A 40,938-nucleotide genomic window follows, 5' to 3' on the forward strand; every position below is an offset into this window, starting at 1 on the left:
CGTCGACGGCTCGCACAATCCTCAGGCGGCGGCGGTGCTCGCGGACGCGGTCCGCGAGGCGTTCCCGGATCCTGCGACGCGGCCGCTCGTGCTGCTCGGCATCCTCGCCGACAAGGACGCTTCAGGCATCATCGAGGCGCTTGCGCCGGCCGCGAGTGGATTCGCGGTGACGCGCTCGGAATCGCCGCGGGCCATGGCGGTCGCAGACCTCGCGGCGCTCGTCGAGCGCATCACGGGCACCGCGGTCGTCGGCGCCTTCGACTCAGTCGCGGCCGCACTCGCCGCTCTGCTTCCCACCGCCGGCAACGGGTTCATCGTCACCGGGAGCATCACGACGGCAGGGGAGGCGAGCACTGCCCTGCGCGCGCACGGGTGCACCTGACGCCTGCGACCTGCGGTGCTCGGCGTCCTTCTGCTAGAATCGCGCTGTCGCGCGCACGATTGTGCGGACCGGCCATCACGAAAGGCGACCGATGCTCAACGACCTGCTCGGCCCGATTCTCACCAATCCCGCGTTCGTTCTCGGACGCAACCTGTTCGTGCTCTTCTCGGTCGTCCTCTACGGCGCCATTGTCTTCTGGACGTATCGCGACGCCGAGCGCAGGGGCGCGATGGGCTGGTTCTGGGCGCTCGTGACGCTCATCTTCTTCCCGCTGTTCCCGTATCCGGGCCTCATCATCTACATGATCGCGCGCCCCGCAGAGTCGGTTGACGACGCGCACGAGCGCGAACTTGAGATTCGTGCCAAGGAAGCGGCGCTCTCGCGCGACTACGAGACCTGTCCGGCGTGCTACAAGCCCGTCGAGCATGACTTCCTGCTCTGCCCGTCGTGTATGAAGAAGCTGCGCAAGTCCTGCACGGAATGCGGTCGCGCACTGCGCCTGCCGTGGACCGTGTGCCCGTACTGCAAGACGAAGCAGTAGTCGCTTCGCCGAGAAACCAGGCGACCAGACCCGCCCCGCCGTACGCGGGGCGGTTTCGTTCAGACTAAGGAGCGAGTACCGATGCCCGAGATCACCGTCACTCTGCCGGACGGCACCGCCAAGCCGGTGCCGGAAGGTTCCACCGTTCTCGGAGTCGCCGAGTCCATCGGCGCGCGTCTGGCTGCGGCCTCGGTCGCCGGCAAGATCAACGGCTCGCTCGTCGACGTAAACACGACGGTCAGCGATGGCGACGCCATCGAGTTGATCACCGACCGCTCACCCGAGGCGCTCGAGATCCTGCGCCACTCCGCGGCCCACGTCATGGCCGAGGCGGTCAAGGAGCTCTTCCCGATGGTGCAGTTCGGCATCGGACCTGCCATCGATGACGGCTTCTACTACGACTTCGCCGTCGACAAGCCCTTCACGCCGGAGGACCTTACCGCCATCGAAGAGCGCATGCGCCAGATCATCTCGGAGGAGAAGACCTTCGCGCGCACGGAGATCGATCGCCTCGAAGCGTTCGACGAGTTCGAGGAGCAGGAGCTCAAGCGCGAGCTCATCTCCGAGCTTCCCGAAGGCGAGACCATCTCGATCTACCGCCAGGGAGCATTCACCGACCTCTGCCGAGGCCCGCACGTGCCGGACTCCGGCCGCATCGCGGCATTCAAGCTGATGAAGGTCGCCGGAGCCTACTGGCGCGGCGACTCAACCCGTCCCATGCTCCAGCGCATCTACGGCACCGCGTGGTTCAGCCAGAAGGATCTCGATGCGTATCTGACCCGCCTTGAAGAGGCCGAGAAGCGCGACCACCGCAAGCTCGGCAAGGAGCTCGACCTCTTCAGCTTCCACGAGGTCGCCGGCGCCGGTCTGCCCATCTACCACCCCAAGGGCGCTCGCGTGCTGCGCCTCATGCAGGAGTGGCTGCGCGGCGTGCTCTACGAGCGCGGTTATGAAGAGGCCATCACCCCGCACATCTACAAGACCGACGTCTGGAAGATCAGCGGGCACTACGACTTCTACGGCGAGAACATGTACTTCTTCCAGATCGACGAGGGCGACGGCAAGACCAACGAGTACGCCGTCAAGCCCATGAACTGCCCCGGCCACGTGCTGATCTTCGGCAACGAGGTGCGCAGCTACCGCGACCTGCCCATGCGTATCAGCGAGTTCGGCACCGTGTACCGTCACGAGCTCTCGGGCGTCGTGCACGGTCTCATGCGTGCCCGCGGTTTCACGCAGGACGACGCGCACATCTTCTGCACCGCCGAGCAGGTTCACGACGAGGTCATCGGCATGCTCGACTTCGTCGACTACGTGATGGGCGTCTTCGGCTTCGAGTACTCCGCCGAGGTCTCTACCCGTCCCGAGAAGTCGATCGGCGAAGACAAGGACTGGGAGATCGCGACCAACGCGCTCATCGAGACGCTCACCGAGCGCGGCGTGGACTTCGAGATCAACGAGGGCGACGGCGCGTTCTACGGCCCCAAGATCGACATCAAGCTCAAGGACGCCATCGGCCGCACCTGGCAGTGCTCCACCATCCAGGTCGATTTCAACTTCCCCGCGCGTTTCGGCCTGACCTATCGCACCGCCGACAACACCGAGGCCACTCCGTTCATGTTGCACCGTACGATCCTCGGCTCGATGGAGCGCTTCTTCGGCATCCTCATCGAGCACTACGCCGGAGCGTTCCCCACGTGGCTCGCGCCGATCCAGGCCGTGCTCATCCCCATCTCCGATCGTCACCTCGAGCACACCGAGGCCGTCGCCAAGCGCCTGCGTGCGATGGGCGTGCGCACCGAGGTCTACTCGCAGAACGAGCCGATGCGCGTCAAGATCGCCAAGGCCCAAGAGCAGAAGGTGCCCTACATGCTCGTGCTCGGCGACAAGGAGATCGAGACCGACAGCGTGGGAGTGCGCGAGCGACTCGCCGGTGACATCGGCGCGATGTCCGTCGCCGACTTCGCCGAGAAGGTCGCTGCCGAGCGCCCCTAACGCAACCCTAACAATCTGCGCACCTACGCCAAACCTCGCTGGCTCATACTCTGACCATGGCTGATTCGCCCGAGCGAGACATCACCGACCTCCCGCCGGAATCCGAGCCCGTGCCGTCGAAAGACGCCGGGGGCTCGTCTCGCGTGCGCCGCATCGCACTGTACGTGCTGCTCGGCGTGCTCGCGTTTGTGGCCCTCGTCGGCGTGCTCGACGTCACCACTCGCTCGCCCAAGGTCTGTGCTTCATGTCATGAGATGCAGGCGATGGTCTCGGCGTGGCAGGTGTCGGGCCACTCGGAGGTGCGGTGTTTCTCATGCCACGCACCCGCGAGGCCGTGGTATCTGCTCCCGGTATCGCTCGTCGATCGAGGCGCTCTGCTCGCTCGTGATGTGGGCAGCCACTTCACGGGGAGCTGGGAGAGCTCGGTGGGAGCGATTGCGACCACGACGTCGACGATCGTTCCCGACGAGAACTGCCTTCGCTGTCACGACCCCGAGCGGACCGGAACCTCGCGCTTCGGCGTCCAGGTGCAGCATGCGAAGCACGCCGAGCGCAACAAGTCGTGCACATCGTGCCATCTGTGGACGGCGCACCCGCTACCGAGCGGCGATCGCGACACGCTGATGATGGAGCGCTGCTTCAACTGTCACAGTCTTGACGCAGGCGCCAAAGCGCCCGGCCGCTGCGACGTGTGCCACCTCAAAGGGCTCGACCTGCACCCCGATTCACACAAACAAGGCGAGTGGCTCAAGCGCCACGGCAACGTCTATCTCGGCGACAAGCGGCAGTGCGTCATGTGCCACCGTCAGCCGTTCTGCGACGCCTGTCACGGACTGAAGATGCCGCACCCCGGTGACTGGGTGCAGGGCGAGAACCTGCACGCGGAGACAGCGTCACGCGACCGCAAGGTGTGCGAGCAGTGCCACGTGGGGGAGACGAACCTGTGCACCATGTGCCACCACAAGGGATACGACGACAAGTCGGGTCCGTGGGTCGGCGTGCACTTCAACATGGTGCGCAAGACCGGCTCGGCGTTTTGCATGCAGTGCCACAAGGGGTCGTACTGCGTCGACTGCCATAGGGCCCGCGGGGGATCCGGACCACTCGACCTGTAGGTCGGATGCCGCCGTTCGCGGGGCTATCGGGCCGCTCGCCCGCGGCGTTCACACAATCCTAACAATACGGCAATCACCTGCGAATCTGCCTCTGGTGCCGCAGATTGATAGTCTCGCTAGGGTCACTGTGTCCGGCGTCGTCGTAAGGTGGTGTGAGCCATAAATGCGACCGTGTTCGATAGGCTGATGAGGCGGGGGCTGATCGTGTTGTCGGCTCTCGCGGTCTGTCTGCTGGCGATCACCGCGACCGCGTTCGCGGGTCAGGCCTCAAGCGGCGAACTCCTCTTCTACCCGTGCTCGAGCTGTCACCCCGTGACGGAGGGTTCGGGCAAGAAGCTGCCCAACGACTTCAAGGGTCACGAGATCGTGCTCGAGGGTCACGACAAGCTCGGCGTGGGCGACGCGGCATGTCTCGCGTGCCACGACGATCCTGCCAAGGACCCCGCCAAGCTCAAGCTCGCGAACGGTTCACTCATCGACATCAAGGGCGACGTCGCCCAGGTCTGTTACCGGTGCCACTCCGCCAAGTACAAGGAGTTCGTGGCCGGCACCCACGGCAAGCACAAGGAGAGTTGTGTCGCTGCCGGCTGCCACGACCCGCACACGCCGCAGATGATCTACGCCGGCCCGCTGCTTCCGTTCGTGGGGAGTGGTTTTCAGTTCAGGGCACTCGCGGGACGCATGCCGTTCATGCCTCTCGCCGGCCCCGCACCCGATCCCGCTGTGGCGACCCCTTGGTGGTACACGGGAGTGGCAGTCATCGGCGCGATCGTCGGCGCCGCACTCGCGGGTACCCTGTTGTACGGAAGGTGGCAGCGATGAGCCAGGACAAAGACCGCGCGCTGAAGCAGGCCGCGGATCTCGAGGAGCACCCGGATGCGCCTTCCACGACGGTTTCGCGTCGGCGCTTCCTTCAGGGGCTCGGGTTTGCCGCAGGTGTGACTGCCGCAGGAGTCATTCCCGCGCTCATCACCGCTGCGCCGAGCGCCGGCAACGAGTCTGAGGCCGCCGAGTCCGGATCGGGGGCCCCCGGTGGCGAGGAGAACCCGCTCGCTGAGATCATCGAGAACGACAAGCCCGTCAACTACCCCGGCAAGCCGGTCAAGTACGCCGATCCGGCCGGGGATCAGAAGTGGGCGATGGTCATCGACGTCAAGGCGTGCGTCGGGTGCCGCAAGTGTGCCTACGCGTGCGTCAAGGAGAACAACATCGGCCGGACATCCGGCTTCACCTACATCCAGCTCCTTGAGATGGAACCGGGTGAGATCAACCTCGAGACCGCGAATGCGAACTACACCGAGGGCGGCCGGGCCGACAAATGGTACCTCCCGGTTCAGTGCATGCACTGCGCCAAGCCCACATGCGTGTACGGCTGCCCGGTCAAGGCGACCTGGCGCGAGCCCGACGGAATCGTGGTTATCGACTACGACAAGTGCATCGCATGTCGCAACTGCATGATCACGTGCCCGTACTACGCGAGGCATTTCAACTGGGTCGAGCCCGAGGTTCCCAAGAACGAGATCAACCCGAAGGTCCCGCTCGAGGAGAAGGCCGCGGTCGTCGAGAAGTGCACGTTCTGCATCCAGCGCACCCGACACGGTCAGACGACCGCCTGCACCGAGGCCTGTCCGGTCGGGGCGCGAACATTCGGCGACCTGAACGACCCCAATAGCGATGTCTCGATCATTCTCAAGACGCGTCGCGCGTTCCGCCTGAAAGAAGAGCTCGGTTCCGAGCCGGTCATCTGGTACGTGGGGTGATACGACGTGACTGAGACGACAGCACACAAGCCTGGCGTGAAGCGGTTCATCGGAATCGACTGGGATCTCGGCGCGCTACGCAGCGCAAGCCCGCGGTTCTGGCTCTGGGTCGCGTTTCTCGGCACATTCGTGGTCGTCGGCGTGGCGGCCTGGGGGGCGTTCATCACCCAGGGCGGCGTCGTCATGGCGCAGCGTGACGGAAGTCCGTGGGGACTGTGGTTCACCAACTACATGTACTACGTCGGGCTGGCCGCAGGTGGCCTGGTCGTCTACGCGAGCGTCCATCTCTTCGGCGCCGAGCAGTACCGGCCGCTGTCTCGAATCGCGGTGCTCCAGGCCGGCGTGTTCACAATGCTCGCGTTGCTCGGCGTCGTCAGCGACTTCGAGCAGCCGATTCGCCTGCTCAACATGGTGATCTCGCCAAACCCGACAGCGCCGTTCGTCTACACCGGCACCGCAGCGGGTCTCTATATGGTGCTGTGCTTCGTCGACCTGTGGATCATGCTCACCGGAACCGGCGGGGAGAAGCTCGCGTTCACGATGACTCTCATCGCGCTGCCGGCAGCCATCTATCTGCACACGACGACGGCGTTCGTGCTCGCGCTCAACAAGTCCCGGGAGCTGTGGCACTCGGCGGTCATGGTGCCGATCTTCCTGACATCGGCCACTGCGTCCGGCATCGCAGTGCTGTTCATATTCGCCTACATCTTCATGCGCGTGACGAACGTGCGCTTCAAGCCGAGCATGTTCAGAAGCCTCGCCACGCTCTTGGCGACTGTCATCATCATCGACCTGTTCCTGCTCTCCGTTGAGGTGCTCTGGACGTTTTGGCCGACGTCGGCCATTCCGGGCGAGACGAGTCGTCTCATCGAGTTCGTCGCGGGCAGGTATGCGCCGTTCTTCCTGCCGATCTTCGTCCTCGGATTCACGGCGTTCGGGTTGCTCGCGAATCGCAAGTTGAGGCACCTGCCGGCGATTCAGATCACCGCGTCGATCCTCTACATCATCGCCATCTTCCTGAAGCGCTACTCGCTGATGGCCATGGGTTTCTCGCTCACGCCGCTGGGTCAGCCGACCAAGATCTACTTCCCGAGTTTGGTCGAGACCGGAATCGCACTGGGGATACTCGCGTTCGGGATCCTCTTCGTGACGATCTGCGTCAAGATCATGCCCCTCGAGGTTCCCAAGGAGGAACTCGAGGCCCACCACGGCCACGGGCATGCGTCGCTGGATGAGGCGGAGGTGGCGGCGTGAGCAACGAGACTCCGAAGTCCGCTTCACCCCTGGGCGAGCTCCCAAAGCCGGCGACGATTGCGGTCATCGTGGTGGTTGCCGTGCTCGTCATAGCGATCGCGGTCGCCGTGGTTGCCACCGCGCGTGCCACGTACTTCTCCGGGTACCCCGGCCTCAAGCGAAACTACGACGCGCTCCAGACGTCGGTTCACCAGGGAATGTCGTGCACTCAGTGCCACTCCGACGACAGAGGTGTGGTTGTCCATCAGATCGCGCTCGTCGGCGAGTTCTACTACCGACTCGTGAAGAAGCCGCGGGATCCCCGATTCATCAAGATCGGCCCGCCGAAGAACGACGCCTGTCTCGAGTGCCATCTCGAGGACTGGAGCGATGACGCCAAGAAGACGACCAAGGTCCCTCATCCTGCGCACCTGCGTGTCTCCGAGGAAACGAGGGAGTGCGTCAAGTGCCACAAGTGGACGGCGCACGAAGAGGCGTACATGGAGAAGCACACGTCGATGCCGTTCAGCACCGTGTGCGCGTCGTTCGAGTGTCACGTCGGATTCAAGCAGGCCGATGACTGCAAGAACTGCCACCACATCCTCCAGGAGGCCAAGGGCTCGTGGAAGGAGATCCACCCCGAGACCGTCCGTGAGGCCGGCCCGAACGGCTGTCTGGAGTCGTGTCACACCTCCGATCAGTGCCGGATGTGTCACACCACCGGTAAGCGCCCCGAATTCGCGAACATGTCGATCCAGAGCGGCCTGAAGGCCATCGAGCAGGCGCACGTTAAGGCCGACTGGCTCTCGCAGCACGGCACGATGGCGCTGCAGGATCAGTCGAAGTGCCTGCTGTGCCACGTGTCGGAGGGCGAGTGTCAGGACTGTCACTCGAAGCGTCCCGCATTCCACGGTCCCGAAGAGTCGTGGCTCGGAAAGCACAAGGACCTCGCGAAGGACAAGCGGCGCTGCCTGACCTGCCACAAGGAGCCGTGGTGCAACGAGTGCCACGACCAGTTCAAGGAGATGCGGTAGGTGGCGCGCGAGACCGACACGAACCTCGACGAACCCGTCGTGTCAGAAGGGCAGGCCAAGCGCGGCCGGTGGGTGCGAACCGTCCTACTGGTCGGCATTCCGCTGGCGCTTGTCGTCCTCATCGGGCTGCCCATCTTCTCCACGCTCCAGCCCGGCTACTACGAGCGCTATCCCGACATGCACGTCCGCATGGACAACTGGAGGGCCTCGACGCATGCGCGTGTCGGCTGTATCGGGTGCCACGTCAATCCGGGCGTCAAGGGTATTGCCACGTATGCCGCGCGCTCGATTCCCGACTTCTACGCGCAGCTGATCTTCGGTCCGCACGAGACGAACCTTCTTACGCCTCCCGACAAGACCGCGTGTCAGAAGTGCCACACCGGATTCCGGCAGGTGTCGCCGGCGGGGGACCTGCTGATCCCACACAGGGCTCACGTCCAAGTCCTCAACGTCAACTGCGTGGTCTGTCACAAGGATCTCGTGCACTCGGCCAACGACCAGGGCTTCAACCGACCTGAGATGAGCACCTGTCTCGATCTATGCCATGACGGAGTCAAGGCGTCGAACACGTGCACCGACTGCCACACGCGTAAGCAGACCCCGGAAACCCACTCCCGGCCCGACTGGCTGAAGATTCACAGTGAGCAGGCGGCGACCGAGAAGTGCGGAGAGTGCCACGCCTATACGCCTGACTTCTGCGCCGACTGTCACAAGAAGCGTCCGGCCTCGCACAAGGGCAACTGGAAGAAGGATCACCAGTTCCGGGCCAAGCAGCTCGGTAAGGGTTGCCTGGTGTGCCACGGCGGCGAGAAGTTCTGCAAGAAGTGCCACGACTGATGATTCGCATGCGAACGCTCACTTGGAGGACCGAACGTGTCTGACGAGAACCCACAGAAGCGCAGCTGGCGCGAGCGGCTCGGCAATGTCACGCCCGAGCGCCGCAAGCTGATCGTGCGCGTTGCTGTCGTGGTCGTACTGGTCACGGCACTCGCGATCGTTCCCGCGTACGTGGCGACCCGCCCGCAGTTCATGCAGCGCTATGGTGGCATGTCGAAGCAGTACACCGCGTGGACGGAGTCCGTACACGCGCAGGTCGCTTGCCAGAGCTGTCACGTTCCTCCGGGTCGCGTCGCTCAGGGCGTGTACACAACGCGGATGCTCGGGGAGTTCTACCTCTCGCTGGTGATGCCTTCGCGGCAGCCGGCGCTGTTCAAGACCCCCACGAACGCCGCATGTCAGAGCTGCCACATCGACCTGCGGACGGTCTCACCCTCGGGAGATCTCAATATCCCTCATCGCGCACACGTCTCGGTGCTGAAGCTCAACTGCGTGCAGTGTCACGACTACCTCGTGCATGAGAAGAACCCGGAAGGGACGCACACGCCCCGCATGGAGACGTGTCTGAAGTGCCACGATGGGGTGAAGGCGAAGAACGCGTGCTCCGCCTGCCATACGAACAAGAGTGTCCCCGAGAGTCACAAAGCCGCCGACTGGCTCGTCGTGCATGCATCGAAGCAGAAGCAGATCGACTGCGCTGAATGCCACAAGTGGACCGAGAACTGGTGTGCGGAGTGCCACCAGCGCCGTCCGGCGTCGCATGGCAAGCGCTGGCGCACCGTGCACCGTGCGGCAGTTGATAAGCGCCGCAACTGTGAGGTCTGTCATGAAGGTGCATTCTGCGTCCGATGTCATGGAGAGGTGCCGAAGAGCAACTTCGATCCGGCGCTGACGATTGTCCAATAGGGGGCCGGCGAGGTGACCGACGAGTTCGACGGCGATCACCACGACTACGGCGGGCCGGTGCCCGGCCCGAAGCGCCCCCTTCGCCCCCGGCGCTGGTTTTGGATGGTCTTCATCGGCGCGCTGCTCGTGGGCTTCGGAGTCCCGGTCGCGCTGACGTACTCGCCTCAGGCGTGCCACTCGTGTCACGAGATGGACGAGTATTACGAGAGTTGGAGCGTCTCGTCACATCGTGCGGCAGCACCCACTTGCCTCTCATGTCATGCGAGGCCCGGAATCACCGGACTTGTCGTCTACGAGCTTGGCTTCTGGCGTGAGATCGCCGCGTCGGTTTCGGGGCGTCCCCTCGACTCATCGGGTTCGGCCGCGCTCGACGTCGCGTCCTGCGAGCGCACGGGATGCCATTCGATGAACCGACAGGCCTCCAACTCGGGCAATCTGCGAATCAACCATCGCTTGCACGTATCAGAGCAGAGGATCCCGTGCTCCACGTGCCACGCCGGTGCCGTACACAAGGGCGTGCACGGTCGCGAGATCCTGCCTGGGATGGGCGTATGCGAGGAGTGTCATCGGGACAAGCTTGCTGACTGCGGGTACTGCCACGTGGGCACTGCGTTCCGGGCTACGGGAGCGGCGCATCCGTAGAGCCCTCGGCAAGGCGGCCGAGTATAGGTATTCTCAGACGAGAACGAGAGCAACCATCGGGGAGTGACATGGCTGTCGAACGGATTCTGGTCGTCGATGACGAGGAGTCGATCCTCAAGGTCGTTGACTACGCGCTCTCTCAGGCCGGCTATGAGGTTCATACAGCGGGCGACGCGGCCGGCGGGGAGTTCATCTTCTCGCAAGTCAAGCCCGACCTCGTCATCTTGGACGTCATGCTCCCTGGCAAGTCAGGACTCGACATCGCTCGCGATCTTCGCGCCGAGTCCAACGTTCCGATCATCATGCTCTCGGCGCGCGGGGACGAGGTCGACCGGATTCTCGGGCTCGAGTTCGGTGCCGACGACTACGTGACCAAGCCGTTCTCGCCGCGCGAGCTCGTGAGCAGGGTCAAGGCCATACTCCGCCGGGCAAGCAGCGCTCCGGACGAGAAGGCCAGCATTCTCGTGGGCGAGTTGCAGGTCGATACACTCTCACGGCAGGTGAAGCTGCGCGAAGAAGCGGTTCACCTGACGAGTTCCGAGTACGGCATCCTGCTGCATCTCGCTCGTCATCCCGGCACCGCATTCTCTCGGCAGGCGATCCTGACCGCTCTGTGGGACGAGTCGCCGGTAGGGGATGAGCGGGCCATCGACGTCCACATCCACAACATTCGCGAGAAGATCGAGGTCGATCCCAAGAATCCCGAGTACATCCTCACCGTGCGTGGGTTCGGCTACCGCCTGAGGGAGTCGTAGGCCCTGTGGCCAAGCGCGTCAGGGCATCCTTCCGCTTCTGGCAGACCGAGCTGTTCATCGTCGTCATCGTCGTTGCGATCCTCATCCTGTCCGGGTCACTGTCCGTCGGTCTGAAGAACACGCTCACCGAGATGGGCAAGACCAACGAGCTGCGCAACGCGTCCTCGCTCGCGCAGCGGCTCGAACCCGACTTTCCCGTCACCGTCGAGAGTCTGGACCGCATTCGAGCCAGCGTGGCGGAGTACCGCAGCATCTACGACGCGGGCATCTGGGTGTATGACAAGGGCGGACTGCTGCTCGACTCCTCCTACGACACCAGCCCGTCTCCCGAGGCGCTCGACGTCGCGAGGATCGCGGGACTCGCGGATGTGGCGCCGTACGCAACGATGGACCTCAAGCCGGGCGGAATGGTGGTCGCCTCGCGCGTCATTCGAGGCCCTGCCGATGCACGCGAGGGTGTCGTGGTCACTGCGAGTTCGGTGGACAGTTCGCTGGCCATTCTCGGGGCAGTGCGTTCGCGGCTGTGGATCACCTTCTGGATCTCGCTCGTCATCGCCGGTCTGCTCGGCTTCACGTTCTCCGAGCTCATCAGCCGTCGGGTGCGTGCGATGTCGAAAGCGGCTGTCGCCATCGCTGCGGGCGACTTCGAGCAGCGCCTGCCCACCGGAGTTGCGCCCGACGAGATCTACGACCTCGCGGTCTCCTACAACCAGATGGCCGCGAAGCTCGGGGAGGCGTTCTCGGCGCTCAAGGAGCGGGAGCGCGAGATCGCAGCGGTCGTCGAGTCGATGGCCGAGGGCGTGGTCGCGTTTAACGCCGAGGGGACGGTGCGCGTCATCAACCCCGAAGCGGTCGCGCTTCTCGGCTTGCCGGACCGTCCGCTTGGCGAACCCGCCACCGCACTCACCGATGATCCGGCGGTGCTCGAGATCGTCGATGCGAGCCTAGGCGGCGCGGGGGCGGCAGCGACAGTGTGTCTTGGGGAGTTGACGGTGCTGCTGCACGGCGCCCCGCTTCTCGATGCGGATGGGTCGGTGGACGGAGCGGTGCTGCTGCTCTCCGACGTCACCGAGCGCCAGCGGGTCGAGGACGCCCAGCGCAGGTTCGTCGCCGACGCCAGCCACGAGATGCGTACGCCGATAGCAGCGCTCAAGGGCATTCTTGAGCTCCTCTCCGACGGCGCCAAGGACGACCCCGAAGTGCGCGACGACTTCATTCAGACCATGCATGCCGAGGTCGACAGACTCGGCCGACTCGTGGCAGACCTGCTCACGCTCGCGCAGCTCGAGGCCGGAAGCCTTGAGCCGGCGATGTCGCCGGTGCCGGTCGCATCGCTGTTCGGCGACGTCTGCGGCGTCATGGGCAACCTCGCCGAGCGTGCCGGGGTCAAGCTGTCGCTGGAGGCGCAGGGTGATCTTGAAGTTCTCGCCGACCGTGATCGCATCGTCCAGGTCCTGCTCGGCTTCGTGGACAATGCGCTCAAGCACTCGCCCAGTGGGTCGGTGGTACACCTGCGCGCGGAGCTTGTCGGCGGAGCTGTCCGACTCGCGGTCGCCGACGAGGGCACAGGCATCTCTGCCGATGAGATCTCGCAGGTGTTCGATCGGTTCTACCGGGCGGACAAGGCGCGCGCCGGCGGCCGCGGAGCCGGACTCGGGCTGGCGATAGCCAAGGAGATCGTCGAGTTCCACGGCTCGACCATTACGGTCGAGTCCGCGCCGGGCACGGGGACCACATTCGGGTTCGACTTGCCGCTCGCCTAGCGTGATCCCCCGCACACACAACCCTAACGTTTCCGAAATCCCCCACGAACCACCCCGGTCGTGCGTGGGTCGATACTCCACCTATCGGAACTGACGCGAGCGAGGCTCGCGCCGAGTGTGTGGAAGGAGACGAAGATGTCGCTCATTCTCGTAGCAGTGCTGGTCATCGGAGGACTGGTCGGTGCGGCGGCTATCGTCGTCGGCGTTCCCGCTGTGCTCGGCCTTATCGCATTTGACGCGGTCTCGACTCGCAAGGACTCGCGTGACGCTTCGCCGGCCACCGCGACCCCAAACATGGAGCGCGTCTCCATCGAGCGCGGCTTTGCACGCGCGTTCGTGATTGCAGGCGGGGCGTTCTGGGCCATCGCGATCTTCGCTGGCATGTACACGTTCCGTCGCGTAGACGTCGTCTACGCGGTGCTGGCAGCGTTCTTCCCGCTCGTCGCGGTGCTCGTGACCCTGGTCGTCGGCTGGTACTACGAGCGTGTTGCCGCAGCGATGCTGACCGCTGCTTCGCTGGCCGTCGTGGCATGGGGAGTCATCTATCAGTTCGAGATCGGTGTGTGGATGCTCGTCACACTCGCGCTCATCGGTCCGATGCTGACCGCTGCAAGCCTGTTCTGGGCGGCCCGACGCGAGCAGGATGCGTTCGAGCTGGCCCTGTCCCGCCGGCCCGAGCTCGCGGCGATCTCGTCGCGCAAGTCTGACGCGCTGTAGCATCGGTACCTCACACGAACACCCGAGGGTCGCACTCGCGGCCCTCGGTTTCGTTTGGGCGGCATCATCTGGGGCCTGCTCCGGCGCTCGCCGAACCGATGCTGGACATGCCCCTGCGGGGGCGGCTATACTTCGCGAGCTAATCGAATACCGCTCACAAGCGGGACCCCGCCCACCCGGGCGCGACTGGTCCCCACCCTTCGGCGCCGGATGCGCAGCTGACTGGTCGATGCGAACGTACGAGTGACTCGGCGGGGCCCTGTGCCCGGCGATCGATTCCTCGGCGTTGTGTCTCCCGTCGGCCGAACCATCAGGCCACGGGAGTTTCTTGTTTCACAGGACTACACAGGGTCCGTCCGATACGGACCCGACGACGACGGAGGTGAGCTGCCTATCAGCAGCAGCACGGAACCTAGGATCAACGAGCGCATCCGCACGCCGCGTGTGCGACTGATCGGCGTCGACGGCAGCCAGCTTGGCATCTTCGCCATCGCAGATGCGCAGCGCATCGCCGACGAGCAGGACTTCGATCTCGTCGAGATCGCCCCGCTCGCTGATCCGCCGGTCTGCCGAATCATGGACTACGGCAAGTTCAAGTACGAGCAGACCCAGAAGGAGAAGCTCGCACGCAAGCACCAGACCAAGGTCGAGATCAAAGAGATCAAGTTCCGACCGAAGATCGACAAGCACGACTACGAGACCAAGAAGAAGCACGTCATGCGATTCTTGGCGGCAAATGCCAAGGTCAAGGTCACGATCATGTTCCGCGGTCGTGAGATGGCGCATCCGGAGCTTGGTCTCAACATCCTTGAGAAGCTGGCAGGTGAGCTCGGTGAGGACGCCATCATCGAGACCCAGCCCAAGCTCGAGGGACGCAACATGCACATGCTCCTGGCTCCCGTGAAGAAGAAGGAAGTCAAGGAGAGCGACACCCCGACCGACGAGACCGCAGGCGACGTGCCTGCCGAGAACGAAGACTAGGAGGCAGCGCACATGCCGAAGATGAAGACTCACAAGGGTACCGCCAAGCGGTTCCGCGTCACCGGCTCGGGCAAGATCATGCGCGGCAAGGCGTTCAAGAGCCACATCCTCGAGAAGAAGTCGCCGAAGCGTAAGCGCGGTTTCCGCCAGGAGACGGCCATATCGCCGGCCGACGCCAATGTCATCAAGAAGGGTCTGGGCATCGGCTAGGCCGAACCGCCCCCGATTCCCCTCGACCACAAGACCTCAAGGAGTGATTGATCCATGCCTCGCGTGAAGCGCGCCGTATCGGCAAAGAAGAAGCGTCGCACAGTCCTGTCTCGTGCCAAGGGCTACTACGGCAATAAGAGCCGTAGTTACCGCTCGGCCAAGGAGCAGACTCAGCATTCGCTGCAGTACGTATATCGTGACCGCCGCAACAAGAAGCGTGAGATCCGCCGCCTGTGGATCACCCGCATCAACGCCGGTGCCCGCCTCAATGGCGTTTCGTACTCGGTGTTCATGAATGGCCTGAAGAAGGCCGGTATCACCCTCGACCGCAAGGTGCTCTCGGATATGGCTATCAACGACGCCGCCGCGTTCGCCAAGCTCGTCGAGCTTGCGAAGGCCGCCGTCTAGGTCTTCAACAAAGAGAACTCAATCGGAGCCCTGCTGCGTATTCGCAGCGGGGCTCCGTTGCATTCAGGGCCGCCGATCCCGCGGGTTTGGATTCCGGTTAGCCGCGGTTTGGTCTCGTCGGCAACGATGTGTCAGGACGGCGAGGCGCCCGTCGTTCGCCACTACTGACCCGTGCCGTTCCCCCTCGGCGACACGACCAATCGAGGAGGAATCATGTTCAAACGAGCTCTGTTCGCAGCAATCGGGGCGACCACTGCGCTGGCGGTCGGCGCCGCTGGTGCCTACTTCACCGCACAGGTGCAAGTACCTGACTCCGTGATCCGTGCCGGCTCCGTCGCCATTTCGACCCTGCCCACCTCGTCTCCGCTCGCGGTGGAGGCGCTCGCGCCGGGCACGACCGAAGTGCGTCCCATGGCCGTCGTCAACGATGGCGCCATCGCGTCCGATGTCATCGTCACCGCGAAGAAGTCGGCCGGTATCACGGAGTTCTACGACGCGCTCGACTGCACTGTCACCTGCGGTGGAACGCCGCTGTACGCAGGCGATCTGGCGGCCCTTCGCACGCTCCCGCTCAGGCTCTCTCCCGGCGCACGGGGTGAGCTGCGGTTCGAGGTTGGGCTTCCGGCGTCTGTGGGCAACTCCTTGGCCGAGGACTACGCGAAGGTGTCGCTGTACGTCGACGCCGAGCAGGCGCACGAGTGAGACCGGGCCTGCTTCGCGGCCTGCAAGCACTGGTGCTGGTCGCGTTGGTGCTCGGAATCGTCTTCGCGGCTCGGATACTGTGGCTTCCGGTACGGGTCGCCGGGGGGTCGATGAGCCCAGCGCTGCTTCCCGGCGACCTGGCCGTGGTGGACCGCAGGGCAAGTGTGGTCTCGGGCTCGATAGCGCTGCTGCGCTCCGATCGGCATGGTCTCGTGCTGCATCGCGTCCTCGAGCGATTCCCGGACGGTGCCGTGCGAACGCGGGGTGACGCCAATCCGGTTGAGGACTTCCGTGCGACACCGGCAACCGGGGTCGTAGGTCCCGTTGTACTCGTCGTGCCGTTTGGGGTGGTGCTGCAACGGTGGCGGGGGAGTGGTTCGTGCGCTACCATGACGGCTCAATAGAACAACGCTAGGCGACGACGGAGACGACGCGTTTCACACGTGCCGACCGACCAGGGAAGGGCCCTCTGTGACTGGAAGGGGCCGTACAGTTGGCGGAAGCGCGGTTCCCTCCACCAGCCGCGACCTGAACGCCCGTGCGCGTGGGCAACTAGGGAAGTCGGATCCTCCGATATCGGGACAGGGCGGATGTGGGGCCGCTACACGCGAGGCGCGAAAACGCGACGCGAACGAGTGGGTGGATGCAATCGCGTCCGCCAACCGAGGTGGTACCGCGGGAGCCGGCTCCCGTCCTTGGATGCAGTACGGGTCCTGGGCGGAGACCGGCTCCCTCTTTCTGTTCGTCTAGTCCGATGGAAGGTGCGACTCGACCATGAGCATCACCGATCAGCTCATAACCCTGCGAGACGAGGGCCTTGCCCAGATCGCGGCGGCTGGGGACCTCGCGGCCCTTGAGTCCGTGCGCGTCTCGGTTCTCGGCAAGAAGGGTTCGCTCACGGGCATCCTCCGATCGCTGGGTACGCTTTCAGCCGAGGAGCGTCCGGCGGCCGGCAAGGTCTCGAATGAAGTGCGCGTGGCGCTGGAGTCGGCGCTCGAGGCGCGACACAGCGCTTTGGCCGCCGCCGCCCTCGAGGCGCAGATCGACGCCGGCGCGCTCGATGTGACGCTTCCAGGCCGGGCGCGACCCATCGGACGCCGACACCTCATTGAGCAGATTCGGGCAGAGATCGTGGAGGTGTTTCTCGGCCTGGGCTATCGCATCGCCGAGGGCCCCGAGGTGGAACTGGACTACTACAACTTCACCGCGCTCAATCAGCCACCCGACCATCCGGCGCGCAGCCTGCAGGACACGTTCTACGTTCGCGACCTCTCGGGAGAGCAAGCGGCGGTCGAGGGCGAGAGCGACGTTCTGCTGCGCACGCATACCAGCCCGGTCCAGATGCGTGTGATGGAGAGCCAGGAGCCGCCCATCTACGTGCTCGCGCCGGGCAAGGTCTATCGGCGCGACGTCGCGGACCCGAGCCACCTCCCGCAGTTCACCCAGATCGAGGGCCTTGTCGTCGACGAAAACATCACCTTTGGCGATTTGAAGGGCACGCTCGATCACGTGTGCAAGGCCATCTTCGGTCCCGACCGCAAGACCCGCTTCCGTCCCCACTTCTTCCCGTTCACGGAGCCCAGCGCTGAGGTCGACGTGAGCTGCGGTATCTGCGGTGGCGAAGGCTGTCGGTTCTGCAAGGGCACGGGCTGGCTTGAGATTCTCGGCTGCGGCATGGTCGACCCGAATGTGTTCGGTTACGCGGGCATCGATCCCGAGCGCTACAGCGGCTTCGCGTTCGGCCTCGGCGTCGAGCGCATCGCCGCTCTGAAGTACAACGTGCCCGATCTGCGCATGCTGCTCGAGGGTGATATGCGCTTCCTGAGGCAGTTCTAGACACTCCACTCCGCGGCAGGACGCGAAGATGCTCGTTTCTCTCAAGTGGCTCAAGGAACTGGTGGACGTTCCCGTCCCGGTGACAGAACTCGTCGACCGGCTCGACCTGACCGGCACCGCCGTGGAGTCCGCCAAGAACGCCGGCGCTTCGCTCGACGGCGTCTTCGTAGGGCTTATCGTCGCCAAAGAGCAGCATCCCGAGGCAGACCGCCTGTGGGTGACCACGGTCGATGTCGGAGCCGATGAGCCGTTGCAGATCGTCTGCGGCGCCCAGAACTTCAACGCGGGCGACAAGGTACCCGTCGCAACCGTGGGCGCCGTTCTGCCCAACGGCATGGCCATCAAGAAGGCCAAGCTGCGCGGCGTCGAGTCTCGCGGTATGAACTGCTCGGCCCGCGAACTTGACCTTGGCGAGGACCACGACGGCCTGATGATCCTGCCTGCCGACGCGCCCGTCGGTATGCCCTTCGCCGAGTATGCGGGACTGTCCGATACCATCCTTGAGCTCGAGATCACGCCCAATCGCCCCGACTGCTTGTCGGTGGTGGGCGTGGCTCGCGAGGTCGGCGCCGTGTTCGATCGCATTGCGAGCACGCCGGCATCGACTCCGACGGAGTCGGGTGCGCCAGTGGCCGAATCGGTGGTCGTCACGATCGACGACCCCGAGATGTGCCCGCGCTATACCGCCCGCCTCATCCGCAACGTGAAGATCGGCCCCTCGCCGGCGTGGCTCGCCGAGCGCGTGACTGCGAGCGGTACGCGCTCCATCTCCAACATCGTCGACATCACCAACTACATCATGTTCGAGCTCGGGCAGCCGTTGCACGCGTTCGACGCCGACCTGCTTGGCAGTGATGCGAGCGGCCGCATAGCAATCGGCGTGAGGACTGCGACCGATGGCGAGCGGCTCACAACCCTCGATGACCACGACCGCGTGCTCACCGCTGACACGCTGCTTATCACCGACCCCACCGGCCCGGTGGCGCTCGCGGGAGTCATGGGCGGCGCCACGACGGAAGTCCACGACGGCACCGTCAACGTGTTGCTCGAATCCGCGTGCTTCAACCCCGGATCGATCTCGCGCACGAGCCGCCGGCTCGGGCTGTTCTCGGAGGCGTCCTCGCGCTTCGAGAAGGCCGTAGACCGTGCCGGCTGCGTCGCGGCTCTCGACCGCGCAGCCGCGCTGATGGCCGAGCTGTGCGGAGGCGAGGTCGCTCCCGGCGTCATCGACACCTACCCAGCACCGGCCAGCGAACGCGAACTCACGCTGCGCATATCGCGCCTCAACGCGCTTCTCGGCACAGAGATAGCCGCAACCGAAGCCTCGGCGATCCTTACGCGCCTCGGGTGCACGGTGTCTGGATCGGGCGACGATCTGTCGGTGAGCGTCCCCACCTACCGTCCCGATCTCGAGCGCGAGATCGACCTCGTCGAAGAGGTCTTGCGCATCCACGGTATGGAGCGGGTCCCGGTCACACTCCCGACCGGCGCGGGGCGCCTCGGTGAGCTCACCCGCGATCAGCGCTGGCGTGAGCGTATCGGCGCGACCCTGCGTGCCAGCGGCCTCAATGAGACGATGACGTACTCGTTCGCCGACCCCGCTGACACCGAACGGCTTCGCGACTCACTCGAGGAGGGTGAGGTCTACTGCGAGCTGCATAACCCCATGTCCGCCGAGCAGTCCGTTCTGCGACGCAGCGTGCTTCCGGGACTGCTGCGCAGCGTCTCGTACAACCAACGTCGAGGCGTCGAGGACGTTCACCTGTATGAGATCGGCAGCACGTTTCGCATGGCGCCGGGGCGCAAGCAGCCCAAGGAGCGATCGGTGGTAGCGGGCGTCATCGCGGGCGCGTGGCATCGGCCGGCTTGGAACGAGGCTGCTGAGCCACTCGGCTTCTTCGACGGTAAAGGCATCATCGAGGCGCTCGCCGCAGACCTTGGCCTCAAGCGGTTCAAGGTTCGCGGCGCCGAGTTGCCCTTCCTGCAGCCAGGTCGGGCCGCTGAGGTCCTCGTCGGCGGCGAAGTGGTCGGCTGGCTCGGAGAGGTGCACCCGCTCGTTGCCGATGCGTTTGAGGTCGCTGCGCCGGTGACCGCCTTCGAGCTGACGCTCGCGCCGCTTGTGCGGGCGGCCGTCGATGCCAAGCCGTTTATCGACGTTCCGCGCTTCCCAGCCGTCGAGCTCGACGTCGCGATCGTCGTTCCCGAGGACGTGAGCGCGGAGCGCATCGAGCAGTCGATCGTGTCGGCGGGAGGCAAGCTCCTCGCATCGGTGCGCCTGTTCGACGTGTACCGCGGCAAGGGCGTGCCCGACGGTCACAAGTCGATGGCGTTCGCGCTTGCGTACCGAGCCGCTGACAGAACGCTGACCGCCGAGGAGGTCGAGTCGATCCACGATCGCCTCCTGCGCAAGGTATGCGGTGCCGTGGGGGGCGAGCTGCGGGGCTGATGCGCGATTCATGCATCAAGAGCAGTTGTGATACAGAACAACAGTTGCAAACGACGAATCTACGCAATTCGAACGCATAGCATTTGACTTCTATGCGTTCTAGCGTATAGACTGCGCTCTCAAGCCACACGGCGGGAGGCGTCATGGTTGATGTTGCGGTCATAGGTGCGGCCGGTTACGCGGGAATCGAGGCAGTCCGTCTCGTTCTCGGGCATCCGCGGCTGCGCCTGACGCTGGCCACCTCCGCCGCCGATGAGGGCAAGCCGATTGCAGCGGTGTATCCGTCGCTAGCCGGTGCGACCGAGCTGGAGTTCTCAGTGCCCGACCCGGCTGCGATCGCTCAAGCGGCTTCGCTGGCGTTCTTGGCTGTTCCGCATACCGCTGCGCTCGCGCTCGTGCCTGCGCTGATCGAGGCAGGCGTGACCGTCGTCGATATGTCTGCGGACTACCGCCTCAGGGACGCTGCGGTCTACGAAGAGTGGTACGGCGCTCAGCACACGTCGGTCGAGCTGCTGGCTGAGGCGGTCTTCGGACTGCCCGAGCTCGATCGCACCGCACTCGCGGGCGCCCGCCTGGTCGCGTGCCCGGGTTGTTATCCCACTGCCACCACGTTAGCGGCGCTTCCCGCGCTCGAATCGGCGCCTGTCGCCGGCTCAAAGCTGATCGTGGATGCCAAGTCCGGCGTGTCCGGCGCGGGCCGCTCGGCGAGTGCCGGCACGCACTACGTTGCAGTCAACGAGTCGCTGGCTCCGTACAAGGTCGCATCGCACAGGCACACTCCCGAGATCGAACAGGCGCTCAGCCAGGCCGCCGGGCGCGCACTCTCCGCCGTCTTCACGCCTCACCTCGTCCCGATGTCACGCGGGCTGCTCTCGACCGTGTACATCGACGTCGCCCCCGGCTTCAGTACCTCTGACGCCGTTGCGCTCTACGCGGCTCGCTACGCCGCCGAGCCGTTCGTGCACATGCATGCGGCCGGCACCATGCCCTCGACGGCCGAGGTCCGCGGTACCAACCGGGCGGCGGTCGGCGTTGCGGTCGACGAACGCACCAACACGCTCATCGCAGCGTGTGCGATCGACAATCTCGGCAAAGGCGCTGCCGGTCAGGCAGTGCAGTGCGCCAACGCGGTTCTCGGATATCCGGAGACGGAAGGGTTCGAGCGACCCGGGCCCGTCGTCTAGCCGCGCTCTCGGCGTGGCTGTTCGCAACCGGCAGCGCGGCCCCCGCATCCCTGACCCCTTCGGAGTGACAATGAACGAGTATCCCGATATCCCCGGTTTCGCCTACGCCGACGGCGGCGTTGTGGCCCCGCTCGGCTTCATGGCATCAGGCGTCGCCGCCGGACTGAAGTCGGCGGGTAAGCGCGATCTCGCGCTCGTCGCTGCAGAGTCCGCAGTGCCTGCCGCAGCAGTATTCACCACCAACCTCGTAGCCGCCGCCCCGGTCGTCGTATCACGCCGCCACATCGCACAGGGACGGGCACGCGCGGTCATCATCAACGCCGGCAACGCGAATGCGTGCACCGGCGAGCAGGGTGTCGACGACGCCATCACAACGGCGCGTGCCGTCGCTGCTGCGCTCGCGTGCGAGCCGGGTGAGGTCATCGTCTCGTCAACGGGTGTGATCGGGGTGCCGCTTCCGGTCGACACGCTGCTTGCGGCGGTGCCCGAGGCGGTTGATTCACTCGACAGTCGATCGGGCGATGCGGCGGCGACCGCGATCATGACCACCGATACCTTCGCAAAGCAGACCGCCGTCACAGTCGAGGTCGCGGGCAGGCGCGTGATCGTTGGCGGCATGGCGAAAGGGAGTGGCATGATCGCTCCCAACATGGCGACCATGCTGTCGGTCATCACCACCGACGCGCCGCTCACGAGTGCGGCATGCGACGCAGCGCTGCGCCACGCGGTTGGGCTGACCTTCAACCGGGTCACTGTCGACATGGACACCTCGACCAACGACATGTGTGTGCTCTTGGCCTCAGGCGAAGCCGGCGGTGACCCCATCGACGTCGACGACGCTGAGTTCGCGATCGTGCAGGAAGCCGTTCACGCGGTCGCGGGCGAGCTTGCTCGGATGATCGCGCGCGACGGTGAGGGCGCGACCAAGCTCGTGACCGTGACGGTGCAGGGTGCCGCAACCGAGGGAGACGCCGAACAGGCGGCCTTCTCGATTGCCAACTCGCCGCTCGTCAAGACCGCGCTGTTCGGCAACGACGCCAACTGGGGGAGAGTCGCGGCCGCGCTGGGCCGCTCGGGAGCGAAGGTCGACGCGCGCGCATTCGACATTGACTTCGCCGGCATTGCCGTGTGCCGCGCGGGAGCAGCACTCGGCTTCGACGAGGACGCCGCACTCGATGCGCTCAAGCAGCCCGAGGTCGAGGTGCGTGTCGACCTGCACCTTGGCCAGGGCGCCGCGACGGTGTGGACGTGCGACCTCACCTACGAGTACGTGCGAATCAACGGGGAGTACCGGTCATGAGCGCCAAAATGGGAGGACACGACATGAAGGACCTGCTCGCCAAGGCGGCGACGCTCACCGAGGCGCTGCCCTACATCAAGCTCATGTATGGCAAGACCGTCGTCATCAAGTACGGCGGCGCGGCCATGACCGACCCGGCGCTTCGCGAGCATGTTGCGAGTGACATCGTGCTCATGAAGCTCGTGGGCATCAACCCGGTCATCGTCCACGGCGGCGGCCCCGAGATCACGCACTACATGAACCGCCTCGATCTCCCCGTCGAGTTCTACGACGGCTTGCGGGTCACGACCGATGAGGCGATGGAAGTCGTCAAGATGGTCCTCGTCGGGAAGGTGAACCCCGAGCTCGTCGCCGAGATAAACGCTCACGGCCGCCTTGCGGTCGGCGTTTCGGGCGACGACGGAAATCTCGTGCGCGCGCGCCAACGCGACCCGCGGCTCGGGAGGGTAGGCGAAGTCACTCAGATCGACACGACCGTGATCGACAATCTCATCGAGGATGGCTTCATCCCGGTCGTCGCGACAGTCGCGGCAGGGGAGGACGGGGGTAGCTTCAACGTCAATGCCGATCTCGTCGCGGCCAAGCTGGCCGAATCTCTCGAGGCCGACAAGGTTATCTTCCTCACCGACGTCGATGGTCTGTACGCCGACTTCTCGGACAAGGAGTCGCTCATCAGCGCTCTCACGCCCGACGAAGCCGAGGAGATGATCGCCTCGGACATTCTCGAAGGTGGCATGGTGCCCAAGGTTGCGGCGTGCGTCCACGCGCTTCGCTCGGGAGTGCGACGCGCTCACATCCTCAACGGGACCGTGCCGCACGCACTGCTGCTCGAGGTCTATACCGACGAGGGCGTCGGCACGATGATCGCTGCCGACGGCGAGGAGGCATAGATGGGTGGGAGCTTCGATGCCGCCAAGGCGCTCGACGCCGAAGTCGTCATGCAGACCTATGCGCGCAAGCCCGTGATGTTCGTGCGCGGCGAAGGCATGCGCCTGTACGACGACGAGGGTCGTGAGTACCTCGATTTCGTCTCGGGCATCGGCGCGGTCAATCTCGGCCACGCTCATCCCGCGGTCACGGCTGCGCTGTGTGACCAGGCCAGCAAGCTGGTACACGTGAGCAACCTGTTCTACGTCGAGCACCGCGCTGAGCTTGCCTCAGACATCGTCGGTCTGCTTGGCGGTGGATGGCGCGTCTTCTTCTCCAACTCCGGGGCCGAGGCGGTCGAGGGAGCCATCAAGCTCGCCCGCAGGTGGGCGGGCGTGCGCAAGCCGGGCGCATTCAAGGTGGTCTCACTCGATCGCAGTTTCCACGGTCGCACGTTGGCCGCGCTTGCAGCGACCGGACAAGCGAGCAAGCAGGAGGCGTTCGCGCCGATGCCCGAGGGCTTCGTGCACGTGCCTGCAAACGACCTCGTGGCGCTTGCAGCCGCGGTCGACGACACCGTCGCCGCGGTCATGCTCGAGGTCGTGCAAGGCGAAGGCGGCGTCTGGCCGCTCTCCGACGAGTACCTGCGTGGCGCACGCAGCATCTGCGACGCACATGGCTGCCTGCTCGTCATCGACGAGATTCAGACGGGTTTCTTCCGCACGGGTCCGGCGTTCGCGCATCAGGCCAGCGGGGTGGTGCCCGACGTCATCACCGTCGCCAAGGCGCTCGCGAACGGGCTGCCGATTGGCGGTATCGTCGCGCGCGATGAGGTGGCAGCGACTCTCGCGCCAGGTGACCACGGCTCCACCTTCGGCGGCGGGCCCGCGATTTGCGCTGCCGGGCGTGCCACGGTCGGGGCGCTCATCGCAGAGAAGCTTGGCGACAACGCCACGCAGAGCGGCGCATATCTGCGAGAGCGCCTGCAGTCGATCGCCGATGCAACCAGGGCCATAACTGACGTGCGCGGTGCCGGTCTCATGGTCGGCCTCACGCTGCGCAACCCGATCGCACAGCAGGTGGGTGCGACTGCGCTCGAACGGGGGATCGTCATCAACGCCATAGGAACGGATATTTTGCGTTTCTTGCCGCCGCTCGTGTGCGGAAAGGCGGAGATTGATACACTTTGCTGCACCCTATCCGACATTCTCGGGGAATCGAGCGAGGCTGATGCACACTCTTAAGGGCCGCGATTTCCTGTCGCTTTCCGACATCACCCCCACCGAACTCGCAAGCGTCCTCAAGACGGCGCACGAGCAGAAGCGCTCGTGGGCCCGCGAGGAGACGAGTACACCGCTTTCGGGCAAGGCCGTGGCGCTGATCTTCCAGAAGCCGTCGATGCGCACGCGCGTCTCGTTCGAGCTGGCGTGCACGCGCCTCGGTGCACACCCCGTCGTCATGAGCGGAACCGACGGTGCGTTCTCGCGTGGTGAGACCATCCACGACACCACCAAGGTGCTTGAGCGGTACTGCGAGGCCATCGTCATTCGCACCTTCGCCCAGTCGATGGTCGAGGAGATTGCCGAGGTCGCCTCGGTGCCGGTCATCAATGCGCTCACCGACGAGCACCACCCATGTCAGGGCCTTGCCGATCTGCTCACTATCGACGAGCACCTCGGCAAGCTCGAGGGCGTACGCATGGCGTACGTGGGCGATGGCAACAACATGGCACACACGTACCTGCTCGGCGGGGCGCTTGCGGGCATGAGTGTCAGCATCGCGTGCCCGGATGGCTTCCAGCCGCTGCCCGACGTCGTCGAGCAGGCGAGGTCGATCGCCGCCGAGACGGGCGCGACCATCGAGCTGCACACCGATCCGGTGGCCGGAGTCGACGGTGCACAGGTCGTCATCACCGACACCTGGGCCTCGATGGGCCAGGAGGACGAGCACGACGCTCGGCTCGGCGCCTTCGAGCCCTTCCGGGTCGATACCGCACTCATGGCGCACGCTGCCGACGGCGCCATCTTCATGCACTGCCTGCCCGCCCACCGCGGTGAGGAGGTCGTCGACGAGGTCATCGACGCGCCCTACTCGGTGGTGTTCGACGAGGCCGAGAACAGGCTGCACGCGCAAAAGGCGCTGCTGTCGCTGATTCTCGGCTAGCGACGGTCAGATACCGGCGAGGGATGGGGACCGCACCATGAGGAAGCGACTCGAACGACAAGACGCGATACGGCGCATCGTGCGCAACGAGCGGGTCAAGACGCAGCGCACGCTCGTCGACCTGCTCAAGGCGCAGGGCTACGTGTGCACGCAGGCGACCGTCTCGCGTGACATCACCGAGATGGGACTCAAGAAGCTCCCTGAGGGCGTCTACGTGCTCGCCGAGGACCTGCACCTGCAGCGCATGGTCTCCGACCTAGTCTTCGACGTGAAGCGCAGCGAGAAGCTCGTGCTGGTCAAGGCGTCCTCAGGTACAGCACCCGGTGTCGCCGCTGCACTCGACGCCGCCGAGATGATCGGGATCCTCGGCTCGGTGGCTGGCGATGACACGATCCTCATCATCACGACGGGCGAGGCCGAGGCCGCGCTACTCGTTGATACGCTCGACAAGTTCCGAGGCGTCGCCCCGGAGCGCTCGGTCCACCCGGTGACAGCAGCCGAGCGCTCGCGCGCTCAGCATGGCAAGCTCGACTAGCGAGAGGAAGCACTTACATGGCTCGGGAGAAAGTCGTACTCGCATATTCTGGTGGCTTGGACACGTCGGTCGCCATTCGCTGGCTTCAGGAGAACCACGACCTGGACGTCATCGCTCTGGCAATGGACGTCGGGCAGGAGCGCCAGGACCTCGAGTTCGTGCGACAGAAGGCGATCGGCATCGGTGCGATCGAGTCAATCGTGAAGGACGTCCGTGAAGAGTACGTCGAGGAGTTCCTGGCAAAGGCGCTTAAGGCCAACGCACTCTACGAGAACAAGTACCCGCTGGTCAGCGCGATGAGCCGCCCCATCATCGTCAAGCACCTCGTCGAGGAGGCGCACCGCCACCAGGCGAAGTACATCGCGCACGGCTGCACCGGTAAGGGCAACGACCAGGTCCGCTTCGAGGTCGGTATCGCCTCACTCGATCCGGACCTCGAGGTGCTCGCGCCGGTACGCGTGTGGGAGCTCAAGACCCGTGAGCAGGAGATGGAGTGGGCCGAGGAGCGCGGTATCCCGGTGCCAACCACTAAGGACAACCCCTACTCCATCGATGACAATCTCTGGGGTCGTGCCATCGAGTGCGGCGTTCTCGAGGACCCGTGGGTCGAGCCGCCTGCGGACATCTATACGCTCACCAACGATGCGCGCACCGATAAGTGCGGCGATGAGCCGGAGTACGCGATCATCTCGTTCGACCAAGGGCTGCCGGTCGCCTACGACGGCGAGCTGATGAGCTTCCACGACATCATTGTGAAGATGAACGACATCGCCGGTCGTCATGGCTTCGGTCGTATAGACATGATCGAGAACCGCCTTATCGGCGTGAAGTCGCGTGAGATCTACGAGGTGCCGGGTGCGCTTGCGCTCATCACCGCCCATAAGGCGCTCGAGGATCTGTGTCTGGAGCGCGAGGTGCTGCACTACAAGCTCGGCGTCGAGCAGAAGTGGTCCGACCTCGTCTACAACGGCATGTGGTTCTCGCCACTCAAGGAGGCCCTTGACGGCTTCATCGACTCCACACAGCAGCTCGTTACCGGCGACGTGCGCCTGCGCTTCTACAAAGGCAGTTGCGTCACCGTCGGGCGTCGCAGCGAGTACTCCCTCTACGACTACAACCTTGCGACCTACGACGAGGCGGACACGTTCGACCACAAGGCCGCGAAGGGCTTCATCGACCTGCATGGCTTGCCCGTGAAGGTGTGGGCGCGCCAGCGCCGCAAGGTCGGCAAGGAAGGCGAGGTCTAGCCGCATGAGCGACGCCAAGACACCCTGGGGCGGCCGGTTCGAGAAGACCCCCGGCCGCTTCCTGCAGGAGTTCGGTGCGTCGCTGCCGATCGACCAGCGTATGTGGGCCGAGGACATCCGCGGCTCCATCGCGCACGCACGCATGCTCGCGCAGCAGGGCGTGATTGCCGCCGAGGACGCCGACGCGATCGAATCGGGCCTCTCGGCGATCTTTCAGGAGATCCGCGACGGCGAGTTCGAGTGGCGCATCGAGGACGAGGACGTCCACATGGCCATCGAGCGGGTGCTCACCGAGCGCATCGGCTCGGCAGGCGCGCGTCTGCACACCGGCCGCAGTCGTAACGACCAGGTCGCCACCGATACCCGGCTCTTCGCCAAGTCAATGGCGGCCAAGCTCGCGGAGGCGGTCATCGATGCACGCCTCGCACTCATCGAGATCGCCCAGGGCAACATGGGCGTGGTCATGCCCGGTTACACGCACCTGCAAAAGGCTCAGCCGGTGCTCTTCAGTCACCACATGCTCGCGTACGCGCAGATGCTCGCGCGAGACTTCACGCGTCTGCGCCATGCATACGAGGCCGCAGACGTCTTGCCGCTGGGCAGCGCGGCCCTCGCTGGCACCACCTACCCGCTCGACCGCGACTACGTCGCGGCTCGTCTCGGGTTCGCCGCGATGAGCGTCAACTCGATGGACGCCGTCTCGGACCGCGACTTCCTGCTCGACCTGACTTACGCGTGTGCTGTCTGCCAGATGCACCTCTCGCGTCTCGCCGAGGAGCTCATCTTGTGGTCGAGCGAGGAGTTCGGCTTCATCCGCATGGATGACGAGTACTCGACCGGCTCTTCGATCATGCCGCAGAAGAAGAACCCCGACTTCGCCGAGTTGGTACGCGGCAAGACCGGACGGGTGTTTGGCGACCTGCAGTCGCTGCTCGTCACCCTCAAGGGCCTGCCGCTCGCATACAACAAGGACATGCAGGAGGACAAAGAGCCGGCGTTCGATGCCTTCGACACGCTTGCGGACTCCTTGCATGCGATGACGGGCATGCTCGATACGCTCACCGTGAATTCTGACGCGATGGCGCGCGGCGCCAAGGGCGGCTTCATGGCCGCGACGGATCTGGCCGACTATCTTGTCGGCACGGGCATGCCCTTCCGTGACGCCCACGAGGTCGTGGGTAGACTGGTGCTCGCGTGCGAGCGAGACGGCGTCACGCTGCAAGACCTCACCGCCGAGCAGTTCGCGGCGCACGCTCCCCAGTTTGGTCCCGACGTGCTCGAGGCCGTCGACATCGCGCGCGTGGTCGCTCGACGAGACACCGACGGTGGCACGGGTAACCGGCCGGTCGCGGCTCAGCTGATCGTGACCGCCGATGCACTCGCGGCTGACCGCGTCTGGTGGGAGAGCGTCGCAGAGTGACGCGCGGCGCGCGCCTGCCAGCATCCTTCTTCGAGCGCTCGCCCGATGTCGTGGCGCCCGATCTACTCGGTGCGTGGCTCGTCAGCACGGCTGGCGGCGTTGAGACGGGCGGCGTGATCGTCGAGGTCGAGGCGTATCTCGGCAGTGATGATGCGGGGTCGCATGCGGCGACTCACGGCATCACGAATCGCAACGCGGTTATGTACGGTGCGCCGGGTATGGCATACGTGTACTTCACCTATGGCAACCATCACATGGTCAACCTGGTGTGTGCGCCCAACGGAACGGCGGGCGCGGTTCTCGTCAGGGCTCTCGAGCCGCTGCTAGGCATCGACGAGATGGCGACTCGACGCGGCGGTAAGGCCGTGCGAGACCTATGCAATGGCCCCGGTAAGCTCGCGGCCGCGCTCGGGGTCGATCTCTCCGACAACGACACTGCGCTCGGCGAGGGGCGGCTGGCGGTGTACGATGGCGAGCATCCCGCTCGCGACCGGATCGCCTGTTCCGGCCGAATCGGGCTCTCCGCAGGTCACGAACGCGACCTACGGTGGTATGTAGAGGGCAGTACTTTCGTCTCCCGCGCTCGGATTGGTCCGGTCGTGCGGAGTCCACGTCGAATCAAGGAGGCCGCCGAGTGAAGCTCGGAGACATCTATCGAACCTGTATCGAGACGGGCATCGCCGCCGACCCGCGAGGTCGCGCGGAAGTCGACCGGGTGTTGGCAGCCTACCGCGTCGACTACGACAAGCTCGACGCCGACGACGTTGAGTTCTACGACGCGGAGAAGCTCACCAATCCCTACTCGGATACCCGCATCTGCGTGGGCAGTCCCGATGACGAGATTCGCGGACTCCTGGTCGGAATCGACATGGAGGTGGGCGAGGTTCTGCTGGCCGATCGCCTTCGGGAGAAGGGCGTGCCGATCGACCTCGTGTTCGCCCATCACCCGGAGGGCCCCGGCTACGCGAACCTGCACGAGGTCATGTACATGCAGGCGGACCTCTGGGCGCAGCAGGGCGTCTCGATTGCCGCGGGCGACGCGCTGATCGCAACGCGTGCCGAGGAGATCAAGCGTCGCGTGTCGCCGCAAAACCACTACCGGGCGATTGATGCCGCCAGCCTGCTTGGGCTCGCGTCACTCTCGTGTCACACGCCTGCTGACAACTCGGTCCAGACGTTCATCCAGAGCTTCATCGACGAAGCCGCACCGGTCACCCTCACCGAGCTGGTGAAGGCGATTCGGACGATACCCGAGTACGCGGACGGAGCCCGCAAGGGCTACGGACCATCCATCGTCGTCGGGAGCGGTTCGGCGCGCCCCGGTCGGATCGTTGTCGACATGACCGGCGGTACCGAAGGGCCCAAGGAGGCGCTTGACCGCCTTTCGGCGGCCGGCGTGGGCACCTTGGTCGGGATGCACTACTCCGAGGAGCATCGCAAGCACGCCGAGGACCTCAAGCTCAACCTCGTGTTGGCTGGGCACATCTCAAGCGACGTGCTCGGCATGAACCTGGTGCTCGATCGTATCGAAGCGGCTGGAGATGTTGAAGTCCACTGCGCGTCAGGCATGGTGCGCTTCAAGCGGAGCTAGTCCCGCCGTTTCCGCGCGTAGACGAACGGGCCACCCGATGGGGTGGCCCGTTTTGATTCCGCTGCATGTCGCCGGGTTACGGTGTTCCCGTTCCCTCGCCCGAGCCGGTCGGCTCCTCGGAGGGTGGCGGTTTCGGCGCCACCGGCTTGGGACCCTTGGAGACGATCAGAACGATCTTGCCGTTCTTCGACGACTGCCCGATGACGGTGCCCTTGGGTCGATTCGAATACTCGTAGCGCACGGTGTAACCGTATCCGTCGAGCTTCTTGCCGGCGGCGGCGAGGGTGAGTCCCTTGACGCTCGGTGGCCTGCTAACGGGTATGTGGAACTTCGATGCGTTGTAGGCGGGGCGCGGTTGACTCGGGAAGCCGAGGACAGGTTGCCCCGCCAACGCCTTGCGCATGTAAGCCGCCCAGATCGGGGCGCATACCGTGCCACCGAACGCTCGTGAGCCGCCGACGTAGATCGTGCGTTCCTTGGGGTAGCCGACCCATACCGACGTCACGAGTTGCGGTGTGAATCCAACGAACCACACATCGCGGTTGAGCTGACTTGTGCCCGTCTTGCCCGCTGCAGGCCTGCCAATACGCGCTCGGGTGGCCGTGCCACCGCTGATGACGCCCCGGAGCACGTCGATGCCGGCTTTCGCGACAGATGCTTTCAGGACGCGCTTGCCGTGCTTGGATGCCACGTAGATTGTCCGGTCATCCCGGTCGACGACCTTCGTGATGCAGACGGGATCGCGCCTCACACCCTCGGTAGCCAACGTGCCGTAGGCGGCCGCCATCTCATAGGGCGTGACATTGCGCGCACCCAGCGCGATCGAGGGGTAGTTCGGGATCTTGGTCTTGATGCCCATGCGCCTGGCCATCGACGCGACATCCTTGATGCCGATCTCCCACGCCACGCGCGCGAACACGGTGTTCACCGACGCGGTCGTCGCGGACTGCAGGCTCATCATGCCGTGCCCTGCGCCCTCGCTGTTGTCGACGATCCAGGGCTTCGGCTTGGTCGGAATCGCCGCGGGCGACGACGAGTCGATTTGGAAGTACGGTGGCATGCCCTTATTGAGCGCCGCCAAGAGGACGAACGTCTTGAAGGAGGAACCCGGCTGACGATAGCCTTGGGTCGCCAGATTGAACTTGCTCTTCTTGTAGTTCCGTCCGCCGATCAACGCCTTCACGTGGCCGTTGCGCGGGTCGATTGAGACGAGCGCGGCTTCAGGGCCCTTGACTCGGCTGAGCTTGGTCTTGATCGCGTCCTCGGCGTACTGCTGCATTCGGGTGTCGAGGGTCGTGTAGACCGTGAGACCACCCTTGAAGACGACGGCTGGCGAGAACTGCGCCTGCAGCAGCTTCTTGACGTGAGCCACGAAGTACGGTGCAGCGTAGATGCCGTCGTTTGGCTTCTTGTTGCGATCGAGCTTCAGCTTGGTCGCAACGGCGGCGTCGTGCTCGGCTTGAGTGATGTAGTTGTTCGCGAGCATCCGCCCGAGCACTTCGTTGCGTCGCGTTACCGCACCCTCGGGGTTGTTGTAGGGGTCCAGACGGCTTGGTGACTGGGCGAGGCCGGCCAGCAGGGCCGCCTGAGGCAGCGTCAGCTGGCTGGCGGGACGGTTGAAGTACTCGAGCGAGGCTGCCTGCGCGCCGTAAGCGCCTTCACCGAGGTAGATCGTGTTGAGATACATCTCGAGGATGTCGCGCTTCGAATAGCGCTTCTCGAGTTCGATAGCCAGATACGCCTCGCGGACCTTTCGGGCGTATGTGATGTCGGTGCGCTCATCGAGCAGGATGGTGTTGCGGATGTACTGCTGCGTGATGGTGGACGCACCTTGACGATTGCCCGATGCGGTCCTGACTGCGGCTCGCACCAGGCCGATCGGGTCGACGCCGTGGTGCTTGTAGAAGCGCTCGTCCTCGACGGCGACCGCAGCGTTGACCATGTACGGGGAGATCTTGGTGATCGGAACGACCTCGCGGTTCTCGAGGTACAGCCGGGCAAGAAGTTTGCCGTCAGCCGAGTAGATCCGCGTCGCCTGGGCGACCTCGAACGCGTTCTTCGCCTTGTAGTCGGGCAGGTTCTGAAGCCACTTCTGTACGGTGGCGAATGCGGCTGCCGCACCGATAAGGCCGACAACGAGTACGAGGACCGTGACGACAGCCACCACGCGCAAGGCGATGGTCGCTCCCGTGGTCTTCGGCCGTCGGCGCATTCGTGCTCGTCTGCTGGACATGACCCTCCACTTCGGTATCTGGTGGTACATTGTGCCGTATTGGGGCACCTGCGTGTGCCCGCGGCCGTAATCGGTCATCTGCCCGTCACCCACGCACTGGAGCCGCGAAGTGGCATCAACCCCCCGGAGGGCACCCGAACTCCTTGCGCCAGCCGGCGGCCCCGACGCTCTGCGGGCGGCCGTGACCAACGGTGCGGACGCGGTCTATCTCGGCGTCGACGTGCTCAACGCACGCCGCAGTGCGGAGAACTTCACGCTCGATGGACTACCCGAGGTCTGCCGATTCGCGCACCTCAGAGGCGTCCGTATCTATCTGACGGTGAACGTGGTGGTCCTGCCGGCGGAGATGGTGCAGGCGCTTGAACTCGTGGACGAGGCGTGGGCCGCAGGAGTCGACGCGGTCATCGTCCAGGACCTTGGGCTGTTGTGGTGCATCCGCACTGCGCTGCCGCACGTGCGCGTTCATTCGTCGACACAGCTCAACACCCACAACCTGTCCACAACCGAGGCCCTCGCGCACATAGGTGTGTCGCGAGTGACGCTCGCCCGCGAGGTCTCTCTTCGTGAGATTGAGGAGCTGGTGTCCGGAAGCAGTATCGAGATCGAGTCGTTCGTGCATGGGGCGCTCTGCGTCTGCTATTCCGGGCAATGCCTTATGTCCTCGGTGATTGGGAGGCGCAGTGCCAACCGGGGGCAGTGTGCGCAGCCTTGCCGCCTTGCGTATGAGCTCGTCGACGCCACCGGTGAGGTGCTTGGGACGCCCGGGGCACATCTGCTCTCGCCCAAAGACCTCGCCGGGATAGCCGTCCTGCCGACGCTGGTTGAGTCTGAGGTTGCGGCCCTCAAAATCGAGGGCCGCATGAAGAACCCCGAGTACGTCGCCCTTGTGACCGGCGTCTATCGCGGCGCGCTGGACCGAGCGGCCGCGGATCCCGAGGGGTTTGCGGTTCGTGACGGCGAGCTGGCCGTGCTATCCGAGGCGTTCTCCCGCGGGTTCACCGAGTCGTACCTGCTCGGCGAGCGGGGCAACGACATGATGAGTTACGCGAGGCCGAACAACCGCGGGGTCTTCGTCGGCCGCGTGACCGATGCGGCCGCCGGCCGAGTGACCGTGGCGCTCGAGTCTGCGGTCGATGCGGCCGACACCCTCGAGTTCTGGACCTCTTCAGGACGCTTCGCCCAGCCGGCCGGTCCGCTGGAGCACGATGGTGCCCGACTCTCTGCCGGCCCCGCCGGAATGCGCGTCACGCTCGAGGCGGAGCGTCCGGTCGCTATCGGTGACCGCGTGTTCAGGGTACGCAACGCCGCGCTTGCGGATGCCGCGCGCCGCACGTTCGAGCGAACCGAAGAGGCTTCCATGCCGCTGGACTTCTCGGCGAGCGTGCTCGTCGGTCAGCCGCTCCGAATCGAGGTCAAGGACGCCGATGGCCGTTCGGGGGCGGCGCAAGGTGCGGTTGTGGAACCCGCGCGCACCAAGGCGGTCAACGCCGAGGAAGTGATCGAGCACGTCGGAAGGCTCGGCGGGACGCCGTACCGCATCGGGGACTTCGCTCTCGAACTCTCACCAGGCGCGGGAGTCGGATTCTCCTCGCTGCACCGCGTTCGCCGCGATGCGATCGGAGCGTACGAGGCCGCCGTGCTCACGGGATGGTCGACTCGCGAGCGGTCGCATCCGGTGCTACCGAGAACGGGTCACGCCGCCAAGAGAGCAGCAACGCCCGACATTGTTGTGGAGGCGAGTTCGCTCGACGTCGCGCTGGCGTGCCTCAGTGTCGGGGCCGCACGTGCCCAAGTGCCGACCCACGAGTTGGTCGCGGGAAAGGTGCCACAAGGAATCGTCCCGCTGGCGCCAAGGATCTTGCACGACCGAGAGGTCGCCGCAGCGATGCGCTTCGCCGAGAAGGGGCGACCGTTCGTGGCGGCCAACCTCGGCGCACTCCACCTGGCCGCGAAGTCAGGAGCTGAGGTCGAGGCGCATTGGTCACTCAACGCGATGAACGCCTACGCCACCAAGCAGCTTGTGGAGTTGGGGGCTTCGCTCGTCTGGCTCTCGCCGGAACTCTCAGGTCGTCAGATCGCGGAGGTGTGCGCCGGCGCCGGCGTTCCCGTGGGCATCGGGGTGTGGGGTCGTCAGGAGGTCATGGTGACCGAGCACTGCGTCCTGATGGCCGAGGGCGACTGCGACCGCAGGTGCGGCTCGTGCACGCGCCGCAGGGTGGACCGTGGGCTGCGGGATCGCAAGGGGTACACGTTCCCGGTGCGCACGGACGTCAGTGGGCGCAGCCACCTGTACAACTCGGTTCCGCTCGACCTGACCGGCGCAATGGACGAGGTGCTCGCGGCTGGCGTTTCGGCGCTCCGGCTCGACGTGCACACGGAGAACACGCGCACCGCCGAGGCGGCCGTTCGCGAGGTCATCTCGGCCTGTCGCGACGCGCTCGCGGGACGCGACAGGCAGGGTAGCGCCCGGTCCGCAACGACGTCCGGCCACTTCTTCCGAGGCGTCACCTAGGCGCTCGGGATATCCACGCACGGGCCGCGGCGTCTAGTTCACGCGAATCGTCTTGGTCACTGACCCTTGTTGTCCGCTGTCATCCGTGACCCAGAGCGTGACGTCGTACGCTCCAGCGCTCGGCCAGGCATGTGAGACCTTCGAGCCCTTCGCTGTCGTGCCGTCTCCGAACTCCCAGTACCAAGTGGTTATCGTGCCGTCATCGGTCGATGCGGTTCCATCAAGAGCGACCTTTTCACCCGATGCGGCAGTCGCCGGCAGCGTGAACTCGGCCTTCGGTGGCTCGTTCGAGGCACCGCCTGTGCTCACGGTGATCGTGACGACCGTTTGAGAGGTGGCGACGCTGCCTTGCGCGGGAGTCTGCTCGGCGACGATGCCTGCGTCCACACCGGAGACGCTCTTCTCGATGACCTTCGCAGCGAGCTTGAGCTTCTCGAGGGCTGCGAGCGCCGCTTCTTTGGTCATGCCCACCAGCTTGGGCACGATGAGCTTCTCGGGCGTGACGTGCTTGGTGCACTGCTTCAGGTTCATCGATGCCAGGAAGAGACCCGATCCGGTGCGGGGGCAGAACTCACGCGCCGCCTGCCCCGTCTCAAGACAGATCTTCGCGCGCTTCAGACCCGAGGGCTTCTGGAACTGCGTCGCAGGGGTCTTCGCGAGCGCGGTCCGCATGAACTTGGCCCACATCTCGGCGGGGAAGGATCCGCCCGTCACCGCGCGGCCGTGAACATTGGTCATAGCCTTCTGTGCCTCGGGGTGCCCCATCCAGACAGCCGCCGCAAGATCGGGCGTATAGCCGACGAACCACGCGTCGCGATTCTCCTGGGTGGTGCCGGTCTTGCCGGCGGCTGGCCGTCCGATTGAGGCCGCCGATCCGGTACCGCGAGCGATGACGCCCTTGAGGATGTCCGTGGTGAGATACGCAACTGCCGGTTCGATCGCCTCGCGAGCCTCTGGCTTTGCCTGGTAGGCAACGCTTCCATCGGCTGTCTTGACCTCTGTCACTCCGAACGGTGACACTCGCGAGCCGTTTGCCGCGAGCGTCGAGTATGCGTCGGCCATCTCAAGAGGGGTCACGCCGTTCGTCAGACCGCCGAGCGCGATGGCGGGAACCGGTTCGATGCCGCTGTGAAGGCCCATGCCCTCTGCAGTCTCGACGACCTTCTCGGGGGTGACCTTCAGGATCAAGCGAGCGAAGACTGAGTTGACGGACTGCTCGGTTGCGATGCGCAGGCGCATCGGTCCCTTCGCTCCTCCGTGCGCTCCGGTAACGCTCCAGGTCTGGTCGCCGACCTTGAGTCTCGCGGCTCCCGAGGGGTACGTCTGCTCGGGGCTGATTCCATCGGACAGTGCCGTGACCAGCACGAAGGGCTTGAACGAGGAGCCCGGCTGGCGCCCGTTGCCTTGGACGGCAGCGTTGAACTGCTGTGTCTTGAAGTCCCGGCCGCCGACCATCGCGAGCACCTCACCGGTGCCCGGCTTGATGGCGACGAGTGCAGCCGACGGGTCGCCGTTCCGATTGAGCGTGGACGCGATCGCCTTCTCGGCGGCCTTCTGCATACTCAAGTCGAGCGTCGTCTTGACGATGAGTCCGCCTCGGTACATCTCGTCTTGTCCGAACCGCTCGGCGAGGTCGGTCTTGATCCACTCGACGAAGTAGGGGGCAAGCGACGGAGTCGGCTTCAGGCCGGCCGTCTTCACCGGTGATGCGACCGCCGCGGCGTACGCTGCTTCATCGATGTATCCCTCGCTGCGCATCTGTTGAAGCACGGTATCGCGTCGGAGTTTCGCCGCCTCGGGATCGATGTAAGGAGAGTACCTGCCGGGCGACTTGATGACGCCGGCGATCATCGCCGACTCAGGTAACGTGAGCTTGCTCGCGGGCTTGCCGAAGTAAGCTCGTGACGCCGACTGCACGCCGTAAGCCCCATGTCCGAAGTAGATCGTGTTGAGATACAACTCAAGAATCTGATTCTTGTCGTACTTCTTCTCGACACGCTGGGCGAGCATCGCTTCCTTGATCTTTCGTGTGATGGTGCGCTCGTCGCCGACGAAGGCCTGCTTCACGTACTGCTGAGTGATCGTTGAACCGCCCTGGGCCTTGCGACGCAAGATGACGTCGGTGACGATTGCTCGCGCGATGCCGAGCGGGTCGACCCCGCTGTGCGTGTAGAATCGCTGGTCCTCCGTCGCTACGACGGCCTTCTGCAGCTCCTCGGGTATCTGATCGAGTGTGACGTCGCTTCGATTCTGCTCCGCGAATAGGCGCGTGAGCACCTTGCCGTTCCGGTCGGTAATCACGGTGCTTTGGTCGCGCCCGCGTGCCGCTGCGGCATCGGGATCCGGAAGTGTGGAGGCGAGTCGCCAGTAGACGACTCCGCCTACCACGAGGGCCGCGACCAGCAGCACGAGTGCGACCTTTCCTGCCCGGCTCCAGAAGCCTCCACGCCGCTTCTGCGGCTGAGGGCGCGGCGCCGGGCGCCGGGCGCCACCGCTGGTTCGGCCCTTCGCTGGCGGGCTGGTGCGGGGCCTCGGGCGCGGGGCACCCTGGCCTTGCCGTCCGTTCGCTCGCGGCGTACTCATGCTACGGGGTTCCTCCAGTGGTCGTTTCCAAGGTGCAGCGAGGGTTTCCGCCGCAGAATCCGCCTATCCGTACCGCCCGTACCGGCATCGCCGGGCAGAGCAGGACGAGGGGTATTTGCTAGTATGACACGCGATATTCGAGCCAAACGAACGCGTGACGGTGCCGTCGGGAAGCCGTAACCGCACCATCACCTCAGCGAGGAGTCCGCCCCGTGCTTCCTGCCGACGAACAGCTGCACATCATCACGAGTGGCATCAGCGCGCTCGTGCCCGAGGCCGACATGGCCAAGAAGCTCGCTCGAGGGGTGCCTCTGCGGGTGAAGCTCGGCGTGGACCCCACGGCTCCCGATCTGCATCTCGGTCATGCGGTGCCGCTGCGCAAACTGCGGCAGTTCCAGGACCTCGGTCACACGGTCGTGTTGATCATCGGTGACTTCACGGCGCTTATCGGTGACCCGTCCGGGCGCAACTCCACTCGGCCGCCGCTCACACGCGAGCAGATAGACGCCAACGCCGAGACCTACGTGGCGCAGGCCTTCAAGATCCTCGATCCCGAGAAGACCGAACTGCGACGAAACTCCGACTGGCTCGATGCACTCGGCTTCGCAGACCTGCTGAGGCTGACGAGCCAGTTCACAGTCGCGCGGATTCTGGAACGCGACGACTTCGCCAACAGGTACGCATCGCAGCAGTCGATCTCGCTGCACGAGTTCCTGTACCCCATGGCGCAAGCGTACGACTCTGTCGCGATTGAGGCCGACATCGAACTGGGCGGGACGGATCAGCTCTTCAACCTGCTGGCGGGCCGAGAGCTCATGGAGAAGCTCGGCATGGAGCCGCAATGCGCACTGACGCTTCCGCTCATCGAGGGCACCGACGGTGTTCAGAAGATGAGCAAGAGCTACGGCAACTACATCGGATTGACCGATACCCCCGCCGATATGTTCGGCAAGGTGATGTCGATCCCGGATGAACTCATGATCAAGTACTACCGTCTGTGTACGCCCGTGCCGGTAGATGAGATCGATCGAATCGAGCGCGACTTGATCGCCGGCGAGGCGCATCCGAACGCCGTCAAGCGGCGACTCGGACGCGAGATCGTGGAGCTGTACTACGCCGTCGATGAGGCCAAAGCAGCCGAGGAAGCCTTTGACCGGGTCTTCAAACAGCACCAAGCGCCTGAGGACGTTCCCGAGATCGAGGTCGACTTGGGCGATGAAATCTACATACCCGGGCTGCTCGCTGACTTGGGCCTGGTGTCCTCGGCGGGCGAGGGACGCCGGATGATCGATCAGGGCGGAGTGCGTATCAACGGCGAAGTCCTTGAGTCGCGTATATATAGTTGCGCGCGGGATAGAGTTGAGGGCTCTTTGATGCAGGTTGGGAAGCGGCGCTACGCGCGGCCGGTCGCCCGTTCCTGATCCTCGCTCGTCCGTCTCACTCCCTTCTGCCCTGTCGCAATCAGTTGTGTGCGAGTGGTCTGCGGCGACCGATTCGGGGGTAAGAAGACAGGGCAGCGAAATGCCCCTTGCACGCGGTGCGTTCGGGTGGTAATCTTCGTTGCCGCACCGCCGGAACCTCTTGAGACCGGAGCGCGTGTTGATAACGAGTAACTGCTCGGAGACGATTACATAACATCAGGACAGCCGCGAGTACGCGGTAGCCATGATGCGCTGTGAACGCCTTCCGAGAAGATCGGGAGGCGTCTTTCGTTCCCGGGATAAGGTGCTCAGACGCTCGCTTTGAAGTGGTCGAAAAAAGTTCCGACAAGTTGTTGACAGGGTCAGAGGGAATGCGTAATGTATCTCCTCGCCGCCGAAACAACTTGAGGTGGCACGCAGCGGGCAAAACCGCAGGGTATGTGGGAAATCCGCTGCAGCTTGAACCTTGAAAACCGGATACTGTGACAAGCCAGTAAAGGTTCGCAAAGCGAACCAACACTAACCCCGTCTTGCCGAGAGGGTCCATCAAAAGACCAAACCGGCAGACATCGAACGGATCCAAACCGCATCGGACTTCCTTACCGATGTAGGTGGGTCACTCCGGATAGAACCGGATCACACTTCGTGAATCGCGGGCTTCGGCTCGTGAACAAATTCAACGGAGAGTTTGATCCTGGCTCAGGATGAACGCTGGCGGCGTGCTTAACACATGCAAGTCGAACGATTAAAGCCCCTTCGGGGGTGTATAGAGTGGCGAACGGGTGAGTAACACGTGGGCAATCTGCCCCTCACTTCGGGATAACTCAGGGAAACTTGAGCTAATACCGGATACTCCGAACTGATCGCATGGTCGGTTCGGGAAAGCTCCGACGGTGAGGGATGAGCCCGCGGCCCATTAGCTTGTTGGTAGGGTAATGGCCTACCAAGGCGACGATGGGTAGCCGCGCTGAGAGGCGGATCGGCCACACTGGGACTGAGACACGGCCCAGACTCCTACGGGAGGCAGCAGTGGGGAATTTTGCGCAATGGGCGAAAGCCTGACGCAGCAACGCCGCGTGCGGGATGAAGGCTCTCGGGTCGTAAACCGCTTTCAGCAGGGATGAAATTGACAGTACCTGCAGAAGAAGCCCCGGCTAAATACGTGCCAGCAGCCGCGGTAATACGTATGGGGCAAGCGTTATCCGGATTCATTGGGCGTAAAGAGCGCGTAGGCGGATTGTTAAGTCAGATGTGAAAACTGGGGGCTCAACCCGCAGCCTGCATCTGAAACTGGCAGTCTTGAGTCTGGTAGAGGAAAGTGGAATTCCCAGTGTAGCGGTGAAATGCGCAGATATTGGGAGGAACACCAGTGGCGAAGGCGGCTTTCTGGGCCACGACTGACGCTGAGGCGCGAAAGCTAGGGGAGCAAACAGGATTAGATACCCTGGTAGTCCTAGCCGTAAACGATGGGCACTAGGTGTGGGGGGTCATCAACTCCCTCCGTGCCGCAGCTAACGCATTAAGTGCCCCGCCTGGGGAGTACGGCCGCAAGGCTAAAACTCAAAGGAATTGACGGGGGCCCGCACAAGCAGCGGAGCATGTGGCTTAATTCGAAGCAA

35 protein-coding genes and 1 rRNA gene are annotated in these 40,938 nt (G+C 64.6%); 34 read left to right on the forward strand and 2 right to left on the reverse strand.

The genetic code is table 11. From position 1 onward, the window contains the following. The 31 genes from HGB10_05920 to HGB10_06070 form a co-directional block, all read left to right on the forward strand. The coding region (locus HGB10_05920) for a bifunctional folylpolyglutamate synthase/dihydrofolate synthase (GenBank protein ID NTU71337.1) at nucleotides 1–382 on the forward strand (382 nt) is incomplete at its 5' end. A 91-nt stretch (nucleotides 383–473) separates the two neighbouring features. Continuing rightward, nucleotides 474–923, forward strand: coding sequence for a zinc ribbon domain-containing protein (locus tag HGB10_05925; GenBank protein ID NTU71338.1), 450 nt, complete (start codon nucleotides 474–476; stop codon nucleotides 921–923). 90 nt (nucleotides 924–1,013) lie between these two features. After that, entirely contained in the window at nucleotides 1,014–2,918 is a 1,905-nt protein-coding gene (thrS, locus tag HGB10_05930; GenBank protein ID NTU71339.1) for a threonine--tRNA ligase, read from the forward strand. Between the two features lie 143 nt (nucleotides 2,919–3,061). Continuing rightward, nucleotides 3,062–4,033, forward strand: a complete 972-nt coding sequence (locus tag HGB10_05935; protein NTU71340.1) for a hypothetical protein — start codon at nucleotides 3,062–3,064, stop codon at nucleotides 4,031–4,033. Nucleotides 4,034–4,204: 171 nt separating this feature from the next. Next, nucleotides 4,205–4,855 (forward strand): hypothetical protein, encoded by a 651-nt coding sequence (locus HGB10_05940; protein ID NTU71341.1) that lies wholly within the window; start codon nucleotides 4,205–4,207, stop codon nucleotides 4,853–4,855. After that, complete coding sequence (locus HGB10_05945) at nucleotides 4,852–5,793, forward strand: 4Fe-4S dicluster domain-containing protein (protein NTU71342.1); 942 nt, start codon at nucleotides 4,852–4,854, stop codon at nucleotides 5,791–5,793. Before HGB10_05940 ends, HGB10_05945 begins: the two co-directional genes overlap by 4 nt. Nucleotides 5,794–5,799: 6 nt before the next feature. Further along, entirely contained in the window at nucleotides 5,800–7,047 is a 1,248-nt protein-coding gene (gene nrfD / locus HGB10_05950) for a polysulfide reductase NrfD (protein ID NTU71343.1), read from the forward strand. After that, nucleotides 7,044–8,060 (forward strand): hypothetical protein, encoded by a 1,017-nt coding sequence (locus tag HGB10_05955; protein ID NTU71344.1) that lies wholly within the window; start codon nucleotides 7,044–7,046, stop codon nucleotides 8,058–8,060. Before nrfD ends, HGB10_05955 begins: the two co-directional genes overlap by 4 nt. Beyond that, complete coding sequence (locus HGB10_05960) at nucleotides 8,061–8,897, forward strand: hypothetical protein (GenBank protein NTU71345.1); 837 nt, start codon at nucleotides 8,061–8,063, stop codon at nucleotides 8,895–8,897. Between the two features lie 36 nt (nucleotides 8,898–8,933). After that, nucleotides 8,934–9,803 carry a hypothetical protein gene (locus HGB10_05965; protein NTU71346.1) on the forward strand — a complete coding sequence of 290 codons (870 nt, stop codon included), beginning with the start codon at nucleotides 8,934–8,936 and terminating at the stop codon, nucleotides 9,801–9,803. 12 nt (nucleotides 9,804–9,815) lie between these two features. Further along, nucleotides 9,816–10,445: a hypothetical protein gene (locus HGB10_05970; protein ID NTU71347.1), complete on the forward strand. Its 630-nt coding sequence runs from the start codon at nucleotides 9,816–9,818 to the stop codon at nucleotides 10,443–10,445. Between the two features lie 68 nt (nucleotides 10,446–10,513). Further along, nucleotides 10,514–11,200 carry a response regulator transcription factor gene (locus HGB10_05975; protein NTU71348.1) on the forward strand — a complete coding sequence of 229 codons (687 nt, stop codon included), beginning with the start codon at nucleotides 10,514–10,516 and terminating at the stop codon, nucleotides 11,198–11,200. A gap of 5 nt (nucleotides 11,201–11,205) precedes the next feature. After that, complete coding sequence (locus HGB10_05980; GenBank protein ID NTU71349.1) at nucleotides 11,206–12,963, forward strand: cell wall metabolism sensor histidine kinase WalK; 1,758 nt, start codon at nucleotides 11,206–11,208, stop codon at nucleotides 12,961–12,963. Between the two features lie 135 nt (nucleotides 12,964–13,098). Continuing rightward, nucleotides 13,099–13,680, forward strand: a complete 582-nt coding sequence (locus tag HGB10_05985; protein NTU71350.1) for a hypothetical protein — start codon at nucleotides 13,099–13,101, stop codon at nucleotides 13,678–13,680. A 387-nt stretch (nucleotides 13,681–14,067) separates the two neighbouring features. After that, a complete protein-coding gene (locus HGB10_05990; protein ID NTU71351.1) occupies nucleotides 14,068–14,661 on the forward strand; it encodes a translation initiation factor IF-3 in 594 nt (197 codons plus the stop codon). 12 nt (nucleotides 14,662–14,673) lie between these two features. After that, nucleotides 14,674–14,871: a 50S ribosomal protein L35 gene (gene rpmI / locus HGB10_05995; GenBank protein NTU71352.1), complete on the forward strand. Its 198-nt coding sequence runs from the start codon at nucleotides 14,674–14,676 to the stop codon at nucleotides 14,869–14,871. Between the two features lie 54 nt (nucleotides 14,872–14,925). Continuing rightward, nucleotides 14,926–15,279 (forward strand): 50S ribosomal protein L20, encoded by a 354-nt coding sequence (rplT, locus tag HGB10_06000; protein ID NTU71353.1) that lies wholly within the window; start codon nucleotides 14,926–14,928, stop codon nucleotides 15,277–15,279. A 213-nt stretch (nucleotides 15,280–15,492) separates the two neighbouring features. After that, a complete protein-coding gene (locus HGB10_06005; protein ID NTU71354.1) occupies nucleotides 15,493–15,981 on the forward strand; it encodes a hypothetical protein in 489 nt (162 codons plus the stop codon). After that, a complete protein-coding gene (locus HGB10_06010) occupies nucleotides 15,978–16,385 on the forward strand; it encodes a hypothetical protein (protein ID NTU71355.1) in 408 nt (135 codons plus the stop codon). The genes HGB10_06005 and HGB10_06010 overlap by 4 nt, the downstream gene beginning before the upstream one ends. A 370-nt stretch (nucleotides 16,386–16,755) precedes the next feature. Continuing rightward, complete coding sequence (gene pheS / locus HGB10_06015; protein ID NTU71356.1) at nucleotides 16,756–17,817, forward strand: phenylalanine--tRNA ligase subunit alpha; 1,062 nt, start codon at nucleotides 16,756–16,758, stop codon at nucleotides 17,815–17,817. Nucleotides 17,818–17,845: 28 nt separating this feature from the next. Beyond that, entirely contained in the window at nucleotides 17,846–20,263 is a 2,418-nt protein-coding gene (locus tag HGB10_06020; GenBank protein ID NTU71357.1) for a phenylalanine--tRNA ligase subunit beta, read from the forward strand. Between the two features lie 143 nt (nucleotides 20,264–20,406). Further along, nucleotides 20,407–21,447 (forward strand): N-acetyl-gamma-glutamyl-phosphate reductase, encoded by a 1,041-nt coding sequence (locus tag HGB10_06025; GenBank protein ID NTU71358.1) that lies wholly within the window; start codon nucleotides 20,407–20,409, stop codon nucleotides 21,445–21,447. A gap of 70 nt (nucleotides 21,448–21,517) precedes the next feature. Then, nucleotides 21,518–22,747, forward strand: coding sequence for a bifunctional glutamate N-acetyltransferase/amino-acid acetyltransferase ArgJ (argJ, locus tag HGB10_06030; GenBank protein NTU71359.1), 1,230 nt, complete (start codon nucleotides 21,518–21,520; stop codon nucleotides 22,745–22,747). A 23-nt stretch (nucleotides 22,748–22,770) separates the two neighbouring features. Then, a complete protein-coding gene (gene argB, locus HGB10_06035; GenBank protein ID NTU71360.1) occupies nucleotides 22,771–23,637 on the forward strand; it encodes an acetylglutamate kinase in 867 nt (288 codons plus the stop codon). Continuing rightward, nucleotides 23,638–24,858: an acetylornithine/succinylornithine family transaminase gene (locus HGB10_06040; protein ID NTU71361.1), complete on the forward strand. Its 1,221-nt coding sequence runs from the start codon at nucleotides 23,638–23,640 to the stop codon at nucleotides 24,856–24,858. Beyond that, nucleotides 24,845–25,777 (forward strand): ornithine carbamoyltransferase, encoded by a 933-nt coding sequence (gene argF / locus HGB10_06045; protein NTU71362.1) that lies wholly within the window; start codon nucleotides 24,845–24,847, stop codon nucleotides 25,775–25,777. The genes HGB10_06040 and argF overlap by 14 nt, the downstream gene beginning before the upstream one ends. Before the next feature lie 37 nt (nucleotides 25,778–25,814). Next, nucleotides 25,815–26,312 (forward strand): ArgR family transcriptional regulator, encoded by a 498-nt coding sequence (locus tag HGB10_06050; protein ID NTU71363.1) that lies wholly within the window; start codon nucleotides 25,815–25,817, stop codon nucleotides 26,310–26,312. 17 nt (nucleotides 26,313–26,329) lie between these two features. Continuing rightward, the gene (locus HGB10_06055; GenBank protein NTU71364.1) at nucleotides 26,330–27,559 is read left to right on the forward strand and encodes an argininosuccinate synthase; all 1,230 of its coding nucleotides are present in this window, start codon (nucleotides 26,330–26,332) and stop codon (nucleotides 27,557–27,559) included. Nucleotides 27,560–27,563: 4 nt separating this feature from the next. Next, nucleotides 27,564–28,979, forward strand: a complete 1,416-nt coding sequence (argH, locus tag HGB10_06060) for an argininosuccinate lyase (GenBank protein NTU71365.1) — start codon at nucleotides 27,564–27,566, stop codon at nucleotides 28,977–28,979. Continuing rightward, entirely contained in the window at nucleotides 28,955–29,617 is a 663-nt protein-coding gene (locus HGB10_06065; GenBank protein NTU71366.1) for a DNA-3-methyladenine glycosylase, read from the forward strand. The genes argH and HGB10_06065 overlap by 25 nt, the downstream gene beginning before the upstream one ends. After that, nucleotides 29,614–30,570: an NGG1p interacting factor NIF3 gene (locus tag HGB10_06070; protein ID NTU71367.1), complete on the forward strand. Its 957-nt coding sequence runs from the start codon at nucleotides 29,614–29,616 to the stop codon at nucleotides 30,568–30,570. Before HGB10_06065 ends, HGB10_06070 begins: the two co-directional genes overlap by 4 nt. Before the next feature lie 76 nt (nucleotides 30,571–30,646). Here the strand turns inward: HGB10_06070 and HGB10_06075 are convergent, their stop codons facing one another. Next, complete coding sequence (locus HGB10_06075) at nucleotides 30,647–32,782, reverse strand: PBP1A family penicillin-binding protein (protein NTU71368.1); 2,136 nt, start codon at nucleotides 32,780–32,782, stop codon at nucleotides 30,647–30,649. 130 nt (nucleotides 32,783–32,912) lie between these two features. Here HGB10_06075 and HGB10_06080 point away from each other — a divergent pair, with 130 nt between their 5' ends. Continuing rightward, a complete protein-coding gene (locus tag HGB10_06080) occupies nucleotides 32,913–35,315 on the forward strand; it encodes a U32 family peptidase (protein NTU71369.1) in 2,403 nt (800 codons plus the stop codon). Nucleotides 35,316–35,348: 33 nt separating this feature from the next. Here HGB10_06080 and HGB10_06085 read toward each other — a convergent pair whose 3' ends face one another. After that, nucleotides 35,349–37,724, reverse strand: a complete 2,376-nt coding sequence (locus tag HGB10_06085; GenBank protein NTU71370.1) for a PBP1A family penicillin-binding protein — start codon at nucleotides 37,722–37,724, stop codon at nucleotides 35,349–35,351. A 386-nt stretch (nucleotides 37,725–38,110) separates the two neighbouring features. On the opposite strand from HGB10_06085, the gene HGB10_06090 reads away from it, so the two are divergent. Further along, nucleotides 38,111–39,319 carry a tyrosine--tRNA ligase gene (locus tag HGB10_06090; GenBank protein ID NTU71371.1) on the forward strand — a complete coding sequence of 403 codons (1,209 nt, stop codon included), beginning with the start codon at nucleotides 38,111–38,113 and terminating at the stop codon, nucleotides 39,317–39,319. Nucleotides 39,320–39,993: 674 nt separating this feature from the next. Continuing rightward, nucleotides 39,994–40,938, forward strand: a 16S ribosomal RNA gene (locus tag HGB10_06095); the annotation flags it as partial.

This window comes from Coriobacteriia bacterium (assembly GCA_013334745.1).
Classification (GTDB): domain Bacteria; phylum Actinomycetota; class Coriobacteriia; order Anaerosomatales; family JAAXUF01; genus JAAXWY01.

Excerpts from the sequence above, each read along its gene's own strand:
- HGB10_05925 (NTU71338.1), top strand. The coding sequence starts at position 474 with ATGCTCAACGACCTGCTCGGCCCGATTCTCACCAATCCCGCGTTCGTT.
- HGB10_05945 (NTU71342.1), top strand. The coding sequence starts at position 4,852 with ATGAGCCAGGACAAAGACCGCGCGCTGAAGCAGGCCGCGGATCTCGAG.
- HGB10_05975 (NTU71348.1), top strand. The coding sequence starts at position 10,514 with ATGGCTGTCGAACGGATTCTGGTCGTCGATGACGAGGAGTCGATCCTC.
- HGB10_05985 (NTU71350.1), top strand. The coding sequence starts at position 13,099 with ATGTCGCTCATTCTCGTAGCAGTGCTGGTCATCGGAGGACTGGTCGGT.
- rpmI (NTU71352.1), top strand. The coding sequence starts at position 14,674 with ATGCCGAAGATGAAGACTCACAAGGGTACCGCCAAGCGGTTCCGCGTC.
- rplT (NTU71353.1), top strand. The coding sequence starts at position 14,926 with ATGCCTCGCGTGAAGCGCGCCGTATCGGCAAAGAAGAAGCGTCGCACA.
- HGB10_06005 (NTU71354.1), top strand. The coding sequence starts at position 15,493 with ATGTTCAAACGAGCTCTGTTCGCAGCAATCGGGGCGACCACTGCGCTG.
- pheS (NTU71356.1), top strand. The coding sequence starts at position 16,756 with ATGAGCATCACCGATCAGCTCATAACCCTGCGAGACGAGGGCCTTGCC.
- HGB10_06020 (NTU71357.1), top strand. The coding sequence starts at position 17,846 with ATGCTCGTTTCTCTCAAGTGGCTCAAGGAACTGGTGGACGTTCCCGTC.
- HGB10_06025 (NTU71358.1), top strand. The coding sequence starts at position 20,407 with ATGGTTGATGTTGCGGTCATAGGTGCGGCCGGTTACGCGGGAATCGAG.
- argJ (NTU71359.1), top strand. The coding sequence starts at position 21,518 with ATGAACGAGTATCCCGATATCCCCGGTTTCGCCTACGCCGACGGCGGC.
- argB (NTU71360.1), top strand. The coding sequence starts at position 22,771 with ATGAAGGACCTGCTCGCCAAGGCGGCGACGCTCACCGAGGCGCTGCCC.
- HGB10_06040 (NTU71361.1), top strand. The coding sequence starts at position 23,638 with ATGGGTGGGAGCTTCGATGCCGCCAAGGCGCTCGACGCCGAAGTCGTC.
- argF (NTU71362.1), top strand. The coding sequence starts at position 24,845 with ATGCACACTCTTAAGGGCCGCGATTTCCTGTCGCTTTCCGACATCACC.
- HGB10_06050 (NTU71363.1), top strand. The coding sequence starts at position 25,815 with ATGAGGAAGCGACTCGAACGACAAGACGCGATACGGCGCATCGTGCGC.
- HGB10_06055 (NTU71364.1), top strand. The coding sequence starts at position 26,330 with ATGGCTCGGGAGAAAGTCGTACTCGCATATTCTGGTGGCTTGGACACG.
- argH (NTU71365.1), top strand. The coding sequence starts at position 27,564 with ATGAGCGACGCCAAGACACCCTGGGGCGGCCGGTTCGAGAAGACCCCC.
- HGB10_06075 (NTU71368.1), bottom strand. The coding sequence starts at position 32,782 with ATGCGCCGACGGCCGAAGACCACGGGAGCGACCATCGCCTTGCGCGTG.